This window comes from Kribbella sp. NPDC020701, assembly GCF_055562215.1.
The window spans coordinates 164795-219052 of sequence record NZ_JBVHFT010000017.1 but is presented as its reverse complement, the minus strand read 5'-3'; the positions used below and the strand labels follow the sequence as shown (position 1 = coordinate 219052).

General features: G+C 68.7%; 57 protein-coding genes, 3 tRNA genes and 1 riboswitch (2 of these 61 only partly in view). Of the genes, 29 read left to right on the top strand and 31 right to left on the bottom strand.

Going from position 1 to position 54258, the window contains the following annotated elements:
- Positions 1-112: the 3' portion of a hypothetical protein gene (locus ACZ3HV_RS34710; protein ID WP_465690675.1), read on the top strand. The gene continues 836 nt to the left of window position 1, outside the view; only the last 112 of its 948 coding nucleotides appear in the window; the start codon falls outside the window, past its left edge; the stop codon is at positions 110-112.
- Positions 113-133: 21 nt separating this feature from the next.
- On the top strand, positions 134-3181 hold the full coding sequence (locus tag ACZ3HV_RS34705) for a hypothetical protein (RefSeq protein ID WP_465690673.1): 3048 nt from the start codon (positions 134-136) through the stop codon (positions 3179-3181).
- Positions 3182-3239: 58 nt separating this feature from the next.
- On the opposite strand, the gene ypfJ is transcribed toward ACZ3HV_RS34705, so the two are convergent.
- Positions 3240-4142 carry a KPN_02809 family neutral zinc metallopeptidase gene (ypfJ, locus tag ACZ3HV_RS34700; RefSeq protein WP_465690671.1) on the bottom strand — a complete coding sequence of 301 codons (903 nt, stop codon included), beginning with the start codon at positions 4140-4142 and terminating at the stop codon, positions 3240-3242.
- A gap of 108 nt (positions 4143-4250) precedes the next feature.
- Between ypfJ and abc-f the strand changes: the two genes are divergently transcribed.
- Both abc-f and ACZ3HV_RS34690 read left to right on the top strand, forming a co-directional pair.
- Positions 4251-5849: a ribosomal protection-like ABC-F family protein gene (gene abc-f, locus ACZ3HV_RS34695; RefSeq protein WP_465690669.1), complete on the top strand. Its 1599-nt coding sequence runs from the start codon at positions 4251-4253 to the stop codon at positions 5847-5849.
- 25 nt (positions 5850-5874) lie between these two features.
- A complete protein-coding gene (locus tag ACZ3HV_RS34690) occupies positions 5875-6645 on the top strand; it encodes an enoyl-CoA hydratase/isomerase family protein (protein WP_465690667.1) in 771 nt (256 codons plus the stop codon).
- Here ACZ3HV_RS34690 and ACZ3HV_RS34685 read toward each other — a convergent pair.
- Genes ACZ3HV_RS34685 through ACZ3HV_RS34675 form a run of 3 tightly spaced genes read right to left on the bottom strand, consistent with a single transcriptional unit; the run spans position 6642 to position 7872 of the window.
- Positions 6642-7091: an SRPBCC family protein gene (locus ACZ3HV_RS34685; RefSeq protein ID WP_360372098.1), complete on the bottom strand. Its 450-nt coding sequence runs from the start codon at positions 7089-7091 to the stop codon at positions 6642-6644. The two genes, ACZ3HV_RS34690 and ACZ3HV_RS34685, sit on opposite strands and share 4 nt — an antisense overlap.
- A 14-nt stretch (positions 7092-7105) precedes the next feature.
- Entirely contained in the window at positions 7106-7435 is a 330-nt protein-coding gene (locus tag ACZ3HV_RS34680; protein WP_465690665.1) for an ArsR/SmtB family transcription factor, read from the bottom strand.
- The gene (locus tag ACZ3HV_RS34675; protein WP_465690663.1) at positions 7432-7872 is read right to left on the bottom strand and encodes an SRPBCC domain-containing protein; all 441 of its coding nucleotides are present in this window, start codon (positions 7870-7872) and stop codon (positions 7432-7434) included. The genes ACZ3HV_RS34680 and ACZ3HV_RS34675 overlap by 4 nt, the downstream gene beginning before the upstream one ends.
- A gap of 160 nt (positions 7873-8032) precedes the next feature.
- Here ACZ3HV_RS34675 and ACZ3HV_RS34670 point away from each other — a divergent pair, with 160 nt between their 5' ends.
- Together ACZ3HV_RS34670 and ACZ3HV_RS34665 are read left to right on the top strand one after the other, a co-directional pair.
- Positions 8033-9907, top strand: coding sequence for an ABC transporter ATP-binding protein (locus ACZ3HV_RS34670; RefSeq protein WP_465690708.1), 1875 nt, complete (start codon positions 8033-8035; stop codon positions 9905-9907).
- A 2-nt stretch (positions 9908-9909) separates the two neighbouring features.
- Complete coding sequence (locus ACZ3HV_RS34665) at positions 9910-10086, top strand: hypothetical protein (protein ID WP_465690661.1); 177 nt, start codon at positions 9910-9912, stop codon at positions 10084-10086.
- Here ACZ3HV_RS34665 and ACZ3HV_RS34660 read toward each other — a convergent pair.
- From ACZ3HV_RS34660 to ACZ3HV_RS34650, 3 genes are all read right to left on the bottom strand, one after another.
- Positions 10083-10586 carry a hypothetical protein gene (locus ACZ3HV_RS34660; RefSeq protein ID WP_465690659.1) on the bottom strand — a complete coding sequence of 168 codons (504 nt, stop codon included), beginning with the start codon at positions 10584-10586 and terminating at the stop codon, positions 10083-10085. The genes ACZ3HV_RS34665 and ACZ3HV_RS34660 overlap by 4 nt on opposite strands.
- Positions 10587-10651: 65 nt before the next feature.
- Positions 10652-11416: a polyprenyl diphosphate synthase gene (gene uppS, locus ACZ3HV_RS34655; RefSeq protein ID WP_465690657.1), complete on the bottom strand. Its 765-nt coding sequence runs from the start codon at positions 11414-11416 to the stop codon at positions 10652-10654.
- Positions 11416-12492, bottom strand: a complete 1077-nt coding sequence (locus tag ACZ3HV_RS34650) for an ATP-dependent DNA ligase (RefSeq protein WP_360372118.1) — start codon at positions 12490-12492, stop codon at positions 11416-11418. The genes uppS and ACZ3HV_RS34650 overlap by 1 nt, the downstream gene beginning before the upstream one ends.
- Before the next feature lie 218 nt (positions 12493-12710).
- Between ACZ3HV_RS34650 and ACZ3HV_RS34645 the strand changes: the two genes are divergently transcribed.
- Genes ACZ3HV_RS34645 through ACZ3HV_RS34630 form a run of 4 tightly spaced genes read left to right on the top strand, consistent with a single transcriptional unit; the run spans position 12711 to position 14459 of the window.
- Complete coding sequence (locus ACZ3HV_RS34645) at positions 12711-13334, top strand: FHA domain-containing protein (RefSeq protein ID WP_465690655.1); 624 nt, start codon at positions 12711-12713, stop codon at positions 13332-13334.
- A gap of 41 nt (positions 13335-13375) precedes the next feature.
- Positions 13376-13696 carry a hypothetical protein gene (locus tag ACZ3HV_RS34640; protein ID WP_465690653.1) on the top strand — a complete coding sequence of 107 codons (321 nt, stop codon included), beginning with the start codon at positions 13376-13378 and terminating at the stop codon, positions 13694-13696.
- Positions 13693-14127 (top strand): MerR family transcriptional regulator, encoded by a 435-nt coding sequence (locus ACZ3HV_RS34635; protein WP_465690651.1) that lies wholly within the window; start codon positions 13693-13695, stop codon positions 14125-14127. The genes ACZ3HV_RS34640 and ACZ3HV_RS34635 overlap by 4 nt, the downstream gene beginning before the upstream one ends.
- A complete protein-coding gene (locus ACZ3HV_RS34630) occupies positions 14124-14459 on the top strand; it encodes a YnfA family protein (protein ID WP_465690649.1) in 336 nt (111 codons plus the stop codon). Before ACZ3HV_RS34635 ends, ACZ3HV_RS34630 begins: the two co-directional genes overlap by 4 nt.
- 53 nt (positions 14460-14512) lie before the next feature.
- Here the strand turns inward: ACZ3HV_RS34630 and ACZ3HV_RS34625 are convergent, their stop codons facing one another.
- On the bottom strand, positions 14513-15271 hold the full coding sequence (locus tag ACZ3HV_RS34625; RefSeq protein ID WP_465690647.1) for a phytanoyl-CoA dioxygenase family protein: 759 nt from the start codon (positions 15269-15271) through the stop codon (positions 14513-14515).
- Positions 15272-15401: 130 nt separating this feature from the next.
- Between ACZ3HV_RS34625 and ACZ3HV_RS34620 the strand changes: the two genes are divergently transcribed.
- Positions 15402-16187: a helix-turn-helix transcriptional regulator gene (locus tag ACZ3HV_RS34620; protein WP_465690645.1), complete on the top strand. Its 786-nt coding sequence runs from the start codon at positions 15402-15404 to the stop codon at positions 16185-16187.
- On the opposite strand, the gene ACZ3HV_RS34615 is transcribed toward ACZ3HV_RS34620, so the two are convergent.
- Both ACZ3HV_RS34615 and ACZ3HV_RS34610 read right to left on the bottom strand, forming a co-directional pair.
- Positions 16172-16513 (bottom strand): ATP-binding cassette domain-containing protein, encoded by a 342-nt coding sequence (locus ACZ3HV_RS34615; RefSeq protein WP_465690706.1) that lies wholly within the window; start codon positions 16511-16513, stop codon positions 16172-16174. The two genes, ACZ3HV_RS34620 and ACZ3HV_RS34615, sit on opposite strands and share 16 nt — an antisense overlap.
- Positions 16514-16552: 39 nt before the next feature.
- Positions 16553-17527, bottom strand: a complete 975-nt coding sequence (locus ACZ3HV_RS34610; RefSeq protein WP_465690643.1) for a zinc-binding dehydrogenase — start codon at positions 17525-17527, stop codon at positions 16553-16555.
- A 91-nt stretch (positions 17528-17618) separates the two neighbouring features.
- Between ACZ3HV_RS34610 and ACZ3HV_RS34605 the strand changes: the two genes are divergently transcribed.
- Complete coding sequence (locus ACZ3HV_RS34605) at positions 17619-18839, top strand: ROK family transcriptional regulator (protein WP_465690641.1); 1221 nt, start codon at positions 17619-17621, stop codon at positions 18837-18839.
- Here the strand turns inward: ACZ3HV_RS34605 and ACZ3HV_RS34600 are convergent.
- From ACZ3HV_RS34600 to ACZ3HV_RS34575, 6 genes are all read right to left on the bottom strand, one after another.
- The gene (locus ACZ3HV_RS34600; protein WP_465690639.1) at positions 18811-20178 is read right to left on the bottom strand and encodes a GH1 family beta-glucosidase; all 1368 of its coding nucleotides are present in this window, start codon (positions 20176-20178) and stop codon (positions 18811-18813) included. The two genes, ACZ3HV_RS34605 and ACZ3HV_RS34600, sit on opposite strands and share 29 nt — an antisense overlap.
- A 176-nt stretch (positions 20179-20354) precedes the next feature.
- Positions 20355-21287, bottom strand: coding sequence for an aldo/keto reductase (locus ACZ3HV_RS34595; protein ID WP_465690637.1), 933 nt, complete (start codon positions 21285-21287; stop codon positions 20355-20357).
- Positions 21284-22060: a VOC family protein gene (locus ACZ3HV_RS34590; protein ID WP_465690635.1), complete on the bottom strand. Its 777-nt coding sequence runs from the start codon at positions 22058-22060 to the stop codon at positions 21284-21286. Before ACZ3HV_RS34590 ends, ACZ3HV_RS34595 begins: the two co-directional genes overlap by 4 nt.
- Before the next feature lie 18 nt (positions 22061-22078).
- The gene (locus ACZ3HV_RS34585; protein ID WP_465690633.1) at positions 22079-22918 is read right to left on the bottom strand and encodes a carbohydrate ABC transporter permease; all 840 of its coding nucleotides are present in this window, start codon (positions 22916-22918) and stop codon (positions 22079-22081) included.
- Positions 22915-23895, bottom strand: a complete 981-nt coding sequence (locus ACZ3HV_RS34580) for a carbohydrate ABC transporter permease (RefSeq protein WP_465690631.1) — start codon at positions 23893-23895, stop codon at positions 22915-22917. The genes ACZ3HV_RS34585 and ACZ3HV_RS34580 overlap by 4 nt, the downstream gene beginning before the upstream one ends.
- A gap of 4 nt (positions 23896-23899) precedes the next feature.
- Complete coding sequence (locus tag ACZ3HV_RS34575; RefSeq protein WP_465690629.1) at positions 23900-25201, bottom strand: ABC transporter substrate-binding protein; 1302 nt, start codon at positions 25199-25201, stop codon at positions 23900-23902.
- A gap of 142 nt (positions 25202-25343) precedes the next feature.
- On the opposite strand from ACZ3HV_RS34575, the gene zapE reads away from it, so the two are divergent.
- The 3 genes from zapE to ACZ3HV_RS34560 are packed head-to-tail and all read left to right on the top strand — an operon-like array spanning position 25344 to position 27764.
- Positions 25344-26375 (top strand): cell division protein ZapE, encoded by a 1032-nt coding sequence (gene zapE / locus ACZ3HV_RS34570; protein WP_465690627.1) that lies wholly within the window; start codon positions 25344-25346, stop codon positions 26373-26375.
- A 31-nt stretch (positions 26376-26406) separates the two neighbouring features.
- A complete protein-coding gene (locus tag ACZ3HV_RS34565) occupies positions 26407-26880 on the top strand; it encodes a hypothetical protein (RefSeq protein WP_465690625.1) in 474 nt (157 codons plus the stop codon).
- Between the two features lie 17 nt (positions 26881-26897).
- Positions 26898-27764: a polyphosphate kinase 2 family protein gene (locus tag ACZ3HV_RS34560; RefSeq protein WP_465690623.1), complete on the top strand. Its 867-nt coding sequence runs from the start codon at positions 26898-26900 to the stop codon at positions 27762-27764.
- 31 nt (positions 27765-27795) lie between these two features.
- Here the strand turns inward: ACZ3HV_RS34560 and ACZ3HV_RS34555 are convergent, their stop codons facing one another.
- Both ACZ3HV_RS34555 and ACZ3HV_RS34550 read right to left on the bottom strand, forming a co-directional pair.
- On the bottom strand, positions 27796-28917 hold the full coding sequence (locus tag ACZ3HV_RS34555) for a Clp protease N-terminal domain-containing protein (RefSeq protein WP_465690621.1): 1122 nt from the start codon (positions 28915-28917) through the stop codon (positions 27796-27798).
- Entirely contained in the window at positions 28917-29144 is a 228-nt protein-coding gene (locus ACZ3HV_RS34550) for a ribbon-helix-helix protein, CopG family (protein WP_360377706.1), read from the bottom strand. Before ACZ3HV_RS34550 ends, ACZ3HV_RS34555 begins: the two co-directional genes overlap by 1 nt.
- Positions 29145-29189: 45 nt before the next feature.
- Here ACZ3HV_RS34550 and solA point away from each other — a divergent pair, with 45 nt between their 5' ends.
- Positions 29190-30323, top strand: coding sequence for an N-methyl-L-tryptophan oxidase (solA, locus tag ACZ3HV_RS34545; RefSeq protein ID WP_465690619.1), 1134 nt, complete (start codon positions 29190-29192; stop codon positions 30321-30323).
- Here solA and ACZ3HV_RS34540 read toward each other — a convergent pair.
- The 6 genes from ACZ3HV_RS34540 to ACZ3HV_RS34515 form a co-directional block, all read right to left on the bottom strand.
- Positions 30320-31114, bottom strand: coding sequence for a sirohydrochlorin chelatase (locus ACZ3HV_RS34540; RefSeq protein ID WP_360377711.1), 795 nt, complete (start codon positions 31112-31114; stop codon positions 30320-30322). The two genes, solA and ACZ3HV_RS34540, sit on opposite strands and share 4 nt — an antisense overlap.
- Entirely contained in the window at positions 31111-32433 is a 1323-nt protein-coding gene (locus ACZ3HV_RS34535; protein WP_465690617.1) for a sulfate adenylyltransferase subunit 1, read from the bottom strand. Before ACZ3HV_RS34535 ends, ACZ3HV_RS34540 begins: the two co-directional genes overlap by 4 nt.
- Complete coding sequence (gene cysD, locus ACZ3HV_RS34530) at positions 32433-33347, bottom strand: sulfate adenylyltransferase subunit CysD (protein WP_465690616.1); 915 nt, start codon at positions 33345-33347, stop codon at positions 32433-32435. Before cysD ends, ACZ3HV_RS34535 begins: the two co-directional genes overlap by 1 nt.
- 118 nt (positions 33348-33465) lie before the next feature.
- A complete protein-coding gene (locus ACZ3HV_RS34525; protein WP_360377719.1) occupies positions 33466-34152 on the bottom strand; it encodes a phosphoadenylyl-sulfate reductase in 687 nt (228 codons plus the stop codon).
- Positions 34149-34298, bottom strand: a complete 150-nt coding sequence (locus ACZ3HV_RS34520) for a hypothetical protein (protein ID WP_166665480.1) — start codon at positions 34296-34298, stop codon at positions 34149-34151. The genes ACZ3HV_RS34525 and ACZ3HV_RS34520 overlap by 4 nt, the downstream gene beginning before the upstream one ends.
- A gap of 76 nt (positions 34299-34374) precedes the next feature.
- Positions 34375-36066, bottom strand: coding sequence for a nitrite/sulfite reductase (locus ACZ3HV_RS34515; protein WP_465690613.1), 1692 nt, complete (start codon positions 36064-36066; stop codon positions 34375-34377).
- Positions 36067-36475: 409 nt separating this feature from the next.
- On the opposite strand from ACZ3HV_RS34515, the gene ACZ3HV_RS34510 reads away from it, so the two are divergent.
- From ACZ3HV_RS34510 to ACZ3HV_RS34495, 4 genes are all read left to right on the top strand, one after another.
- Positions 36476-37042: an ArsR/SmtB family transcription factor gene (locus ACZ3HV_RS34510; protein WP_465690611.1), complete on the top strand. Its 567-nt coding sequence runs from the start codon at positions 36476-36478 to the stop codon at positions 37040-37042.
- The gene (locus ACZ3HV_RS34505; protein WP_465690609.1) at positions 37039-37224 is read left to right on the top strand and encodes a hypothetical protein; all 186 of its coding nucleotides are present in this window, start codon (positions 37039-37041) and stop codon (positions 37222-37224) included. Before ACZ3HV_RS34510 ends, ACZ3HV_RS34505 begins: the two co-directional genes overlap by 4 nt.
- Before the next feature lie 84 nt (positions 37225-37308).
- Complete coding sequence (locus ACZ3HV_RS34500) at positions 37309-39162, top strand: glycoside hydrolase family 9 protein (RefSeq protein WP_465690607.1); 1854 nt, start codon at positions 37309-37311, stop codon at positions 39160-39162.
- Positions 39163-39171: 9 nt separating this feature from the next.
- Complete coding sequence (locus ACZ3HV_RS34495) at positions 39172-40470, top strand: amidase family protein (RefSeq protein ID WP_465690605.1); 1299 nt, start codon at positions 39172-39174, stop codon at positions 40468-40470.
- Here the strand turns inward: ACZ3HV_RS34495 and ACZ3HV_RS34490 are convergent.
- From ACZ3HV_RS34490 to ACZ3HV_RS34480, 3 genes are all read right to left on the bottom strand, one after another.
- Complete coding sequence (locus tag ACZ3HV_RS34490) at positions 40430-40909, bottom strand: GbsR/MarR family transcriptional regulator (protein WP_465690603.1); 480 nt, start codon at positions 40907-40909, stop codon at positions 40430-40432. The two genes, ACZ3HV_RS34495 and ACZ3HV_RS34490, sit on opposite strands and share 41 nt — an antisense overlap.
- 184 nt (positions 40910-41093) lie before the next feature.
- Entirely contained in the window at positions 41094-42542 is a 1449-nt protein-coding gene (locus ACZ3HV_RS34485; RefSeq protein WP_465690600.1) for a glycine hydroxymethyltransferase, read from the bottom strand.
- 28 nt (positions 42543-42570) lie between these two features.
- Positions 42571-42652, bottom strand: a riboswitch (ZMP/ZTP riboswitch).
- Complete coding sequence (locus ACZ3HV_RS34480; RefSeq protein WP_465690598.1) at positions 42650-44278, bottom strand: acyl-CoA dehydrogenase family protein; 1629 nt, start codon at positions 44276-44278, stop codon at positions 42650-42652. Its footprint overlaps the riboswitch before it by 3 nt.
- A gap of 63 nt (positions 44279-44341) precedes the next feature.
- Here ACZ3HV_RS34480 and ACZ3HV_RS34475 point away from each other — a divergent pair, with 63 nt between their 5' ends.
- The 6 genes from ACZ3HV_RS34475 (at position 44342) to ACZ3HV_RS34450 (ending at position 50541) form a co-directional block, all read left to right on the top strand.
- Positions 44342-45529 (top strand): YihY/virulence factor BrkB family protein, encoded by a 1188-nt coding sequence (locus tag ACZ3HV_RS34475; RefSeq protein ID WP_465690596.1) that lies wholly within the window; start codon positions 44342-44344, stop codon positions 45527-45529.
- A gap of 152 nt (positions 45530-45681) precedes the next feature.
- Entirely contained in the window at positions 45682-46749 is a 1068-nt protein-coding gene (rsgA, locus tag ACZ3HV_RS34470) for a ribosome small subunit-dependent GTPase A (RefSeq protein ID WP_465690594.1), read from the top strand.
- A gap of 31 nt (positions 46750-46780) precedes the next feature.
- Positions 46781-47524: an SDR family NAD(P)-dependent oxidoreductase gene (locus ACZ3HV_RS34465; protein WP_465690592.1), complete on the top strand. Its 744-nt coding sequence runs from the start codon at positions 46781-46783 to the stop codon at positions 47522-47524.
- A gap of 49 nt (positions 47525-47573) precedes the next feature.
- Positions 47574-48671, top strand: a complete 1098-nt coding sequence (locus ACZ3HV_RS34460; protein WP_465690590.1) for an alpha/beta fold hydrolase — start codon at positions 47574-47576, stop codon at positions 48669-48671.
- Positions 48672-48768: 97 nt separating this feature from the next.
- Positions 48769-49332, top strand: coding sequence for an OsmC family protein (locus ACZ3HV_RS34455; RefSeq protein WP_465690588.1), 564 nt, complete (start codon positions 48769-48771; stop codon positions 49330-49332).
- Between the two features lie 33 nt (positions 49333-49365).
- Positions 49366-50541 carry an NAD(P)/FAD-dependent oxidoreductase gene (locus tag ACZ3HV_RS34450; protein ID WP_465690586.1) on the top strand — a complete coding sequence of 392 codons (1176 nt, stop codon included), beginning with the start codon at positions 49366-49368 and terminating at the stop codon, positions 50539-50541.
- A 421-nt stretch (positions 50542-50962) separates the two neighbouring features.
- On the opposite strand, the gene ACZ3HV_RS34445 is transcribed toward ACZ3HV_RS34450, so the two are convergent.
- From ACZ3HV_RS34445 to ACZ3HV_RS34430, 4 genes are all read right to left on the bottom strand, one after another.
- Positions 50963-51034 (bottom strand) — tRNA-Val (locus ACZ3HV_RS34445).
- Between the two features lie 20 nt (positions 51035-51054).
- Positions 51055-51125: transfer RNA gene (locus tag ACZ3HV_RS34440), tRNA-Cys, on the bottom strand.
- A gap of 32 nt (positions 51126-51157) precedes the next feature.
- Positions 51158-51230 (bottom strand) — tRNA-Gly (locus ACZ3HV_RS34435).
- A 160-nt stretch (positions 51231-51390) separates the two neighbouring features.
- Positions 51391-52260 carry a sigma-70 family RNA polymerase sigma factor gene (locus ACZ3HV_RS34430; protein ID WP_465690584.1) on the bottom strand — a complete coding sequence of 290 codons (870 nt, stop codon included), beginning with the start codon at positions 52258-52260 and terminating at the stop codon, positions 51391-51393.
- 104 nt (positions 52261-52364) lie between these two features.
- On the opposite strand from ACZ3HV_RS34430, the gene ACZ3HV_RS34425 reads away from it, so the two are divergent.
- The 3 genes from ACZ3HV_RS34425 to ACZ3HV_RS34415 form a co-directional block, all read left to right on the top strand.
- Positions 52365-52814, top strand: coding sequence for a pyridoxamine 5'-phosphate oxidase family protein (locus ACZ3HV_RS34425; RefSeq protein WP_465690582.1), 450 nt, complete (start codon positions 52365-52367; stop codon positions 52812-52814).
- 33 nt (positions 52815-52847) lie between these two features.
- Positions 52848-53819: an aldo/keto reductase gene (locus ACZ3HV_RS34420; RefSeq protein ID WP_465690580.1), complete on the top strand. Its 972-nt coding sequence runs from the start codon at positions 52848-52850 to the stop codon at positions 53817-53819.
- 281 nt (positions 53820-54100) lie between these two features.
- Positions 54101-54258, top strand: the 5' portion of a protein-coding gene (locus ACZ3HV_RS34415; RefSeq protein WP_465690578.1) for a cupin domain-containing protein. 274 nt of this gene lie beyond the right edge of the window; the window shows 158 of its 432 coding nt (coding positions 1-158); it begins with the start codon at positions 54101-54103; its stop codon lies beyond the right edge, outside the window.

Here is a 54258-nt window from a genome sequence, read left to right as displayed (position 1 = left end):
GGAGGTTTCGTACTGGGTCGGCCAAAGCACCGGCTGGACCTCGATCGGCACGGCTGACGTGCATGCGGTGCAGCGGTTGCCGGTGCAGGAAGTGCAGGCTATCGGTGGTTAACGGTGGGGGTGTGGAGGCGTGATGGTGAGGACGAATGAGCCGGTGCGGGCGGCGCGATTGCCGCAGCGGCGGTCGGGGAGTCCGGGCGCGGACCGGCTGAAGGGGTTCGTCGCGCTGCTCGCGATCCTGGCGATCGTCGGCGGGGTTCCGTACGTCCTGCTGCGGTTCTTCGGTACGCCGTGGCCGGACACGATGCCGAGCAGCAGCATGCTGTTCGACGAGCTGAGCATCGAGACCGTTCTCGGCATCATCGCGTTCTTCATCTGGATCGCCTGGCTGCACTTCGTCATCTGCCTGATCGCGGAGGCGGCGGCGGAGATCCGCGGCCACGGTCTCTCGCCTCGCATTCCGTTCGGCGGCGGCTCACAGACGCTCGCCCGCCGGCTGATCGGCACCGTCGTACTGATCGCGGCGGGAGCAGGCGTCAGCCTGCCGGTCGCCAGCGCGGTGACGACGTCCGCGACCGCGCCGACCTCGGTGAGCGTGACGCAGGGCGGTGACCAGAGCACGCGGGACCAGTTCCGCAAGACCGAGGCGCGCAGCAGTGTGCTCAGCGGCAACCAGGCCCAGACCACCACGCATACCGGCGTACGGACGAACACCGACGACAAGGGCACGGTGATCAAGTACACCGAGGTCAAGCCGCCGCAGGGCCGGAACTACGACTGCCTGTGGGACATCGCCGAGCGCTACCTGGGCGAGGGCCGCCGCTACAAGGAGATCTACGACCTCAACAAGAACAAGCTGCAGCCCGACGGCCGCCGGCTCAACAATCCGGACCTGATCCTGCCGGGCTGGCAGGTCCGCCTGCCCGCTGACGCCAAGGGGCCGGGTGTGCACACGGTCCGCGTCAACATCGACGACCACACCAACACGAAGCTGACGACCGGCGCCAAGGTCACCACCGGCACCAACGTCACGACCGAGACCAAGACGACCACCGGTTCGAAGGTCACCACCGGCAGCAAGGTGACGACCGGCTCGGGTACGACGATCGAGACCAAGACGACGCCCGGTCCGGGCAGCCGCTGGTCCGAGCAGGGTGAGGAGTCCGGTTCGAAGGTCACCATCGGCAGCGCGAAGAACGACCCGGGCGCGAAGAACGTCAAGCCGGGCGAACCGGGCATCACGGTCGGCCCGCACGGTCCCGGTACGGCGAACTCCGAGCCGGGCGACCCGGCTGCCGGTGGCACGCAGGTGCCCGTGGCCGTCCCGGTCGCGACCGGCGACGACGGCTTCAGCCTGCAGGACGCCGGGATCTACGGCTTCGGCGCGACGCTGCTCGCGGCCGGCCTGGCGCTGGCGCTGAAGCGGCGCCGCGGCTGGGCGCTGGGTCCGGGCCCGAAGGCGGCCGGTCACCGCACCACCGAGGTCGGTCTGCGGCTCGCGTCCGACATCCCGACCGCGCAGTTCGTCGACAACGCGCTGCGCAAGCTCGGCGCGGACATGACGCAGGCGCAGCGGCCGATGCCGAAGGTCGTCGCCGCGCTGGTGACGGACCGGGCGCTCACGCTCGTGCTCGACCCGTACGGCGCGCAGCCCGCTCCTCCTGGTCCCTGGCAGGCGATTGCCGAGGGCACCCGCTGGACGCTTCGGCGCGGCTACGCGCCGACCGGTGACGTCAACGCGCCGGCGCCGTACCCGACGCTGGTCACGATCGGCCAGAACGCCGACGGCGCGACCGTGCTCATCGACCTCGACACCGCGAACGGCATCGTCAGCTTCGGCGGGGTGAACAACCCGTCCCGCGACGTGGTCGGTTCGCTCGCGGTCGAGCTGGCGACGAACCTGTGGTCCGAGGGTGCGCACATCAGCATGGTCGGCTTCGGCGACGACCTGTCGTCGCTGGCGCCGAGCCGGCTCTCCTACTGGGTCCGGCTCGACGACGCGATCGCCGAGGTCACCCGGCGTACCGATGCCCAGGTGCAGGCCTGCGCGCGGCGCGAGCTGAGCTCGGTCGACGAGGCCCGGATGGCCTACCCCGATCCGGCGCTGTGGGGTGCGGAGATCATCTTCGTGTCCGCGCCGCCGTCGCCGGAGGAGCAGGACCAGCTGAACCGGCTCGCCGCGGACCAGCAGCGCAGCATCGCGGTGGTCGTGGTCGGCGACGTGATCAGCTCGCCGTGGCGGTTCGTCGTGGACGAGAAGAACCAGGCGGTCTGCCGGCTGCTCGGGCTCGAGGTCGATGCCCACAGCATCAACCCGGAGCAGTTCGCCGATCTGGTGGCGCTCTTCGACGCGGCCGAGTTCGACGCCCGGGACAAGCGGCGGGCCGAGCAGAACATGCCGGCGTACGAGTTCTCCGCCACCGACCTCAGCCAGCCCGCACCGGTCGAGGTCGACCTGCTCGGGCCGGTCGAGGTGGATGCCCGCGGCACCATCGACGACGGCCGGATTGCGTTGTCGACGGAGATCATCGCGTTCCTGTCCAGCCAGGACTACGGCGTGCACCCGAACGTGCTGGCCGGTGCGATCTGGCCGCGCGGCATCAGCGAGGAGCTGCGCGACGCGGCGCTGGAGCACACCCGCCGCTGGGTCGGGGTGGATGCGATGTACGCCGACGAGTCCGGTCGCTGGATGCTGAACCGCAGCATCGTCCGGGTCGACTGGGACGTGTTCCGCACGCTGGCCAAGCAGGCGACGATGATGGACGACCCGCGCGGGCCGCTGTCGACGGCGCTCAGCCTGGTCCACGGTGCGGCCTGGTCCAACGTGCCGGCCGGCCGCTACTCCTGGCTCGCCGCCTCGGGCATCGAGCGTCGCATGGTGGAGGCCGTCGTCGACGCCGCGCTGCGGCTCGCCGAGGCGTCCCTCAGCCACAGCGACGGCAACCTGGCCCGCACGGCCCTCCAGACCGGCCTCAGCTTCTCGCCGGCCTCAGAGGAACTCTGGCGAGCCACGCTCCGCCTGGCTGCCCACTTCGGCACCACCGCCGACGTCACGAACGTCGCCAGCCAGCTCTACGCCGCCCTCGCCAAGCACGGCGCCCCCCGCGGCCCCGAAGCCGAGACGGACGCCCTCGTCGACGAACTGCTGCCGGGCTACCACCGCCCAGCCGCGGTCGCCTGACACACAGCAAGAACCGCCCCCTGCACTTCGGTGCAGGGGGCGGTTCTTGCTGTGTGTATCAGAGCGTGGAGGCGGACCAGGTGTCGCAGTTGGTCATGTCGCCGGAGTCCATGCCTCTGGTGAACCAGCGCATGCGTTGCTCGGCGGTGCCGTGGCTGAAGCTCTCCGGCGTGACCTGGCCCTGTGTCTTCTCCTGGATGCGGTCGTCGCCGACGGCCGCGGCGGCGTCGAGGCCGCGGGCGATGTCGTCCTCGGAGAGCTCGGTGATGAGTGGCTGGCCGTTCCTGCCGGGGACGGTGGTGGCGTGGTTGGTCCAGATGCCGGCGAGGCAGTCGGCCTGGAGCTCGGAGCGGACCGAGTCGGAGGTCGGCCCGTTGCGGGTCTTGATCCGGCCGAGGATGCCGTACAGGTTCTGGATGTGGTGGCCGTACTCATGGGCTACGACGTACGCCTCGGCGAACTCGCCGCCGCGGGCGCCCAGATCCGTCTGCAGGGTCTTGAAGAACCCGATGTCCAGGTACACGCGCTTGTCGGGCGGGCAGTAGAACGGCCCGACCGCGCTGGTCGCCGGGCCGCAGCCGGTGCTGACCGAACCGTCGAACACTCGCATCGCCGCCGGTGTGTACTTCTTCCCGCGCCGGGGCAGTTCCGCGGCCCAGAAGCCCTGGATCGAGTTCTGGTAGAAGACGAACCGGCAGTCCGCGTTGCTCTGCAGGTCCGTGCCCTTCTTGCAGGAGTCCAGGTTGCCGGCGGCGGTGTTGCGGACCGCGGGCTCGTCGCTGCCGGTGCCGCCGGGGAGGCCGCCGTTCAGGAGCAGGATGACGACCAGCAGGATGATTCCGCCGATGCCGCCGCCGATCGGGATCGTGCCACCCGGCAGCCGTCCGCCGCCTCCGCCGCCGCTACCGCGGGTGTCCTCGACACCGCTGGTGTCGAGATCCGCATCCGGGTTGAATTTCACACCGCTTAGACTAGACCCCGAGGGCGGGGATCTTTGCCGTGTCGTGACGCTGCGCCGCCGACCCGCTACCTGACCGACCCCCAGACCCTGAGGACACCTGCCACCGCGATGATCACTGTCTCCAATCTCGAGGTTCGCGTCGGTGCCCGTCAGCTGCTCGCGCCGGCCTCGTTCCGGGTCGGCCCGGGCGACAAGGTGGGGCTGGTCGGCCGCAACGGCGCCGGCAAGACGACGCTGACGAAGATCCTGGCGGGAGAGGGCCTGCCCGCGAGTGGCTCGGCCACGTCGTCCGGTGAGATCGGCTACCTCCCGCAGGACCCACGCACCGGTGACCTGGAGATCCTCGCGCGCGACCGGATCCTGTCCGCGCGCGGCCTGGACGACGTCGTACGACGGCTGCGCAGTGCCGAGAAGTCGATGGCCAGCGCGGATGACAAGACCCGCGCGAAGGGCATGCGGCGGTACGAGCGCGCCGAGGCCGACCTGCACGCCGCCGGTGGGTACGCCGCCGAGGCCGAAGCGGCCCGGATCGCGGCGAACCTCGGCCTGCCCGACCGCGTCCTCGGCCAGCCGCTGGGCACGCTGTCGGGTGGTCAGCGCCGCCGGGTCGAGCTGGCCCGGATCCTGTTCGCGCAGGCCGAGACGCTGCTGCTGGACGAGCCGACCAACCACCTGGACGCCGACTCGATCATCTGGCTGCGGGACTTCCTGAAGACGTACCCCGGTGGCGTGATCATGATCAGCCACGACGTGAACCTGCTCGAGGAGACCGTCACCCGGGTCTTCCACCTGGACGCGAACCGGGCCGAGATCGACATCTACAACGTCGGCTGGAAGGCGTACCTGACCCAGCGGGAGACCGACGAGCGGCGCCGCAAGCGCGAGCGGGCGAACGCGGAGAAGAAGGCCACCCAGCTGGTCGACCAGGCGAACAAGATGCGGGCCAAGGCGACCAAGGCGGCCGCAGCCCAGCAGATGCTGCGCCGGGCCGAGCGGTTGATGTCGTCGCTCGAGGACGAGCGCAAGCAGGACCGCGTGGCGAAGATCGCGTTCCCGACGCCGGCGCCGTGCGGCAAGACGCCGTTGATGGCGCGCGAACTGTCGAAGTCGTACGGCTCGCTGGAGATCTTCACCGACGTCGACCTCGCCATCGACAAGGGCTCGCGGGTCGTCGTCCTCGGCCTCAACGGCGCCGGGAAGACCACGCTGCTGCGGGTGCTGTCCGGGATCGAGAAGTCCGACACCGGCGAGGTGATCGACGGGCACGGCCTCAAGCTCGGGTACTACGCGCAGGAGCACGAGACGCTCGACGTCAACCGGACCGTGCTCGAGAACATGAAGACCGCCGCCCCGGACCTGAACGAAACCCAGGCCCGCAGCGTGCTCGGTTCCTTCCTGTTCACCGGCGACGACTCGGACAAGCCGGCCCGGGTGCTGTCGGGTGGCGAGAAGACCCGGCTAGCCCTGGCCACACTGGTCGTCTCGGCGGCCAACGTGCTGCTGCTCGACGAGCCGACCAACAACCTGGACCCGGCGTCCCGGGCCGAGGTGCTGAACGCGATCCGCTCGTACACCGGTGCGATCGTGCTGGTCACCCACGACGAGGGCGCGGTCGAGGCACTCGAGCCGGAGCGCGTCCTGCTGCTGCCCGACGGCGTCGAGGACCTCTGGTCGCCCGACTACGCGGACCTGGTCTCGCTCGCCTGACCTACTCCGCAGTAATGTTCGTCTCATGACGGAGTTGGGACTGCGGTTGACGGTGGACGGACCGGTCGCGCGAGTGGTGCTCGACCGGCCGGAGGTGCGCAACGCGCAGACTCCGGGGATGTGGCGCGCGCTGGCCGAGTTCGGTACGGCGCTGCCGTCCGACGTCCGCGTGGTGGTCGTGTCCGGGGAGGGGCCGTCGTTCTCGGCCGGTCTCGACCGGCGTCTCATCATGGGCGAGAACGACCAGGGTGAGGAGCCACTGCTCTCGCTCGGGGCGAAGCCGACCGCCGAGGTGCACGAGCTGATCGCCACGTTCCAGGTCGGCTTCTCGTGGCTCAGGCGGCCGGAGATCATCAGCATCGCGGCGGTTCAGGGGCACGCGGTCGGAGCGGGCTTCCAGCTGGCGCTGGCCTGTGACCTCCGAGTGGTGACCCCGGACGCCCGCTTCAGCATGCGCGAGACGGCCCTCGGCCTGGTCCCGGACCTCGGTGGCACGCAGCCTCTCGTGCAACTGGTCGGGTACTCGCGGGCGCTCGAGATCTGTGCCACCACGCGGTGGGTGGAAGCGGCCGAGGCGAAGGAGCTCGGCCTGGCGAACATCGTCGTACCCGCTGAGGAATTGGCAGACACGGTCAAGGATCTGACCGAAGCGCTGCTGACCCCGCTCCCGGGCGCGATCCGCGAGACCAAGGCGTTGCTCCTCGGTGCCGCGGATCGCTCGTACGCCGACCAGCTCAAGGCTGAGCGGGAAGCCCAGGAGCGCCGGTTGAAGGAGCTCCTGGCCGCGTTCGGCTAGGGCCAGTTGCTGATCTGTACGTCGTTCGGCGAGGGGTCGCCCTTGCCGGTCTCGACGTACTTCTTGAGGCTCAGCAGGAAGCTCGCCCACTTGGTGCTGCAGTGGGACATGAACTCGACGGGCTCCTTCCAGCCCGCGTGCTTGAAGAGGACGATCGTGTAGTCGTCGACCTTCGAGAGCTTGAAGCCGACGTGAGTCCCGATCCACTCCTCGGGGCCGTCGACGACCTCCCAGCGGACGAATTCGCCGGGCTTCGTCTCCAGGACCTTCATGTCGAAGCCTTCACCGCCCGCGCCGGCGAAGCGGAATTGGATCACTCCGTCGACGTCGGTGTCGCCCTTGGTGTCCTCGGTCCACCAGCCGGCCAGGCCCTCGATCGTGGTGAGCGCCGCGGACGTGTCCTCGGGGGACGCGATGACGCCGACTCTGTGCAGGATGTCGTACATAGGAATAGCCCTTCTCAGTTGTCGCGGTTGCGCTGGATGGTTTCGGCGATCCGCTTGATGCGCTGCAGTCGCCGGTCCCAGCTCTCGCTGACGTTCGCCATCTGGGCGATCGCGCGCTCGAGCTGCGCCTCGTCCACGGTGTAGCGGCGTTCGCGTCCGGCCGGCGTGCCATGAACCAGCCCGGCCCGGTCGAGTACGGCGAGATGTTTGGCGACCGCCTGCCGGGTGACCGGCAGGCGATCGCTCAGGCTGGTCGCGGTCCCGCCGCCGTTCGCGAGCAGGAGATCGAGCATCCGCCGCCGGGTCGGATCTCCGACCGCCGACCAGAGCTCGTCGTCGATCACGGCGTGGACACCAGCCGGTCGACGTACGGCGCGAGCCGGGGAAGGAAGTAGCTCCAGCCGCTGGCGTGGTCGTGGTAGACCTCATCCGGCTTCGACGCCTCGTCGTACCCGGTCTCGGCGAACCGCAGCAGCGTGCCACCGTCCGACGGGATCAGGTCGAACGTCACGAGCAACGAGTTGGCCTCCGTAGCGACCTCACCGTCGTAGTCCCACCGGAACGAGAACCGCCGGGGCGGGTCGGCCTCGACGACGGTCAGGGCCACGACCTTCGTGTCCGGCTGCTGCCCGAAGGAGACGGTCCCGACCGCGCCCGGTACGGCGTCGAGCTCGGCGTCGTCCGGCCACCACTCGCGCAGGTGCTCCGGCGAGCTGACCACCTCGTAGACGACCTCTGGTGCGGCCTCCACCCGAATCTCCCGCTCGATACTCCGCGCCATCCCACTCACCGTTCCTTTCGCAACCTTTGGTTGCCTATGACTGTAGGGCACACTCACGTCATGCGCAACCATTGGTTGCATTAGACTCGAGGGGAAGTTTGCGGCGACCTCGAGTGTTGTCTAGGTCACCAGATCGGGAGGGGACCGGATGTCGGGCATGATGCGTCCTGGAATGAGCGCGTACGGCTGGCGACGCCAGGACACGTCGGTGGTCGGCCAGAAGCTGGCCAAGGGCACGCTGCCGCGGATCGCCAAGTTCGCCAAGCCCTATCGCTGGCACATCACGCTGTTCCTGCTGCTGGTGATCATCTCCGCGTTCCTGGTGATCGCTTCCCCGCTGCTGTTCAAGAAGATCGTCGACGACGGCATCAGCAAGGGGAACGCGCCGCTGGTGACGGCGCTCGCCCTGGTGGTCGCACTGCTCGCGGTGGTCGAGGCGGCGCTCGGGCTGATGCAGCGCTGGTTCTCGGCGCGGATCGGTGAAGGGCTGATCTACGACCTGCGCACCAAGGTCTTCTCGCACGTCCAGCGGATGCCGGTCGCGTTCTTCACCCGGACGCAGACGGGTGCGCTGGTGTCCCGGCTGAACAACGACGTGATCGGTGCCCAGCAGGCCTTCACCTCCACTCTGTCCGGCGTGGTCTCGAACATCATCAGCCTGATCCTCGTGGTCGGCGCCATGCTGGTGCTGAGCTGGCAGCTGACCGTGGTGGCGATCCTGATGCTGCCGATCTTCTTGATCCCGGCCCGCGTCCTGGGCCGCCGGCTGGCCACGATGACGCGGGAGCAGATGAATCTGAACGCGGAGATGTCGACCGCGATGACCGAGCGGTTCAGCGTCGGGGGAGCGCTGCTGGTCACGCTGTTCGGTCGCCCGGTGCTGGAGAACCGCGACTTCGGCGAGCGCGCCGGCCGGGTCCGCGACCTGGGCATCCGGATCGCGATGGTCGGCCGGGTCTTCTTCACCGCGCTGACGCTGGTCGCCGCACTGGCGACGGCGCTGGTGTACGGCGTCGGCGGCAACCTCGCCGTCCGCGAGACGTTGACGATCGGGACGCTGCTCGCGCTCGTCGCGCTGCTCGGCCGGCTCTACGGTCCGCTGACCGCACTGTCCAACGTGCGCGTCGACGTGATGACCGCACTGGTCTCGTTCGAGCGCGTCTTCGAGGTGCTCGACCTGGAGCCGATGATCAAGGACGCGCCGGGAGCGCAGGATTTGCCGGCTGACGCTGCCAGCGTGGAGTTCGAGCACGTCGCGTTCTCGTACCCGACGGCCGATCAGGTGTCATTGGCCAGCCTGGAGTCGGTCGCGGTCCTCGACAAGCGCGTGTCGGCGCAGGTGCTCGAGGATGTCAGCTTCGTCGTACGCCCCGGGCAGATGGTCGCGCTGGTCGGCCCGTCCGGTGCAGGCAAGACCACGATCACCAACCTGGTGGCCCGCCTGTACGACGTGTCCGGCGGTGCGGTCCGGATCGGCGGCCGCGACGTACGGGACGCGACGCTGCACTCGTTGCACGACGCGATCGGGTACGTGACGCAGGACGCGCACATGTTCCACGACACGATCCGGGCGAACCTGGCGTACGCGAAGCCCGAGGCCTCCGACGAGGAGATGATCGAGGCGCTCCGGTCGGCCCAGATCTGGGAGCTCGTCTCGTCGTTGCCCGACGGACTCGACACCGTGGTCGGGGACCGCGGTCACCGGTTGTCCGGTGGTGAACGGCAGCGGCTCGCGATCGCGCGGTTGTTGCTCAAGGCACCGCGGATCGTCGTCCTCGACGAGGCCACCGCGCACCTGGACTCCGAGTCCGAGGTCGCCGTCCAGCGGGCGCTCGACACCGCGCTGGAAGGACGGACGTCGCTGGTGATCGCGCACCGGCTGTCGACCGTACGGAACGCGGACCTGATCCTGGTCGTTGACCGCGGCAACATCGTCGAGCGCGGTACGCACGAGCAGCTGCTCGCGGCCGGCGGCGAGTACGCTGACCTCTATCGCACCCAGTTCACCGAATCCGGCACAGCGGCAGGTGTCTGATCATGATCAAGCTGGCTCTGGTCCTCGCCGTCGGCTACGCGGGCTTCAAGCTCGCCTACCACTCCGAGGACGGCCGCCACTACGGCCAGACCGGCGAACGCGCGATCAGGACGACCCTTTCACTCCTGATCGCCGCCCTCGCGGGCGGCGTCACGTACGTGGCACTCCTTCGGCACTAGGGCGCCGGCGTCTTCTCCGGGTCGTGTTCCAGCAGGTGCAGCACCGGTACGCCGAGGTGGCGCCGGGCCGAGTTGGTCCAGTCGAGGTGGAAGAACTCCGCGACCACGTGCGAGCGGGTCAGGATGATGACCTCCTGGCCATGCACATGCTTCACCGTGGCGACCAGGGCGTCGATCGGACGATCGTGGGAGATGCCGCCCTCGGCGGTCTGGCCGAGGTCGCGCAGCCGCTCCACGCTCCGCCCGCTGCAGCCCTTCGCCTCGGTGTCGATCGCCTTCTGCGCCTCGGCGAGGTCGTTGCGCTGGGTGGCGAGCCCCGGCCCGTAGAGATCCGCGGTGCCGAGCGCGCTGATCGAGGCCTCCACGCCGGCCTCCGCGTTGTGACACGGCACGAGCACGTGGTATTTGACCGGCTCGGGCATGTCCTGGTGCAGGTCGACGACGCGTTTCGCGTCTGTCCCGGACAGTTCCTGTTCGACGAGCAGTACGACGTCGTACATCTCGTAGCCTCCAGTTCCTACCAGTCGGTACGCCTACATTGTGCCCCCGGCAGACCCGAAAGTATTCAACTGAATCGTTCCAGCCGCCGCCTTCCGTACGTCCGCAACGCCCGCAACAAATCCACCTCCCGAAACGCGGGCCAGTACAGGTCACAGAACTCGATCTCCGACCGCGTCGCCTGCCACAGCAGGAAGTCCGACATCCGCAGCTCACCGCTGGTCCGGATCACCAGATCCGGATCCGGCAACCCCGGAACGTACAGATGCCGGCTGATCTCGTCCTCACTCAGCGACTCCGCGACCTCCGCCACCGATCGCCCGCTCGCCGCCGCCTCGTCCAGCACCGCCCGTACGGCGTCCAGCACCTCGAGCCGCCCGCTGTACCCGATCGCGATGGTCAGATCACCCGCGCCCGGCCGGTCCCGAGTCTCCTCAACCGCTTCCTTCAGCGCCCGAGCCGTTGAATCAGGCAACAAATCCAACTGCCCCGCGACATGCAGCCGCCACCGGTGATCCCGCCGCACGTGATCGGCCACGACCGTCTCGGTGAGCTCCATCAGGTAGTCCACCTCGGCCGAGTCCCGCCGCCGGATGTTGTCCGCGGACGCGACCCACGCGGTGACGCAGCGGATCCCGGCGTCCGAGCACCATTGCAGGAACAGTTCCAGGTGCTCCGCGCCGAACCGGTGTCCGATGCGTACGTCGTCGTATCCCGCGCCACGCGCCCACCGGCGATTGCCGTCCATGGCGATCGCGACGTGCTGCGGCATCGGCAGCCCGGCCAGCTGCCGCCGCAGGATGCGCGCGTACAGGCGATACAGCGGCCTCATTAGCGTTGGGCGCTGGAGAGGACGTCGGAGAGGTCGAACTTGAGGGGTTCCTCTAGTTGTTCGTAGGTGCAGGACTCCGGGGTGCGGTCGGGGCGCCAGCGGACGAACTGGGCGGTGTGGCGGAAGCGGATTCCTTCCATGTGGTCGTAGCGGACCTCGACCACGAGTTCCGGCCGCAGCGGGGTGAACGAGAGGTCCTTGCCGGCCTGCCAGCGGCTGCCTTCGGCGTTGCGCGGCGTACGAACGCCTTCCTCCTGCTTGGCCCACGCCCACGGGTGCTCGTCGAACGTGGTGACGAGCGGCTGCATCTCCGCGAACAGCTCCTTGCGCCGCTCGAGCGGGAACGCGCCGATCACCCCGACGCTCGCCAGCGTGCCGTCATCGTTGTACAGCCCGAGCAGCAGCGAGCCGATCCGGTCCGGCCCGCTCTTGTGCACGCGGTACCCGGCGACCACACAGTCCGCGGTGCGCTCCGGCTTGATCTTGAACATGACCCGCTTGTCCGGCTGGTACGTGCCGTCCAGCGGCTTCGCGATCAGCCCGTCGAGCCCGGCGCCCTCGAACTGCTCGAACCACTGCCCGGCCGTCTCGTGATCGGTCGTCGCCGGCGTCACGTGGATCGGCGCCTTCACGTCGGCGAGCGCGTCCAGCAGCGCCGTACGGCGTTCCGCGAACGGCCGCTCGGTGTAGTCGTCGTCCCCGAGCGCCAGCAGGTCGAACGCGACGAACCGGGCCGGGGTCTTCTCGGACAGCATGTTCACGCGGCTCGCGGCGGGGTGGATCCGCTGCTGCAGCACCTCGAAGTCGAGCCGGTCGCCGGATTCGCCGATCACGATGATCTCGCCGTCGATCGCGCACCGCTCCGGCAGGTTCGCCTTCACCGCCTCGACCAGCTCCGGGAAGTACCGCGTCATCGGCTTCTCGTTCCGGCTGCCGATCTCGATCTCGTCGCCGTCGCGGAAGATGATCGACCGGAACCCGTCCCACTTGGGCTCGTAGCTCATCTCCCCGCGCGGGATCTCCTTGACCGGCTTGGCGAGCATCGGTTTGACCGGCGGCATGACAGGCAGTCGCATTTCGCCATTCTGGCCCACCCACCAACTCCTGGGCGACGGGGCGCGTCGCATTGGTGAGGACCAAATGACCAAACTCGGGAGGTTGATCATGATGATCAAAGGTCTAGTGATGACGGCCGCACTGCCGGTGACCGCCCCGATCGCCCACGCCGCCTACCGGCTCCGGTACCGCTGACCCCTGGTGGACAGTGAACCGGCCTGGACCGACAATTCAAAGCATGACCTCGGCGCCGCTGGAACGGACTCGTCCGTCGGACGCTGAGCGGGATCGTGCCCTGGCCGTTCTCAGAGACGGCGCCGGTTCGGGCCGGTTGTCCCACGACACGTTCATCCGCCGGATGAACTTCGTGCTCCGCGCCCAGAGCCGCGCCGAGCTCTCGGATGCGATCCGCGACCTGCCGCGGGCCGAACCACGGGTCGTCACCTGGACCAGAGAACTGCGCGGCAGACTCCCACGCCTCGGGTTCGCCCGGACCGCGGGGCAGCCGCAGGTGGTGACGACTACTCTTGGTCAGTGGCTCGGGAGCCTGCCGCGAGTCTCCGTCGTACGACGTCCAGCCGCGCCGCCGCTACCCGGCCTCGCACTTCCGGCCCCCGGCTCACCGACCGTCCGCATCGGTCGCGGTCCCGGCGCCACCCTCCGCCTGCCCGACGTCTCGGTCTCCCGCTGCCACGCCGAACTCCGGTACGTCGACGACGGCTGGATGATCCGCGACCTCGGATCCATGAACGGCACGCAGGTCAACGGCCTCCGCATCACCACCCCGTCCCGAGTCCGCCCCGGCGACCACATCCAGTTCGGCGCCGTCGCCTACATCCTCACCTGGACAGACCAGCCGTAGGACTTGCATCCGGTACCCAGGTACAGGTTTACCGTCGATCCATGAACGAGCACACCATTTGGGCACCCGCCGCGTGCACGCTACCCACCGCGGAGCAGCCACTCCGGGTCGCCGAGTTCGACCAACTGTTCGCCGACCACCTCCGCAGCGCCACCCGCGTCGACCCGCACACCCTCGACCTCGTCCTCACCCCTGAGTCCCGCCCAACAGCCGAAGCACTCACCAAGAAGGAGACCGAGTGCTGCTCCTTCTTCACCTTCGACTTCACCAGCACACCCACCGGCAACCTAGGCCTGCGCATCACCGTCCCACCCACCCAAACCGCCGTACTCGACGCCCTGACCAACAGACTCCCCACATGAGACCGAGCCAAGTCGCGGCCGCGGCGGGGGTGAACCTGCAGACGCTCAGGTACTACGAACGCCGCGGACTGCTCGACGAGCCGGTCCGCAGCCTCGGCGGTCACCGGGTCTACCCGGAGGAGGCCGTCACCACGCTGCGGGTGATCAAGGCGGCCCAGCGGCTCGGGTTCACGCTGACCGAGGTGGCGGCGTTGCTCGACACCGCGAGGCACCGGCATGCGATCGGCGAGGGAGCCGGATTGCAGGCCCAGGCACGCGAGAAGCTTGCCGACGTGGAAGCGAAGATCGCCGACCTGACCGTCATCGCCGAGACCCTCCGCGCCGGGATCGCCGCCGGGTGCGACGACCTGGCAACCTGCGCCGGCGACCCGAACTGCCCACTCCCGTTCACCGAGCTCGGCCACGCGGTCGGTCCGGGTGGTCGCGCGTGACGGTTCTGCGGTCGATGGTGCTGTTTGTGTTGGCGGCGGTGGCGGAGATTGGTGGGGCCTGGCTGGTGTGGCAGGGGTGGCGGGAGCATCGCGGGTTGTGGTGGATCGCCGGGGGAGTGATTGCCCTCGGCGCCTATGGGTTCGTCGCGACCTTCCAGCCGGATCCGCATTTCGGCCGGATCCTCGCGGCGTACGGCGGCGTGTTCGTGGCCGGATCGCTCGTGTGGGGGATGGTTGTGGACAAGTTCCGCCCCGACCGGTGGGACCTGCTCGGCGCTGTCATCTGTCTGGTCGGCGTCGTGATCATCATGTACGCGCCGCGCGGCGCGTGAGTCCTCAATCCGGCATGAGGACTGTCGGGTGGGCGGCCGGGTGGCCGGGCCGTTCAGCGCTCGGCGATGATCCGGCCGCCGTCGAGGAAGGGATCGAACGACCCGTGGGCGCCCGTACCGTCCTTGGACGGGATGACCTCCTTGGAGTACTGCGCGAGGTACACCCGCCGGTTCCGGTCGGTGCGGTTGGGGCCGCTGCGGTGGATGACGACGCTCGAGAAGACCACGATCGAGCCGGCCTGCGCGGTCATCGGGATGCCCTGATCCGGGCCGAAGTAGCAGACCAGGTCGTTGAGCTCGGGGACCTGGATGTGCTTGATGTACGACTTGATGCCGGACCGCGAGTACGGCAGCAGGTAGACCGAGCCGTTCTCCTCGGTGACGTCGTCGAGGGCGATCCAGCAGGTCAGGTACGGCGCGTGGTCCTCGTGGACGTAGCCGGAGTCCTGGTGCCAGGCGAACGCCGTGTCCGGGTCGCCGGCCTTGATCACGTACTGCTCCCAGAACAGGTACGCGTCGTCGCCGAGGGTCTTGCGGCAGATCTCGGCCATGGTGTCGCTGAACAGGAACTGCCGTAGCTCGGGCCGGTCCTGGTAGATCATGCTGCTGAAATACCGCTTGCCCCGGTGGTTGATGCCGAGCGAGTCGGTGCCGGCCGCGTCCATCGCGGCGTCGAGCTTGTCGATCGAGTACTGCGCTCCGCCGCGCAGCAGCTCGAGCTGCTCGTCGGTGAGCACGCGGTCCAGCACGAAGTAGCCCTCGTCGCGGAACTGTGCCAGGTGCTCGGGCGTGACCAGGTCGGTCGATGTCATCGGGCGGTCCTCCGGTCGGTCGGATACTTCCTCCTCCCTTGACGTTAGGGGGGCGGCGACGTCCGGAGAATGGCTCCGCGCGATCCGGACATGAACGTTTTGGCGCTTCGTAGTCAGTACTGTTGCCCGCATGGGTGTGCGCACGCTGATCGCCGACGGGCCGGTGACCAGGCTCGGTCAGCTGGTGCTCGCGGGCGAGGTGGATGACGCCGAGCCGATCATGTCGTCGACACTGCGGGTGATGGACGCGTACGTGCTGTCGGTGCTGATCGATGGCGAGGGCAACTATCGCGACGCCGACGGGCGGGATGAGCGGATCAGGCCGGGCGCGCACACGATCGTGCCGCCCGGGTTCCCGCACACGTACCGGACCGATCCGGGGGAGCGGTGGACCGAGATGTTCGTGGTCTTCTCGGGACCACTGTTCGACGCGCTCCACCTGACCGGCGCCGGCCCGCGGTACCCGGTGCCGCCGCCGTCGGTCGAGGCGCTGCGTACCGTACTGCGCTCGCCGCCGCGGACCCGGCGGGTCGCGGAGCATCAGTTGCTGGCGCTGGCCGATTGGCTGATCGACGCCGACGACACCGCGGACAATCCCGACGTGAGCATGGAGATCGTGGCGGCGATGGGCCGGCTGGCCGACGACCTCACCGGGAGTACGGACCTGGCCGCCGTGGCGGCCGAGTCGGGCCTGAGCTACGACACGTTCCGGCGCCGGTTCGCCGAACAGGTCGGCCAGACGCCGGCCGCGTTCCGGACCGTGCACCGGCTGCAGGCCGCCGCCACGCTGCTGCGGCTGACCGACCTCACGCACCGGGAGATCGCGCGGACCCTCGGTTTCGCCGACGAGTTCCATCTGTCACGCCGATTCCGCGCCCACTTCGGCGTCTCCCCGCGCGACTACCGCCGTTCGTGAGCTACCGGGGCGGGGATGGCGGCCAGCAACTTGTGGGTGTACGGGTCCGTCGCCTCACCGATGACGTCGAGGGTCGGGCCGCGCTCCACCATCACGCCCTGGTTGAGCACCATCACCTCGTCGGCGAGCAGCCGGGCGCTGAGCAGGTCGTGGGTGATGTACAGCATGGCGATGCCGCGGTCGCGGACCAGCTGGTCGAGCAGCGCGACGATCTCGGCGCGGATGGACACGTCGAGCATCGAGATCGGCTCGTCGGCGACGAGCACCTCGGGCTCGGGCGCCAGCGCCCGCGCGATGACCACGCGCTGACGCTGCCCGCCGGACAGCTGGTGCCCGCCCGCCCACCGCTACGGGAAGCTTTCTTGTTAGGGGACCAGGACGACCTTGCCGGTGGTGGCTCGGTTCTCCAGGGCCAGGTGGGCGGTGGCGGCTTCTGAGAGGGGGAAGGTTGTTATGAGGGCTTCCCAGCGGCCGGTGAATGTCTCCTCGAGGGCGGCCTTCTCGAACTCGCGTAGTCGGGGCATCATCTTCGGCCCGATCGACCAATCGGCGGTCAGGCCGCGGGACATCAGATCCGCGGTGGTGAGTTGGATCGGCCCACCTCCGGACCAGCCGAACATCAGCACCCGGCCGCCGACCCCGAGCAGCTCGAACGCCCGCTGACCGCTCTCACCGCCGACCCCGTCCAGCAGTACGGTCACGGCGCGATCGCCGAGATCGTTCCGGAGAGCGCTCACCCAGCCGGGATCGCGGTAGTCGGCGGCAAACTGCGCCCCGAGATCGCGGACCAGCCGGACCTTGGCCGGTCCGCCGGCCAGACCGATCACGGTCGCGCCGACGTTGCGGGCAGCCTGGACCAGATAGCTCCCGATGCCACCCGCGGCGGCCGTCACCAGGACGACGTCGTCCGCGGTCAGTCTCGCCTGGGCGAGGATTCCGGCCGTCGTCCGGCCGGTCCCGATCGCCGCGACCGCCTGGGCCGCGTCGACATGGTCGGGGAGCTCGTACAGCGATTCCACCTTGGCCACCGCGCGTTCGGCGTACCCGCCGGGGACCATGCCGAGGTGCACCACGACGCGCTTGCCTGTCCAGGACGGGTCGACCTCCGGCCCGACCGCCGTGACTCGTCCGGCGACCTCGCGGCCGGGGATCGTCGGTAGCTCGGGGACCGGGATCGGTCCGCCACCCGTCGTGCCGGCGCGGATCATCGTGTCGACCAGATGGACGCCGGCGGCCTCCACCTGGATGAGCACCATCCCGGGACCCGGCACGGGATCCGGGACCTCCTCGAAGCGCAGGTTCTCGGCCGGTCCGAACGCGTGCAGTCTGATCGCCTTCATGCCTGGCAACGCTAGGACCTCAACGCTGCTTGAGGTCAAGCTATCCCACTTTCTTACGTTGTGTATTAAAGTGCGAGCCAGGGAGGGTGTCGTGGCGAAGATTCTGAAGGGTGCGACCGCACAGGAGACGCACAGCGCGATCCTGGATCTGATCCGCTCGAGCGGCACGGTGACGCGGATCGATCTGGCTGACCGCTCCGGTCTGACCGGCGCGTCGATCTCCCGGGTGGTCAAGCAGTTGCTCGCTGATGGCCTGATCATCGAGACCGGTCTGGGCGACCCGACCGGTGGCAAGCGGGCGACGCTCCTGCAGTTCAATCCCCGCGCCCGGCACGCCGTCGGCATCTCGATCGACACGCCGAGTACGACGTACGTCGTCACCGACATGAGCGGTCGCGTGATCGAGCAGGTGTCGTCGCGGGGCATCGGCAAGGACGCGCCGACCACGGCCGTCAAGCGGATCACCGCCGAGCTCGAGGACCTGATCGTCAAGGCGGAGATCGAGCCGTCCACGCTGGTCGGGGTCGGCGTCGCGCTGGCCGGCCGCCAGGGCGGGGGAGGGCAGCGGCTGCTGCGGACGAACGCCTCGAAGTACGCCTGGGAGCCGTTCGCCGTCCGGGACACGCTGATGGCCGCGATCGACCACCCGATCGTGGTGGAGAACGACTCGACCTGCGCCGCGATCGGCGAGTTCTGGGCCGGCCGGATCCCGTCCGCGAACGACTTCGCCACCGTCTACATGGCGGCCGGCTTCGGTCTTGGCCTGGTCACCAATGGCGATGTCTACCGCGGCTCGTCGTCGAACGTCGGCGAGATCGGCCACATGGTCCTGGACGTGAACGGACCACAGTGCTGGTGCGGCGGCCGCGGCTGCCTGGAGAGTCTGGCCGCGCCGCGCGCCGTGGTGAAACGCGCCGAGCAGGACGAGTCCCTGGTGAACGAGCTCGCCCTGCGCGGCCGGGAGATGGCCATCCGGTCCGACTTCGCGAAGATCGCCCGGCTCGCAGCCGCCGGTGATCCGCGCTGTGTGGAGTTGGTCGAGGAGTCCGCGACGTACCTGGCCAAGGCGCTGCTGTCGATCACGAACCTGCTCGACCTCAACCAGATCATCCTGGCCGGCCCGGGCTTCAGCGAGGCGGGTGACATCTACGTCCGGATCGCGATGACCGAGATCAACCGGCTGTCCTTCGTCCGTGCGATGCACCCGACCCGCGTTGAGCTGTCCAAACTAGGACCCAGGGCCGCTGCCCTCGGCGCTGCGTCCCTCGTCCTCCACAGTCAGCTCACTCCGCACCAGAAGTCGAGCCGCTGAGGAAGTCCTTCAGCCAGAGCCCGCTCTTCTTCACGACGCGCTGCTGCGTGGTGTAGTCGACGTATACGATTCCGAACCGGCGGCTGTAGCCCCAGGCCCACTCGAAGTTGTCCATCAGGGACCAGGCGAAGTACCCCTTGAGTGGGAAGCCTTCGGTCACGAGGTCCTGGCAGACGGCGACGTGCTGCCGCAGGTAGTCGAGCCGCTCGTCGTCGTCGACGGTCCCGTCGGCCGTCAGGACGTCCGGGTACGCCGATCCGTTCTCCGTCACGTACAACGGCAACTCCGGCGCCAGCTTGTTGATCGTCACCAGGATGTCGCGCAAACCGGTGGCCTGGATCGGCCAGCCCATCTGGGTCCGCGGCAGACCGGTGTCGACGGCAACGACATTCTCGCTGCCCGGTTGGGTCGACGGACCGGGCGTGGAGATCGGCCCGTCCGGCGCGGCGACCGTGGTCGGGCAGTAGTAGTTCACGCCGATGAAGTCGAGCGGCGCCGAGATCAGCGCGAGATCATCCGCCTGCGCGGCGAACCACTCGGTCGTCCCGGTGTCCTCGAGGACGTCCGCCGGGTACGTGCCGGCGAGCAACGGGTCGAGGAACATCCGGTTCCGCAGACCGTCCACCCGTCGCGCGGCGTCCCGGTCCGCGGCCGACTCCGAGGCGGCGTGGATCGGCGCCGGGTTCAAGGCGATGCCGTACGTACCCTCCGACGAGCGCAGTGCCTCGAGCGCCAACCCGTGGCCGAGCAGCAGGTGGTGAACCGCCTTGAGCGCGTCGGCGCCCTCAGTCCGCCCCGGCGCGTGCTCGCCGTTGCCGTAGCCGAGGAACGCCGAGCACCACGGCTCGTTCAGCGTCATCCAGTGCTTGATCACGTCCGACAGCGCGTCGTGCGTGACTGCGGCGTAGTCGCGGAACCGCTCGGCCGTGTCGCGCACGAGCCAGCCGCCCGCGTCCTCGAGCGGCTGCGGCAGGTCCCAGTGATACAGGGTCGCGTACGGCGTCACGCCGTACTCCAGGCAGGTCTCGGCGAGTCGTCGGTAGAACGCGAGGCCGTCCGGGTTGGTCGCACCGGACCCGGCCGGGACGATCCGCGGCCAGGCGATCGAGAACCGGTAGGCCTTCAGGCCGAGGTCGGCCAGCAGGCGGACGTCATCGGCGAACCGGTGGTAGTGATCGACCGCGACGTCTCCGTTGCTGCCGTCGGAGATCTTGCCGGGCGTGTGCGCGAAGGTGTCCCAGATGCTCGGGCCGCGCCCGTCGTTCGAGACCGCGCCCTCCACTTGGTACGACGCGGTCGCCGCGCCCCAGGTGAATCCAGGTGGGAAGCCGTTCGTCACGTCGTCTCCTTTTGGTCGTGTTCGATGGTCTCGTGCCGTAGCGAGCAGGTGCTCGGTGCGGTAGCTCGGCGCGCTGGAGTGAAGGTCTCGATGCGGATCCATCGTGGCCTTTGCTCCAGTGCGGCGAGGTGCCGTGCCGAGGGCCGCGCAGTAGGCGCGAGACCATCGGACACGACCTAACCTTCTACCCAGTATTGCTCTTGGGGGAGGAGGCTACCTAACCGGTTAAGCAGCTCGTCCGGGAGGTCGGTCGCCATCGCCTCCAGCAAGGCGTCGACGCGGGCCGGCTTGCTGATTCCGACGACCGTCCCGGCGATGCCCGGGGTGTCGACCGAGTGCCGGAGGGCGGCGGTGGCGAGGTCGGTCCCGAACTCGCGGCAGGCCTTGTCCATCGCCGCGACGGCCTCGAGTACGGCGGCCGGCGCCTCGCGGTAGGCGTACTTCGTGGCGCCCTGCGGATTGGCAAGGATCCCGCCGCCGTAGATCGCCGCGTTGATCACCGCGATGCCGTCGTCGGCCGCACGCCGGAACAGCGGGCCGGCCGAGTGGTCGACCAGGCTCCACCGGTTGTGCACGAGCAGCACCTCGAATCCGCCGAGATCGAGATAGCGGGCGAGCTCGGCCGTGTTGCCGCCGGCCAGCCCGACATGCCCGATCTCGCCGTCGGCGCGTAGCTGCATCAGCGTGTCGACGGCGTCCCGCATCGAGTCGAAGTCGTGCCACTCCGGGTCGTGCAGGTGGACCAGCGGCAGGTCGTCGAGGCCGAGCCGTTCCTTGCTCTCGGCGATGCTCGCGCGGACCCGGGCACCGGAGTAGTCACCGTCCTTGGCGTCGACCTTGGTCGCCACCAGGAAGCCGTCCGGGAGACCGCCGTACTCCTTGATGGCCTGGCCGATGCGGAGCTCGCTCTCGCCGTCGCCGTACCCGTTGGAGGTGTCGATCCAGGTGAGCGGGCTGTCGAACACGCGCAGGATGAGGTCGACCGCCTCCTGCCGGGTGACGTCGTACCCGAAGACCGCGGGCATGCCGGCGATCCCGCTGCCGCCGGCGCAGACGGCGGACACGGTCAGACCGGTGGAACCAAGGGGCCGCAGCCAGTTGTCTGTCATGCCTCGGAGCCTACGGCGAAGGCGAATCCGTCGGGATCGACGTAGACCTTCGTGCCGGCGGTTGAGACGAGCTCGGGGAGGTCCGGCGGGTTGCCCTCGAGCTCTGCGTGCGAGAAGCCGGCCACGTCGAGCTGTGGCTCGCGGGAGGTCTTGTCCACCTCGTATGTGAACACCTCGAGGACCGTGTCACCGCCCTTGAGGTAGCCGATGCTGAAGCCGCGCTTGTCGTGCGGCTGCTCGATCGTGCCGATGAACGAGAAACCGTAGTGCTCGGCGTAGTACTCGCTCGTCGCGGCCCGGTCCTCGATCGTCACCGCGACGTGGTCGAACCGCGGGCGCTGCGGAACGCCCAGGGCGCGCTCTCTCGCGACCCCGTCGGCGTCCAGCACAGCGGCGTACTGGAGATCGCCCTGGATCATCTCGAGCAGTGTGCCGTCCGGGTCGTAGAAGAAGCAGATCCGGACCTCGCCCTCGGCGTCGAGCGGGTCCAGCTTGAACTCCACCCCGGCGGCCTTGAGTACGTCGGCCCGCTCGTCGAGCCGGTCCACCTTGAAGCCGACGTGGCGGAACCCCTTCTGCAGGTCGTCCGGGCTCCAGGTGCTCCGGTCCCGGCCGTTGCCCACGGCCCGTAACTCGATCGTTGCGGTCACCGCGTCGAGTACGGCGCGCTCCGGCGTCGGCTCGCCGATCACCCGGAGCTCCAGGAACTTGGTGTAGTACTCGACCGAGCGCTGCACGTCCGTGCAGTTGACCACGACGTTCTTGATCGGCATGGAACCTCTCTCTGCTGACTAGTTCTTGACCGCGCCGAGCATCATCCCGGCGACGAACTGCCGCTGCATCCGGACGTAGACGACGATGACCGGGACGACGGACAGCGTGAGGCCGGCGGTGAGTGCCGGCCAGTTGGTGGAGTACTGGCCCATCAGGGTGAACAGCACGGGTTGCAGGGGGAGCGAATCGGTGTTGCGCAGGACCGTGTTGGCGATCAGGAACTCGTTCCAGGTGGACAGGAACTGGAAGATCACCACGGTCGCGATGCCGGGCCGGGTCAGCGGCAGGATCACCCGCCGGAAGATGGTCAGTTCGCTGCCGCCGTCCACCCGGGCCGCCTCGATCAGCTCGTCCGGCAGCGTCTGGAAGAACGCGCGCATCAGGAACATCGCGAACGGCGCGGAGCCGGAGATGCAGAGCACCAGCAGACCGGTCTGCGTGTCGAGCAGGCCGAGCGACTTGAGCTCGAGATAGAGCGGGATGATCAGCGCCGTCGACGGCATCATCAACGTGGTCAGCAGCAGCACGAACAGCGTGTTGCGGAACGGGAAGTCGAGCTTGGCGAACGCGTACCCGCTGAGCGTCGCGAACACCAGGACGCCGATCACGGTGACCGACGTGATCCAGACGCTGTTCCAGAAGTGCAGCGGGAACTCGATGGACGTCCAGGCATCCTTGTACGCCGTACCCGTGAGCTTCCGAGGGATGATCGGCCCGTTGAAGATCGTGTTCTGCTCGCGCAACGAGGTGAACAGCATCCAGACGAACGGGAACGCCATCACCACGCAGAACGGCAGCAGTACGAACGTCGCGAACGACTTCCCGACCCATGGCTTCTGTGCATTCGTCACGCTCATCGGTCCGCCCTCCTGGTCAGCCAGAGCTGGGCGATCACGGCCAGCGTGCACAAGACCATCGTGACGACGCTGAACGCGCTCGCGTACCCGAGTTGCGGGATCGAGCCCGATGTCGAGCCGAACGCCAGCGAGTACAGATAGGTGCCGAGCACCTCACTCGCGTGGTTCGGGCCGCCGCCGGTCATCACGAAGATCACGTCGAACGCCTTGAATCCGTTGAGCAAGCCGAGGCTGACGATCAGGCCGGTGACGACGCGCAGGCTCGGGACCGTGATGTGGCGGAACTGCTGGACGGTGTTGGCGCCGTCCATGGCTGCCGCCTCGTACAGGTTCGGATCGATGCTCTGCAGACCGGCGAAGTAGATCAGCATGGTGAAGCCGAGGCCACCCCAGACCGTCACCAGCACGATGGCGGGCAGGACCGTCTTCTGGTCCGCCAGCCACGGATGCTGCAGGCTGTCCAGACCGATGGCCCCGAGCAACCGGTTGAGCGTGCCGATGTTCGGGTCGTAGATCAGCTTCCACAACACTGCCGACACCACGAACGAGACGATGCCCGGGATGAACAGGATGGTCCGCACCAGGACGCCGACCTTCGACCAGACCACGTTGACCAGGACGGCCGTGACGAGCCCGAGGAAGGTGAGCACCGCCGTGGTCACCCCGGTCAGCACCAGCGTGATGATCATCGCCCGGCGCGCGACCGGATCGTTCAGCATCCGGCTGTAGTTGTCGAAGTTGACGAACCGCGGCGCACCGAATCCGCCCCAGGAGGTGAGACTCAGGTACGCCGTGTAAAGGATCGGCCAGAGCACGAAGCCCAGGAACAGCACGAACGTCGGCGCCACGAACAGGTAACCCGCGAGCCGCTGCGACTTCCGCAGCGGTGAACCGAACCGGTACGACGGCCGCCGGGGGAGCGGCCGTCGATCCGGTGGTGCCACGTTCTTGCGCGGCCGGGAGAGCGCTGTCGCCATCCGATCAGCCGCCCTTGGCGTTTTGCACGGCCTGCTGCATCTCCTTGGCGACGGCGGCCGGGTCCCCCTTGCCGTCGAAGATCTTGGCCAGCGGATCCCCGGCCGCGACCGACCCGGGGCCGAACGGGATGTGCGGGCACCCGTCGCCGTCGAGCAGCCAGGACGTCATCTGCTTCATGATCGGCAGCTCGATCCGGCTCGCCGCGCTCTTGGTGGCCGGCATCGAGTTGGACTCGTTCATCGTGGGGGAGTACTCGTCCGCGGAGTACATGAACTTCAGGAACTCCAGCGCGGCGTCCTTGTTCTTGCTGTTCGCCGACACCGCCCAGCCGGCGCCGGCCTGGTTCGCGGTCCAGTGCCGCTTGCCGGCCGCGATCGCCGGGGTCTTCATCACCTTGTACTTCTTGTTGAAGGCCGGGGTCGCGTCCTTGGTCAGCCCCTGCGGCGTCCAGCTGCCGTTGAACAGCATCGCAGCCTTCTCGGTGTAGAAGATCTGCGGCGCCTGGTCGCCGCTGGTCCCGGTCGTGCCGGGCTGGAAGACACCGCCGTTGACGATCTTCTGCTGGAGCTCGATCGCCTGGACGACCTTCGGGTCCTCGTACGTCAGCCCGTCCTTCAACTGGTCGAGGTTGAGGTAGAAGGTCGGATCGTCGGCAACTTGCGTGATGAGTGGAAGGAAGAAGTCCAGGGAGCTCGTCGTCGGGTTGCAGCTCAGCGCCACCGGGAACTTGCCGGTCGCCTTGATCTTCGCCGCCGCCGCGATCAGCTCGTCCCACGTCTCGATCTCGTCCTCGCCGACCCCGGCCTTCTTCAGCAGGTCCGGGTTGTAGAACAGGCCGAAGGTCTGCGCCATCCAGCCGACCGCGTACTGCTTGCCGTCCAGGGTGTACTCCTGGTTGGCGGAGTCGAAGAAGTCCTTCAGGAAGTCGTCGCCGAGCTCCTGCTTCAGGTCCGCCGAGATCCCGCCGGTGCCGTAGGTCAGCGCCCGCGTGTGCGGTGCGAAGATCTCCGGTACGTCGCCGCCGGCCACCGCGGCCTGCAGCGCCGGCAGGTACTGGTCCGGGGTGCCGAAGATCCGGTTCTCGACCGTGATGTTGCTGTGCGCCGCCTGGAACTTCTCGATCAGCTTCGGGAACTGGTCCTCCTGGTCGTTGTACCAGGACCACATCCGGACCACGGCCTTCCCGCCGCTCGTGGTGCCGCCCCCGCTGTCACTGCCACCGCAGGCGGCGAGCGCGGACCCCAGTCCGAGTGCGCCCACTGCCCCCTTGAGTACCGTCCGCCGCCGTACGTGCCGTTCGCCCATCGCCGACTCCTAGTCGCTCACCTCACGAACCCTCACACCAACTTCCTAACTGAAAGTAAGAAAGGGGTCAAGGTCGGGAAACGGATTTCCAGATTTTCCGGGACCGGCAGGTCGGCTCATAGGGTGTGGGCATGGTGATGACGTGGTGATCCGGCTGAGTCAGCGGTGGCCGGAGGTGAGCTCCGATCGGCTGCTGTCCGAGTGCGTGCCGCCGCCGCGCTTCGCCGAGGTCCGGTTCGCCACGTACCGGCCGGATCCGGACGAGCCCTCCCAGGCCGAAGCGCTGAGTGTGCTCACCGAGCGGGCGGTCCAGTTGGCGCAACCGCGCCGGACACCAAGCTTGTGGTCACGTCTCCGCGGCCGTGGAACCAAGCCTGCGGGCAAACCGGGCATCTACCTGGATGGTGGGTTCGGAGTCGGTAAGACGCACCTGCTCGCATCGCTGTGGCACGAAGCCGCCGGACCGAAGATGTACTGCACCTTCGTCGAGCTCACCAACCTGGTGGGCGCCCTCGGTCTCCGCGCCGCCGTCGAGGCGCTGTCGTCGTACCGGCTGATCTGCATCGACGAGTTCGAGCTCGACGATCCCGGTGACACGATGCTGCTCTCCCGGCTGCTCGGCCAGTTGGTCGCCGCCGGGGTCGAGTTGGCGGCGACCTCGAACACGCTGCCGGACAAGCTCGGTGAAGGCCGGTTCCAGGCGATCGACTTCCTCCGCGAGATCCAGGCGCTCGCCGCGAACTTCGACGTACGCCGGATCGACGGACCGGACTACCGGCACCGCGGCCTTCCGGTGGCTCCCGAGCCGTGGCCGGACGAGCGCGTCGAGGAGACCGCCGCCGAACGACCGGGCGCGTCCTGCGACCACTTCGTCGACCTGCACCGCCACCTGGCCGAGCTGCACCCGAGCAAGTACGGCGCCCTCCTCGATGGCGTCGAGGCCGTCGCGATCACCGACATCCGCCCGCTCATCGACGAGAACGTCGCGCTCCGGATGGTGGTCCTGGCGGACCGGATGTACGACCGGAACCTCCCGCTGCTGGCCGGCGGCGTACCGCTGGACCAGATGTTCTCCGCCGAGATGCTGAAGGGCGGCTACCGGAAGAAGTACCTCCGGGCCTTGTCGCGGTTGATTGCCCTGACACGCGAGTCGGCAGACCAAGCAGCGTCCTGAAACTGCACCGGGTGTGTGGTTCATTGGGACCATGGTGATGCCGGCGGGGTGGCGTGCGGTCAGGCTGTGGCTCGGGGTCGCACTCGCGGTCCTGTGCGGATGGCTGGCCTGGCATGTCGGCAATGAGGTGTTCCGGTTCATCTGGATGGGCGACGAGGGTGAGTTCCTCCTGTTCGTGGTCGTCCTCGGGCTGTTGGCGGCCGTCCTGATCGCCACCGCGATGCAGCCGTCGCCGCCCGGCGAGGGCTCGGGCCGGTGGTTGGTGCGGGCCGCCGTCTACCTGTGCGGCTGCGCAGCGCTCATGCTCGTCGCACTCTGGGCCGGTACGGCGTACTACGACGCGACCGACTGCCCGACCGGGGACGCAGACTGCCTGTCGCTCCTCGGGGGCATGGTGTGGGCGGTGATCTCCGTAGCGGTCAGTGTCGTCGTCATCGTGGTGATCGAGCTCGTCCTGCGGCGCCGGCGCAAGGTTGCGCAGACTTCCGCAGATCTCGGCGGTTGATGAGGCAGGATGGGCGAATGGCGAAGCAGAAGAAGGGGAAGGCCGACGACGGCGGACTGCGCGAGCAGTTGCGGGTGCCGTCCGGGCCGGTCGACCTGACGACGTACGACACGCGCGCCACGCCTGGCTTCAGCGGGAGCAAGGACGAGGGCAAGGTCGCGCTGGAGGGCCTCGGAGCCGAGGTCTCCGACTGGCAGGAGCGGCTGTTCGCCGAAGGGCGCAAGGACGGCGAGCGCAGCGTGCTGCTCGTCCTGCAGGGGATGGACACGTCCGGCAAGGGCGGGGTGATCCGGCACGGCGCGGGGCTGATGGATCCGCAGGGGCTGAAGATCACGTCGTTCAAGGCGCCGACAGCGGCCGAGAAGCGGCGCGGGTTCCTGTGGCGGATCAAGCAGGCGCTGCCGTCGGAGGGGATGATCGGGATCTTCGACCGGTCGCACTACGAGGACGTGCTGATCGCGCGGGTGCGCAACCTGGTGACGCCGAACGTGTGGAACCGGCGCTACGACCAGATCAACGACTTCGAGGCCGAGTTGGCCGCGCACGGCGTGACGATCGTGAAGTGCTACCTGCACATCTCGCAAGAGGAGCAGAAGGTCCGCCTGCAGGCGCGGCTGGACGATCCGACCAAGCACTGGAAGTACAACCCCGGCGACGTCGACGAGCGAGAGTTCTGGCCGGACTACATGGATGCCTACCATGCGGCGATCGAGCGGTGTAACACGCCCGAGGCACCCTGGTACGTGATCCCCAGCGACCGCAAGTGGTACCGCAACTGGGCCGTCACCACGATCCTCCTGGAGACCCTCAGGTCCCTCGACCCGCAGTGGCCGCAGGCCGACTACGACATCGACACCGAGAAGAAGCGCCTGGCCGCCACCTGAGCCGCGCCCCCGCGGTGTCAGCCGCGGGGGATCAGCTGTCCGGGTCGATGTCGTGTTTGCGGAGGAGATCGCGGAGGTGGGCGACTTGTTCGTGGAGGCGCTCGTTCTCGTCCAGGACGGCATTGAGCTCGCCGAGTAGGGGGTGCCGGCGGCCGTACGTGGTCCAGGTCGCGGAGTCGTCGGCGAGCATGCCGGTGACAGCGGTCTCGACGCGCTCGCGGCGGTCGATCCAGTCCTGCACCTTGCGGCGGACCTGGTCGGGATCGGACGTGAGCTTGGTCAGGATCTGGGCGGCGACACCCTCGCCGTCGCGCAGCAGACCGAGCAGCAGGTGCTCGGTGTCGAGCTGGTCGGCACCTCGGCGCCGGGCCTCGTCCCACGCGGACTCGAAGGTGCTCTTGGCCCGCGGCGTGAACGGGATCGACCCGGCAGTGCCACCGGCGTTCCCACGCCCGACGATCTCCACGATCAGGTTGCGGACCGCCGCGGCCGAGATCCCGCAGCCACCTGGGAAGGAGCGGTTGGGCTTCGAACCGGACAGTGCCTTCGCGGCGATGCCGTGCTCCTCCTCGATCAACGCGACCAGCAGGTGTTCGGTCCCGATGTAGGCGTGGTCGAGCTTGCGCGCTTCCTCCTGGGCCAGGACGACGACCCGCCTGGCCGGATCACTGAATCTCTCGAACATCCGGATTCCTCTCCCCACCAGCTCGTCGCCCCAGTCGGCGACCTCCTCGTCCAGGAGCAACTCGATCCTGAGCTGCTCCTGCAGGTCCTCGGCCATCACCGGCTCCGGCTCGAGCCGGATGCGGATGAACGTGGCGACCTCGTCCGGCGTCGCCTGACCGGTGGCGATCCGGTCCAGCAGGTCGTCCACTTCTTCTACCGGCTCCAGCCGCAACTCGGCCCGGTTGAGCGAGGTGAACTGCAGCACCACCGCAACCGCTATGACCCGGTTCGCGCCGTTGAACGGTCGCTCCCGGACCAACCCCGCGAGCAACACCCCCGTCGCCTCGACCAGCCCGCTGGTACGCCGTACGTCGCTCAGCACCCGATCGACCGCGTCCAGGTCCGTCCGGCGTACGGCGTCCTCCGACTCGCACTGCAGCACACGAGCCGCCACCGCGAGGACGTCGTACCGGCCGAGGTAGCGCATCAGTCGTCTCCGCGAAGCCGGCGCAGCGACTCCTCGTGCCGCGCCAGATTCTCCTCCAGCAGCCGGCTGAACCGCGTGTCCTGCCGCCGCTGATCGACCAGCGCGGTGATCGCCTCCCGCGCGACGTCCGAGACCGACCGGCCCTCCACCGAGGCCACCGTCTGCAGTCGCTCGGCCAAGTCCGGATCGAGCCGCAACAGGATGTTCTTCGTCCCGTCCTTCACCATGGCTATCAAGATATCACGCTATCTAGGGCCGGATAGGGTGACAGCGTGGAGAACCTGCGGACGGATGTCGTGGTGGTGGGGCTGGGCGCGTTCGGGTCGGCCGCGTTGTGGCGGTTGGCGGCGCGCGGGATCAACGTGATCGGGATCGAGCGGCAGGCGATCGGGCATCCGTTCGGGTCGTCGCACGGGAGTACACGGTTGTTCCGGGTCGCGTGCATGGAACATCCGGGGCTGACGCCGATCGCGCGGAAGTCGCTGGCGTTGTGGACCGAGCTGGGCGAGCGGACCGGCGAGACGTACGTCCGCCAGACCGGATCGCTCAACGTCGGCGGACCGAACAGTCGCCCGGTCAAGGGCGCGCGTCAGGCAGCCGCCGAGGCGGGTGCGCCGACGACGGATCTCACGCATGACGAGTTGCACGAGCGATTCCCGCAGTACGAGCTGGCCCCCGGAGACGTGGCTGTCTGGGATCCCGGTGCCGGCATCTGCTACGCCGAGCCGACTGTGCGCGCCCACGTCGCGGAGGCGGAGCGCTTGGGCGCCACGGTCTACCCGAACACGATGGTGACCGCGATCGACCTCGGCCCGACCGAGGTGACCGTGCGGACGCCGACTGTCGACATCACCGCGGACCAGGTCGTCGTCGCCACCGGCGCCTGGCTGAGCAAGCTGGTCCCCGGGGTGCCGCTGTCGCCACGGCGTACGCCGCTGTTCTGGTTCCAGCCGAAGGATCCGGCGTCGGACGCGTTCCGGCTCGGCAACTTCCCGTCGTTCATCTGGGAGTTCGGGGACGGGCGCGGCCTGTGGGGACACGGCTCCGACGAGGACTTCCTGGTGAAGGTCGGGCTGGACGGTGCCGAGCGGGACCGCGGCGTCGATCCCGACGAGCTCGATCGCTACATCCACCCACGCAAGGACATCACCGAGCTGTCGCACGCGATCAGCCGTGCGTTCCCGGACCTCGATCCCGAGCCGGTGAAGCTGATGCCTTGCATGGTGACGGACTCACCGGACGGCCAGTTCCTCGTCGGCCGGTACGACGAACGCCTGGTGATCGCCGGCGGCGACAGCGGCCACGGCTTCAAGCACTGCGCCGGAATCGGCGAACTCCTGGCCCAACTCACCACAAAGGAGACGCCGTACACCGACGTCTCCTTTGTGGACCCGCTGAGGTTCTAAGCCGTGCGCACCAGCTCGGGGCGGGCGATGACTGGGCGGGGGGCCGGGGCCAGGGTGAGGAGGTCCAGGCCGGCTACGCCGTAGCGGAGGAGGACCAGGCGGGCTACCTCGGCGCTGACGCCCAGGGGGCGCGAGACGGCCACGGCGCCGGCGCGGCGGGCGGTCGACTCGGCACGGTCGGGCAGGACGCCGGGGGCCAGGAACAGCGAGCCGACGGCGACGTGCCGGCGGCCCTCCAGCCGCCACTGCAGGACAGCCTCGGCCGGCGACGGGGTCGCCGCGCAGGTGAAGGCCGCGGTCACCGGCAGCTTGTGCCGCTGACCCCACAGCCGCGCCAGCCGGGTCACGCTCGCGTTCGCCTGCGAGTCGCTCGAACCGGCGCAGGCCAGCACCAGCGCGTCCAGCTCCCGCACCCGGCCGCCCTTCAGCTCCGCCCGCATCCGGCGATCGAGGACGTCGAGCAGCGACTCGTCGTACCCGAGGACGTCGGAGGCGATGATCCGCAGCGCAGGGAACCGGGTCCGCGCCTCGTCGAGGACGGCCGGGATGTCGACCCGGGCGTGGAACGCCGACGAGAGCAGCAACGGCAGGATGACGACCTCCTCCACGCCCTCGGCGGCGAGCTTGCCGAGCTTCTGGTACGGCGTGGGCGGGCAGTGGTCGAGGAAGGAGGCTTCGATCCGCAGGTCGCTCCGCAGCTCGCGCAGGCACTTCACCAGCGAGTGGACGGTGGCGGCCGAACGCGGATCGCGGCTGCCGTGGGCGAGGACTACGAGAGCTGGAGCAGTCATAGCAGTTCCCCTTCTTCGTCGTCGATCATGCCGGCCGCGAGTGTCCACCCGTCGTGGGCGTCGATCAGCAGGAACGATCCAGTGATGGCGTTGCTGGAGTACGGATCGGCGGCCAGCGGTGCGGCGACCTTGAGCTGCACCTTGCCGATGTCGTTGAGGTCGAGCCCGGTGGCGTCGATGACTCCGAGCGTGTCGAGGTCCAGCGCCCCGGTGATCTTGGTGACGATCGCCTGGGCGGTGGTCGTGGTGTGCTTGATCAGCAGCCGGGCGCCCACGGTCAGCGGACGGTCCGACAGCCAGCACACGGTGGCGGCGAGTTCCCGGCGGGTGCCGGGCGAGTCGTCGGCCGCGACGATCACCGAGCCGCGGGCGACGTCGATGTCGTCGGCGAGCCGGACGGTGACGGCCTCGCCGGCGACCGCGGACGGCCGTTCGGCGACCGCGGTCGACGTGGCGGTGACGACCGGCCGGTCGATGCCGGCGATCGACGTACGGCGGCCGGCCGGCAGCACGATCACCGGGTCACCGACGGATACGGTGCCGGAGGCAACGGTCCCGGAGTAGCCGCGGTAGTCGCGGTACTCCTCGGTCTGCGGCCGGAGCACGTACTGGACCGGGAACCGTAGCGGCTCGCGGGAGGTGTCGGTCCGCCCGTTGGCGTTCTCGAGCACCTCGAGCAGCGTCGGTCCGTCGTACCAGTCCGTCTGGTCCGACCGCTCGACCACGTTGTCCCCGACCAGGGCGGAGACCGGGATGGCCTGGAGGTCGGTGATCTCGAGCTGGTCGGCGAGCTCCGCGACGTCCTTTACGATCCCCTTGAAGACGGCCTCGTCGTAGCCGACCAGGTCGATCTTGTTGACCGCGAGTACGACGTGTGGCACCCGGAGCAGACCGGCCACGGCCAGGTGCCGCCGGGTCTGCTCGAGGACGCCGTGCCGCGCGTCGACCAGGATGATCACCACGTCCGCGGTGGACGCGCCGGTCACGGTGTTACGCGTGTACTGCACGTGCCCGGGGCAGTCGGCCAGGATGAACGAGCGCTTGTCGGTGGCGAAGTACCGGTAGGCGACGTCGATCGTGATGCCCTGCTCGCGTTCGGCGCGCAGGCCGTCGGTGAGGAGGGCGAAGTCGAAGTCACCACCACGGGCTTCGGACACCGTCTTCACGTGCGCGATCTGGTCGGCCAGGATCGCCTTGCAGTCGTGCAGCAGCCGCCCGACCAGGGTGGACTTGCCGTCGTCGACCGATCCGGCGGTGGCCAGCCGCAGCAGTTGCCGCTGGGCGAGCTGCTCTACAGCTGTGCTCGATCCTCGGCTCATCAGAAGTAGCCTTCCCGCTTGCGGTCTTCCATCGCGGCTTCGCTGACCCGGTCGTCGGCCCGGGTGGCGCCGCGCTCGGTCAGTTCGCTGGCCGCGACCTCGACGACCACCTCGGCCGCGGACGAGGCGGTCGAGGCGACCGCGCCGGTGCAGGACATGTCGCCGACGGTCCGGTAGCGGACCACCCGGCGTTCCACGACCTCACCGTCACGGGGCTGCGAGTAGGGGCCGACGGCAAGCAACATGCCGTCGCGCTCGAACACATCCCGCTCGTGGGCGTAGTAGATGCTCGGCAGGTCGATGCCCTCGCGCTCGATGTAGTTCCACACGTCGAGCTCGGTCCAGTTGGACAGCGGGAACACCCGCACGTGCTCACCGGGCCGGTGCTTGCCGTTGTACAGCGACCACAGCTCCGGCCGCTGGTTGCGCGGGTCCCACTGACCGAACTCGTCGCGCAGGCTGAAGATCCGCTCCTTCGCCCGGGCCCGCTCCTCGTCCCGGCGCCCGCCGCCGAACACCGCGTCGAACCGGTGCCCGTTGATGGCGTCGAGCAACGGAACCGTCTGCAGCGGGTTCCGGGTGCCGTCGGAGCGCTCGCGGAGCCGGCCGTCGGCGATGTAGTCCTCGACACTGGCCACCTCGAGCCGCAGACCCAATGCGCCTACGGTCGCGTCGCGGTAGTCCAGCACCTCCTGGAAGTTGTGCCCGGTGTCTACGTGCAGCAGGGCGAACGGAACCCCGGCCGGCGCGAACGCCTTCCGCGCCAGGTGCAGCATCACGATCGAGTCTTTACCGCCGGAGAACAGGATCACCGGACGCTCGAACTCCGCCGCCACCTCACGGAACACGAAGATGGATTCGCTCTCGAGGGCATCCAGCTCTGTGACGACTGGTGTTTCCACGATGGCGGTCATGGGGCCTCCCGGCCTGGACTGAGGAGTGGAGGGAGCGAAGCGACTGGAGCGACGAGGGAAGGCCGGGAGTCAAGGCCCCATGACCACGCCGGCGCCGAAGGCCCGGCCAAAAGTGCGGTCATGTGTGGAGCCCGCATTCGACCTTGCCCTGGCCGGCCCAGCGGCCGCTGCGCGGGTCTTCACCGGGGGCGACGCGCTGGGTGCACGGTTCGCAGCCGATGGACGGGTAGCCGTCGTACTGGAGCAGGTTGACCAGTACGCCGTTGTCCGCGATGTAGGTGTCCAGGTCCTCCTGGGTCCACGGCGCGATCGGGTTCAGCTTCACCATGTCGCGCTTGGCGTCGTACTCGATGACCGGGGTGTTGGCCCGGGTCGGCGCCTCCTCGCGGCGGATGCCGGTGACCCAGGCCTTGTAGCCGGACAGGTACCGGTTGAGTGGCTCGACCTTGCGGAGCGCGCAGCACTTGTCGGGCTCACGCTCGTACAGCTTCTCGCCGTACTCCGCGTTCTGCTCTTCGACCGTCTGCTTCGGGAGGGCGTTGACCAGGTTGATCGGCAGCGTCGCAGCCACCGCGTCCCGGGTGCCGATCGTCTCGGCGAAGTGGTAACCCGTGTCGAGGAACAGGACGTCGACACCGGGGGCCGCCTCGGCCGCGAGGTGGGGGAGTGCCCCGTCTGCCATCGAGGCGGTCACCACCAGTTCGTCACCGAAGGTCTCCCGCGCCCACGCCAGCAGTTCCTGCGCCGAGGCGTCGGCTAGTCGTTCGTTGGCCTCCTCGGCCAGCGTCTTCAGATCCGTACTCATTCCACCGTCACCCGCAACCCGATCATCTTCAGCTGGAACACCCGTGCACACGGCCGGCACTCCCACGCGCCATGGCCTTCCTCAGACGGACGAAGGTCCTCGTCCCCGCAGTACGGGCAGTAGAGAGGTGCCGCACGCTCACTCATCGACGTCCTCGCTTCGTTCCGGGCGCCGACGAGGCACAAGTCACGCTCCACTTGTTGGTGAACTCACTTCGTTCGTTCACTGCAAAGCCTCCTCGTCAGCTCGGGTGACCCACTGGGCGAAGCGCTCGCCCTCGTTGCGCTCCTTCAGGTAGTTCTGGGTGACGCGCTCCACGTAGTCGGTGAGCCCGTCGGCGGTGACCTTGTGGCCGCGCAGCTTCCGGCCGAAGCCGGCGTCCAGCCCGAGGCCGCCGCCCAGGTGGACCTGGTAGCCCGGCACCTGCTTGCCCTCGGCATCCATCACCAGCTGGCCCTTGAGGCCGATGTCGGCGGTCTGGATCCGGGCGCAGGAGTTCGGGCAGCCGTTCACGTTCACGGTGATCGGTACGTCGAGCTCCGGGATCCGCATCTCCAGCTCGTCGATCAGCTGGGCCGCCTTCGCCTTGGTCTCGACGATCGCCAGCTTGCAGAACTCGATCCCGGTGCAGGCCATCGTGTTCCGCCGCCAGGCTGACGGCCGGGCCTGGAACCCGAGCGCGTCGAGGCCGGCGATCAGCGATTCGACCTGCGCCTCCTCGACATCGAGCACGAGCAGCTTCTGCTGCGCGGTGGTCCGGATCCGGTTCGACCCGTGCGCCGCGACCACGTCCGCGACCTCGGCGAGCTTCGTCCCCGACACCCGTCCGACCACCGGCGCGACGCCGACGAAGTACTTGCCGTCCTTCTGCTTGTGCACGCCGACGTGATCGCCCTGGACGGCGGGGATCTCGGGCGCCGGGCCGTCGATCAGCTTCCGCTTGAGGTACTTCTCCTCCAGCACCTCACGGAACGTCTCGACACCCCAGTCCGCGACGAGGAACTTCAGCCGGGCCCGGGTCCGCAGCCGCCGGTAGCCGTAGTCACGGAAGATGCTGGTGACACCCCACCAGGCCTCGTGCACTTCCTCCAACGGGATCCAGGTGCCGAGCCGCTGCGCGAGCATCGGGTTCGTCGACAGGCCGCCGCCGACCCACAGGTCGAAGCCGGGCCCGTGCACGGGGTGCACGACCCCGACGAACGCGATGTCGTTGACCTCGGGTACGACGTCGTGCGACGGGTGCCCGGTAAGCGCGGTCTTGAACTTCCGCGGCAGGTTGGAGAACTCGTTCGAGCCGATGTACTTCTCGACGATGTCGTCGATGGCCGGCGTCGGGTCGATGATCTCGTCCGCGGCGATCCCGGCGACCGGGCTGGCGATCACGACGCGCGGCACGTCACCGCAGGCCTCGGTGGTGTAGAGCCCGACGGCCTCCAGCTTCTGCCAGATCGCCGGGACGTCCTCGATCCGGATCCAGTGCAACTGGATGTTCTGCCGGTCGGTGATGTCGGCGGTGTCGCGTGCGTACGCGGTGGAGACCTCCGCGATCACCCGCAGCTGCTCGGTGCTGAGCTGGCCGCCCTCGACCCGGACCCGCAGCATGAAGTAGCGGTCGTCCAGCTCCTCCGGCTCCAGCGTCGCGGTCTTGCCACCGTCGATCCCGGGCTTGCGCTGGGTGTACAGACCCCACCAGCGGAACCGGCCGCGCAGGTCGGCCGGGTCGATCGAGTCGAAGCCGCGGTGCGCGTAGATGTTCTCGATCCGGGCCCGGACGTTCAGGCCGTCGTCGTTCTTCTTGTTCTCCTCGTTCTTGTTCAGCGGCTCGCGGTAGCCGAGCGCCCACTGGCCTTCGCCCTTGCCCTTGCGTGGCCGGGCAGGCTTGCGGGTGGCAGGAGCAGACGTGACGCCAGTCATCCGGAGGGTGTCCTTGTCCTCGTGACAGGTGCTCACCGAGGGCGGTGGGATCGAAGCGTCGTCGATTCGATGCGTTCCGCGCGGTGCGCACCCAGCGGTGATCGGGGGTGATCAGGGGCCTCGTCGGGCCCGGCGGGGTGGCTGTCAGAACATCGAAGGACAACAGATGGCGCTGCGCATCCGCCCGAGGTCGACATGAATGCGACCTACGAGGTGAGTGGAGCGGGCAGCGAGCATGCTCATAAGCGTCAGGTCCAACGCCTGACAAATCAACTCCCAATCTCACATCATGAGCGCCAGTCTCACGATGCGGCTATGTCTAGCAGTCTGGTGGTGATTGTTTCGCGCTCCGCGGGTGTTCCACAAGATCTCTTGCACAAGAGCTCTTGTGGAATCTACGGTGCCTCCCATGAGCCCCGCGAACCGGCGCCCGGCCGACCCCTCGGTGATCGCCGCAATCCACCATCCGCTGCGCCGCCGGCTGATCGACCTGCTCGGGGTCGACGGTCCCGCCACCGCCTCGCAGCTGGCTGAACGCACCGGTGAACTGGTCGGCAACATCAGCCATCACCTGAAGGTCCTGGCTTCGGCCGGAGTCATCGAGGAGGCGCCCGAGCTGGCCAAGAACCGCCGGGAGCGCTGGTGGCGCAGCGCCCGTGCGTCGTGGACGTGGTCGGTCGCCGACGCAGCGGGTGAGCCCGCCGGCGAGCTGGTCGCAACGGTCGCCGAGGAGGGGAATATCACGTACCACGCGGACAAGGTCAGGCACTGGCTGGACATGCGCCACGAGTACGGCGAGGACTGGTTGCGGGCCGCGTTCGCGACGGAGAGCTGGCTGACCCTGACTCCGGAGCGCCTGACCGAGTTGTCCGAGCGGATCGGGGAGCTGATCCAGGAGTACTACGAGGACCCGTCGACCGAGGAGTCCGCGGTGCCGGTCTACGTGTTTGCCCACGGTGTCCCAGCTCGGCCATGAGCGGTGTCGCGGCGTCTGAGGCGACCGACATCCCGCCGCTGCGCCGGGATCGACGGGTGCACGCCTGGATCCTGTCGGGAGCGATCTCGGAGGCCGGAGATGTGGCCTGGGTCGCGTGTGCGCTGCTGGGGACGACGTTCGCCGCGCTGATGGTGTGGTCCGCCTCCCGCCTCCGCGGCTGAGCTCTGTACTCCGGTGGTGGCGTGCGCTACCTTGCGTCCAAACAATAGGAAACTTTCCTAACGATTGGCGAGAGGGAGACAATCGTGAGGTCCTTGCGTCGGGTCGGATCGATGGTCGTGGCCGCGGGTCTGGTGGTGGGTCCGGTGAGTGGTGTGGGTGCGGTGAGCACTGCCGCAGCTGGGTCCGGCGGTGTGGTGCGGGTGAACCAGCTCGGGTACGGCGCCTTCGACGGTAAGGCGGCGTACGTGATGACGCGGGACGCCGCGACGGGTGCTCGGTATCAGGTGGTCGACCGGTACGGGCATCGCGTGCTGAGCGGGCGGGTCGGCGGTGACGTGGGGGAGTGGAACGCGACGTACCAGCACGTCTATCAGCTCGATCTGTCGGCGCTGAAGGTGCCGGGGGAGTATCGGATCGAGGTGCCCGGCGTTGCGTCGTCGGCGTTCGAGATCCTGGCCGATGCGAATCGGCTGCTGACCGGAGCCAAGGACAAGGCCGTCACGTTCTTCACGGAGCAGCGGGACGGGGCGAACGTCGTCCCCGGGGCGCTCGGGCGGCAGCCGGCGCACCTCAACGACCGGGCCGCGCAGGTGTACGACACGCCGGTGTTCGTCGACCCGGACAGTGATCAGACCGTCGGTGAGCTACGCCGGATCGGTGGTCCGGTGGATGTCGAGGGTGGCTGGTACGACGCGGGGGATTACCTGAAGTTCACCCACATCGCGGCGTACTCGGAGTCGTTGCTGTGGGCATCGGCCCGGGACGCGCGCCGGCCGGATCAGCAGGTGCTGGCGGAGGCTCGGCACGGGCTGGACTGGCTGGACAAGATGTGGAACTCACGGACGAAGACGCTCTACATCCAGGTGGGTGTCGGCACCGGCAACGTCGAGGAGACGTTCGTCGGCGACCACGACGTGTGGCGGTTGCCCGAGGTCGACGATCACCTGACCGACCCGTCCGAACGCTTCCTGCGGAACCGGCCGGTCTTCCGGGCGGCCGCGCCCGGCAAGCCGATCAGCCCCAACCTGGCCGGTCGGACGGCGGCGGCCTTCGCGCTCGCCGCCCAGGTCGAGAAGGATCCGGCGACCGCCCGGCGGCACCTCGACACGGCCGCGCAGATCTACGCGCAGGCGCAGACCAAGAACGTCGGGCAGCTGGTCACGTCGTTGCCGTTCGCCTTCTATCCGGAGACGGCCTGGCGTGACGATCTCGAGCTCGGCGCGACCGAACTCGCCCTCGCCGCGCGCCGGCTGGGCGATCCGCGGGCCGGAGCCTGGCTGAAGCAGGCCGGCTACTGGGCCACGCAGTACATCGAGCACGAGGCGGGCGGCGACACGCTCAATCTGTACGACGTGAGCGCACTGGCGCATGCGGATCTGATCAAGGCTGCTCGGTCGGACCGGCCGTTGGTTCGCCGGCTGGTCGGGGATCTTCAGGCACAGTTGCAGATCGGCGTGGACCGGGCGTCGGCGGATCCGTTCCGGGCGGGGGCGCAGTACGACAACTTCGACGCCGTACCGCATGCGTTCGGCCTGGCCGCGACCGCGCAGCTGTACCGGAAGGTGACCGGTGACCGGCGGTACGACGACTTCGGCAACCAGCAACTCGCCTGGAACTTCGGCGCGAACGCATGGGGTGTGTCGTTCATGGTCGGCGTCGGGCAGAACGCCGAGCGCTGTCCGCATCACCAGATCGCGAACATCCTCGGCCGCGAGCTCACCGGCGCGGTCGTCAACGGGCCGAACTCCGAGGAGCTCTTCGAAGAGGGCCTCGGCGACCACCTCGACGGCATGAACCCCTGTCCCGCCGACGGTGTCGACCGGTACGCCGAGTTCACCGGCCACGGATCCCGGTACGTCGACGACGTCCGCTCCTGGCAAGCCTCCGAACCCGCCGACGACTTCGCCGCGATCGCCGTGTACGCCCTCACTCGCTAAACTCACCCGGTGCTTCAGCCCGACCGGGAGAACGTCCGCGCTGGTCGCCGAGCGACTGCGGTTTCGATCGCGGCGGAGGTGCGGTCGGGGGTCCGGACTGCTCTCGAGGTCGTCGAAGAGGCGCTCGATACCGCCGAGCGCCTCGACCCGGTCTTGCATTTCCTCGAGGAGTTGGATGGTGCCGGTGCACGGGCCGCCGCCGAGCGGTTGGAGCCGGCTGGTCTGCTTGCCGGGGTGCCGTTCCTGATCAAGGGGCGGACGCCGCCGGGCTCGCCGATCGTCGAGCGGCTGCTCGCGGCCGGTGCGATCGCGATCGGTCGGTCGACTCGGGCTCGACCGGGGGCGATCTCGCAGACCTTCGGGTGGAACGGGCGGGATTACACCCGCAATCCTTGGGATTTGTCGCGGTCGCCCGGTGGATCGACGGCTGGTGGAGCCGCGGCTGTTGCGGCAGGCGTCGTGCCGCTGGCGAGTGGTGGAGACAGTGGAGGGTCGTTGCGGATCCCGGCCGCGTTCTGTGGGGTGGTCGGGTTCAAGGGCACGTACGGGCGCATCCCGCGGCCGGGTGGTCGGCCTCTTGGCGGACTCACCACGGCGGGCTTCATCGGGGCCGACCTCGATGACGTGATCCTGGCGACGAGCATCGCCAGCGGTCCCCACCGGCTGGATCCGACGGCGCTCCCGCATTGGCCCGTCCCGTCCGTCGCGAGCTGGCCCGGTGGAGCCGGCGGGGCCGGAGAGTGCGGCGAGGCCGGTGGAGGCGGCGGCGGGGTGCGGGTTGCTTATCGGTCCACCCTTGGCATTGAGCCGGCTGACCCGGCGGTTGACCGGGTGATCCGGGAGCGACTGGCTCGGGCTGACGTCGTGGTGGTCGACGTACCGCTCGAGTTGCTGCCTACCGAGGATGCGTGGTCGGTGCTGTCGGGGCTGGATGCCGGACGGGGCGCTGAGGCGGCCGCGGCGAATCGGGCGCGGGAGGTGCGGGATCACAACAACACCGCGCTCGCGGACCTGTTCGCGGCGGTGGACGCGCTCGTCACCCCGACCACGCTGACTGTTGCCCATGGCTACGATCAGCACGAGGAGAGCATCGTCACCGGCGATCCGTGCTGGGCCTTCAATGTGACTGGGCATCCCGCGGTGAGCGTGCCGGCGGGTCTGGCGGACGGACTGCCGGTGGGTGTTCAGGTTGTCGCGCCGCACGGTGCGGACGACGTTGCCTTGGCGGTGGCACGGCGGATCCAGGTTGCCCTGCCGCGGCCAGAGCTCATCCGTCAGTCCGTGGGCGCTCCGCGCGCCAGTTCTTGATCATCTGGTCGAGGTCGGTCTTGATGAAGGCGAAGAAGTCGGCGGCATCGGTGAGCCGCCGGCCGACGGGGGAGTCGGCGCCGAAGAGGGCGACGCCGGCCCGGCTGCTGGACTCCCACTCGCCGAGGGCGTCATTGCGGCGTTCCAGGATCGCGGCGAAGACATCGTCGCGGATCCGGTAGTGATCCTTGCGTGAACCGGGCAACCGCTCGCGCGAGATGAACGACACCTGGAGCAGCTGACGGACCGCGCCGGAGACGGCAGGCTGGCTGATCTTGAGCGACTCGGCCAGCTCGGCCGCGGTCATCGTGCCGGTCGGGCTGACCAGCATCCGGCCCATCACCCGGGCGGACATCGTCGGGACGCCGCTGTTCGCCAGCACTCCGGCGAAGCGCTCGACGAACTGGCTGATCTCTTCCGGACTGGGCTCCCGACTCATGGTTGAAGAGTACAGTAATCTGATGTATCGCAACTATCACAAACTCCTGATAATTCGACGTTCATGACTCCGACCATGTGGGTCTCGGCAGCAATCGCGGTCGCCGGCGCGGTGCCGGCCGCCGTACTGATGCCGCAACGGAAAACGCCCGCTCCCACAAGCGTGGGAGCGGGCGCGGTGGAACTCAGCTGAGCTCGAGGCCCGGGTACAGCGGGTGCTTGTCGAGCATCTCGGCCGAGGCCGCCCTGGTCTTGTCCGCGACGCCGTCGGCGAGCACGTACTTCGCCTTGGAGGGCGCACCGGCGGACGTCGTCGTCGGCGTGGTCGAGGAGAGGACGTCGACGATGAGCTCGGCGACCCGGTCGAACTCGTCGGCACCGAAGCCGCGGGTGGTCAGCGCCGGCGTGCCGATCCGGACGCCCGAGGTGTACCAGGCGCCGTTCGGGTCACGCGGTACCGCGTTCCGGTTGGTCACGATGCCGGCGTCGAGCAGCGCCGACTCGGCCTGCCGGCCGGTGATGCCGTACGACGAGACGTCGAGCAGGACCAGGTGGTTCTCCGTACCGTCCGTCACGAGCTTCACGCCGCGCTTCATCAGGCCCTCGGCCAGCGTGACCGCGTTGTCCGCGATCGCCTGCGCGTACTCACGGAACGACGGCTGCCGGGCTTCTGCGAGCGCGACCGCCTTGGCGGCCATCGTCTGGCTGAGCGGACCGCCCAGCACCATGGGGCAACCACGGTCGACGGAGTCGGCGTACTCGGGCTGGCAGAGCACCATGCCACCGCGCGGGCCGCGGAGCGACTTGTGCGTGGTGGTCGTGGTGACGTGCGCGTGCGGGATCGGGTCGAAGTCGCCGGTGAACACCTTGCCCGCGACCAGGCCGGCGAAGTGGGCCATGTCGACCATCAGCGTCGCACCGACCTCGTCGGCGATCTCGCGCATCTTCGCGAAGTCCACCTTGCGCGGGTACGCCGAGTAGCCGGCGATCAGGATCAGCGGCTTGAACTCCCGCGCCTTGCGCGCGACCTCGTCGTAGTCGAGCAGCCCGGTCTCCGGGTCGGTGCCGTAGGAGTGCTGGTTGAACATCTTGCCGGAGATGTTCGGCCGGAAGCCGTGGGTCAGGTGACCGCCGGCGTCCAGCGACATGCCGAGCATCTTCTGGTCGCCGAGCGCCTTGCGGAGCTTGGTCCAGTCCTCGTCGGACAGGTCGTTGACGTGCTTCGCTCCCGCCTCGGCCAGCGCCGGGGACTCGATCCGCTGGGCCAGGATCGCCCAGAAGGCGACCAGGTTCGCGTCGATGCCGGAATGCGGCTGGACGTAGGCGTGCGGCGCGCCGAACAGAGCCGTCGCGTGGTCGGCCGCGGTCTGCTCGACGGTGTCGACGTTCTGGCAGCCGGCGTAGAAACGGTGCCCGATGGTGCCCTCGGCGTACTTGTCCGAGAGCCAGTTGCCCATCGTCAGCAAGGTGGCGGGGGAGGCGTAGTTCTCGCTCGCGATCAGCTTCAGCGAGGACCGCTGGTCGGCCAGTTCGGCCTTGATCGCGCCGGCGATGGTCGGTTCCACCGCGCCGATCACCTCGAGCGCGTTGCGATACGCGGCCGATGCGGCGGCGGCATCGAAGGGTTGAGTCATCGTTGTCTCTCCTGCGGTTGCAGTGGGTCGAAGGCACCCAGGCGCACGGTGCCGACGGTTTTCGCTCCCCGGTGGTTCTCCACCTCAGCGCGCCAGTCGCGACGCGGTCACCCTATCGCGCGCTCGATGATCAGCGGGAACTGTGTCGTCCGCGGGAGCGTCCCGAACACACCGCCCCATTCGTTGGCCAGCCGCGACGCGACGAACGCGTCCGCGACCTCGGGCGTCGAGTGCCGGACCAGCAGTGACGCCTGCAGGCACAGGGCCATCCGCGCAGCCAGCCGCCGGGCTCCGGCTTCGGCGTCCGCGGCGTCAGCAAGCGCTTGCAGTACGTCGTTCACCGCGGCGTCCAACCGCTCGTCCGCACCCCGCGCTGCGCCAACCTCCAGCAGCCACGCCTCCAGCGACTCCGGCTTCCGCAGCGCCCGCAGCACATCCAGCGCGTTCACGTTGCCGGAGCCCTCCCAGATCGAGTTCAACGGCGACTCCCGGAACAGCAAAGGCAGCCCGGACTCCTCCACGAACCCGTTCCCACCCAGACACTCCAACGCCTCAGCCACCATGAACGGAGTCCGCTTACAAACCCAGAACTTCGCGAGCGGCAGCGCAATCCGCCGGAATGCTGCAGCTTGTTCATCACCGTTCAGGGAGGCGTCGACAGCAGCAGCAAGACGCATCCCCAGCGCGGTCGCCGCCTCACTCTCGAGCGCCAGGTCCGCGAGGACGTTCTGCATCACCGGCTTGTCGGCGAGCAACCCACCGAACGCCGAGCGGTGGCGGGTGTGCCAGAGGGCTTCGACCAGGGCGCGTCTTTGGAGAGCCGCAGAGCCCAGGACGCAGTCGAGTCTGGTTGCGGCGACCATCTCGATGATGGTTCGGACGCCGGCGCCCTCGTCGCCCAGGCGGTAGCCGATGGTGTTGTGGAACTCGACCTCGCTGGACGCGTTCGAGCGGTTCCCGAGCTTGTCCTTCAGTCGCTGCAGCGCGAACGTGTTCCGGTTGCCATCGGCAAGCACCCGCGGCACGACGAAGCAACTCAGCCCGTCCGGCGCCTGCGCGAGTACCAGGAAGACGTCGACCTGCGGCGCCGAGCAGAACCACTTGTGCCCGTTCAGCTGGTACTCACCGTCGTCCCCGGCCGGCGTCGCGGTGGTCAGGTTCGCCCGGACGTCCGAGCCACCCTGCTTCTCGGTCATCCCCATCCCCGCGAGGACCCCGGATTTCTCCGCGGCCGGCAACCGGCGTACGTCGTACGACGTCGAGGCGAGCTGCGGGATCCACGCCTTCGCCAGCCGCTCGTCCGCCCTGAGCGCGGGGACCGCGGCGTACGTCATCGAGATCGGGCAAACATGCCCCGGCTCGACCTGGGACCAGACGTAGAACCCGGCGGCCCGGGTCAGGTGCGGCGACGGCGATTCGCTCGTCCACGGCGCGGCCTGCAGCCCGAACCCAACCGCGCGCTCCATCAGCCAGTGCCAGGACGGGTGGAACTCGACCTCGTCGATCCGGTTCCCGTAGCGATCGTGGGTGCGCAGGACCGGTGGGTGCTGGTTGGCCGGGAGAGCCTGCGCGAGGGCCTCTTCGGAGCCCGCGACCGCGCCGATCCGGGCCAGACCGGCATCGTCGGCGAGAGCGGCGTACGGGCGCAGAGCGTCACCGAGCGCCGTGTCGCGCGTGAAGAAGTTCACCCCTTGCAGTGGGGGAGCCTGGTTCGTTACCGCGAATGGGTCCGCCATGTCAGTACGGTAAGCGGTATGGCACGTTCAGGGGCAGGACCCAGGGGTGGGAGCTCCCTCTCATTGGCATGGGTCCGCAAGATCCCCGCGACGATCTGGAAGCTGCTCACCCAGACCGTCGGTGTCTGCCTGCGCTACCGGGTCACCGGACTCGCGGCCGAGGGGGCGTTCTTCGCGATCCTCTCGCTGCCGCCACTGATCTTCGGGCTGGCCGGAAGTCTCGGTTACATCGCCAGCCGGTACTTCGAGGTCGAGACGATCGACGACATCAAGCAGCAGATCGCCCAGCTGGCGGCCCGGGCGCTGACGGACGACTCGGTCCAGAGCGTGATCGTGCCGACCCTGAACCAGGTCCTGAACGGCGGCCGGCCGGACGTCATCTCGATCGGTTTCGTGCTCGCGCTGTGGTCCGGCAGCCGCGCGCTGAACGTGTTCGTCGACACCATCACGATCATGTACGGGATGGGCGGCAAGCGCGGCATCGTCCGGACCCGGGCGCTGTCCTTCAGCCTGTACTGCGCGGCCCTCGTCATCGGTGTGATCGTGCTGCCGCTGGTGCTGGCCGGCCCGGACGCGGTCGACGCACTGCTCCCGCACCGGCTCGACTTCCTGAACCAGCTGTACTGGCCCGTCGTGACGATCCTGTCCGCGGGCTTCTTGAACACCCTGTACCACCTGTCGGTGCCGGTGCGGACTCCGTGGGTGTCAGATCTGCCGGGGTCGTTCCTGGCGCTGTCGATCTGGATCCTCGGCAGCTTCGTGCTCCGCTGGATCCTGCAGAGCACAGTCGGCGGTACGTCGATCTACGGTCCGCTGGCCGCGCCCATCGCCGTACTGATGTGGTTGTACATGACGGCGATCGCCGTACTGATCGGTGCGGCGCTGAACGCGGTGGTCGACCGGCTGTGGCCGCACAAGGTGCGCGTGGCGGAGGTCAAGGCGGCGGCCGAGGACGAGGTCGAGCCGGTCATGAAGGCCGAGCCGGAGCGGCACCACGAGCACACACTGACCCCGGTGGAGCAGGACGAGCGGCCGGAGGCCGAGGCGGCCCGCAAGATCGAGGCGCTCGGGCCCGACCCCGCGAAGATCATCGGCGCTTCGCCGGACCGCAAGGCCGAACCCGGCACGGAGCGGAAGCCCACCCCGGAATCCCGCCCCGAGCGGAAGCCTGCCTCGGGCTCCGGCCCGGAGCGGAAGCCCGCCTCGGTCGGAAAATCCGGTGCGCAGAGCGACGGCGACGACCTACGCTGACGGCATCGCGACAAGCGGTCCTCGATCAGGACCGCCGGACTGGAAGGGAGGCACCCGCCGTGAGCTACCAACGGGCCTACCGGGCCGCTGTCTCCCACACCGTCCGTCCGCTGAGCTGATCTCGCGGCCGGACCCTCTGAAAGGTTCGCCGCATGTCAGCAACACTCCAGGCACTCGGGCTCGACGGCTCCACGGCTGAGTACCTGCAGTCCGTTCCGGATGACCTCGTCCCGGGACGCGTCGCCCGGGTCGACAAGGGCCTGGCGACGGTACTCACCGAGGACGGACCGGTCCGCACGTCCTGGTCCGGTGCGCTGCTCGCCGCGATGGCGAGTGACCCGCAGGCCGGCCCGTGTACCGGGGATTGGGTCGTACTGCGGTTCTGGCCGGACGACCGGATCACACTGGAATCCGTCGCACCACGCCGTACGGCGATCGTCCGCGCGGAGGTCGGCGGGTCGTCACGAGGCCAGGTACTCGCGGCCAACGTCGACGTGATCGCGATCGTCGTGGGTCTGGTGCCCGAGCCGAACATCGGCCGGATCGAACGCTTCCTCGCGCTGGCGTGGGAGAGCGGTGCGCGTCCTGTCGTCGTACTGACCAAGTCCGACCTCGTCGGGGACGCCGAGGCCATTGCCGAGGATGTGGCGGTCGCTGCGCCGGGTGCCGACGTACTGGTGTGCAGTGCGACGACCGGCTTCGGGATGGACTCTGTGCGGTCACTGCTGGATGACAACGCGACTATGGCTCTGCTGGGGTCGAGTGGCGCCGGTAAGTCGTCGCTGGTGAACGCCCTGGCCGGTGTGGAGCTGCTGGACGTGCAGGACATCCGTGAGGACGGCAAGGGCCGCCATACGTCGGTGCGCCGCGAGCTGATCGCCCTCCCGCAGGGTGGGGTCGTCATCGACACGCCTGGGCTGCGGGGGGTCGGTCTACAGGAGTCAGGGGAGGGCCTGGCGGCCGCGTTCCCGGACGTCACGGCACTGGCCGAGCAGTGCAAGTTCAAGGACTGCGTGCACGTCACCGAGCCCGGGTGCGCGGTCCAGGCTGCGCTGGAGGACGGCTCGCTGCCGTACCGGCGGTATGAGAGCTGGGTGAAGCTGCAGCGCGAGGCGGCGTACATGGCTCGGCGTACTGACGCGCGGCTCCGGTCCGAGATGAAGAAGGAGTGGGTGCGCGCGAGCAAGTCCTACCGCCGCGACTTCAAGCCTCGCCAGTGATCGACTCGGCGGTGATGAAAGGATCGGGGCCATGGATCGCGCAGTGTTGGTCACGGGAGCTTCCAGGGGAATCGGTGCGGCTACCGCTCGGGCGTTCGCCGCAGCCGGTGACCGGGTAGCCGTCCACTACAGCTCCTCGCCTGATGCTGCGACCTTGGTGTTGAAGGACCTGCCTGGTTCGGGGCACGTCATGGTGCAGGCTGACCTGGCTGATCCCGCAGCCATCCAGACGATGGTCGATGACGCGGCGAGCGCTCTCGGCGGGATCGACGTACTGGTGAACAACGCCGGCGTCTACCACCCACACCGCATCCGCGAGACGACGTACGCCGAATGGCAGCAGGCCTGGACGGACACGCTGGCCGTGAACCTGGTCGGCCCGTCGAACGTCACGTGGTGCGCCGTGCGGCACATGGGACGCGGCGGCCGCATCGTCAACGTCTCCTCCCGTGGCGCGTTCCGCGGTGAGCCCAACCAGCCGGCGTACGGCGCCTCCAAGGCCGCGATCGTCTCCTTCACCCAGTCCCTGGCACGTGCGCTGGGGCCAGAGGGAATCGCCGTCACCGCGATCGCTCCCGGATGGACCGTCACCGACATGGCGGCCATGCATCTCAATGGCGCCGGCTACGACCGCCGCCGCATGGAAAGCCCGCTCGAACGCGTCGCCGACCCCTCCGAGGTCGCGGCCGCGATCCTTTACCTGTCCTCCCCGGAGGCCGAGTTCGCCACCGGCACTGTCCTCGACTTCAACGGCGGCTCCCAGCTCCGGATGTAAGTCAGTCGGCAGACCGGACGGACTCCTCGGCGCTGGGTACGATCGAAACGTGACAGCCTCCGGTCGTGGGACGGCGGCGCCACCGCAGGTGCTGCAGCTCTGCACGTCGGCCGACGGTGTGCGGATCGCTTATGCGCGGCACGGTTCGGGTCCGCCGCTGGTGATCGCGACCTGCTGGCTGAGCCACCTGCAGCACGACTGGCACAGCCCCGTCTGGCGGCACTTCTTGGACGATCTCGGCCAGATCGCGACCGTGGTCCGGTATGACGAGCGCGGGTACGGGCTGTCCGACCGGGACGTCGATGATTTCCGGCTGGAGACGCGGGTCGCCGATCTCGAGGCGGTCGTCGACCATGCCGGACTCGACAGGTTCGCCCTGATGGCCATGGCACAGGGCGGTCCGCCCTCGATCGTTTACGCGGTGCGCCACCCCGAGCGGGTATCCCGGTTGCTGTTCTACGGCAGCTACGCGGCGGCGTTCCGCGATCCGACACCTGAGGACCTCGAGCTCAACGAGACGTTCGAACGGCTGATCAAGGTCGGTTGGGCCCGGCCCGAGTCGGAGTTCCGGCGGGTGTTCACGTCGCTGATGATCCCCGGCGCCACCGAGGAGCAGATGCGCTGGCTGGATGAGCTGCAGCGCGTGTCGGTCTCGGCGCAGACCGCCTACGCGGCCCGCCGGGAACGCCATCGCGACGACGCGATCGAACTGCTGCCGCAACTCGACGTCCCGACTCTGGTGCTGCATTCGCGGGGGGACCGGATGAACGGCTTCGAGGAGGGCCGGCACCTCGCCTCGACGATCGCGGGTGCGAGGCTGGTGGTGCTGGAGAGTTCGAATCACATTGTGCTCGGCGACGAGCCGGCCTGGCAGGTCTTCGTCGACGAGGTAGCGGCATTCCTGGCGCCGGACCGCCGGCCGAGGCCACGGGCAGTCGGTCCCGCTGCGACGTCGCTCCTGTCGCCGCGAGAGTGCGACGTACTCCGCCTCGCCGCAGAAGGACAGGACAACGAGGAGATCGCCCGATCCCTCAGCCTGAGCATCCGCACGGTCGAGCGGCACCTGCACAACACGTACGCGAAGCTCGGTGTCCAGGGAAAGTCGGCCCGCGCCGCGGCGGTCGCCAGGCTGATGACGCCCACCTGACGAGTACGCGTAGACCGCCACCATCTGGTGGATGAGCACCTGAAGTTGCGCGCACGCACCGATGCGGGCGACGACGCCGCTTCCCTACGGTCGGCTCATGACCATCACCGAGAGACCCATCCGCAACGGCGTCGACACCGCGGCCCTGTTCGGCACGCTCGACGCCGTGAAGGGCGACACCGAGATCGCGAAGTTCCGCTTCCAGGCCACCAACACCTGGCTGAGCGGTACTCACAACCGATCGGTGATCCACGGATTCCACGGCGCCAAGCAGGAGCTGATGCACCGGGAGCCGTTTACGTTCGACGCGGACCACCCGCCCGTTCTGGTCGGATCCGACAACGGCCCGACGCCGGTCGAGTACCTCCTGCACGCGCTGGCCGCCTGCCTCACCGCGGGCATCGCCAACATCGCGGCAGCCCGCGGGGTGAACCTGACCGAGGTGTCCTCGACTGTCGTGGGCGACATCGACCTGCTCGGCATCCTCGGGTTGTCCGATGAGGTCCGCAACGGCTACCAGCAAGTCCGGGTGAGCTTCACGCTGCGGGGCGACGACCCGGACAAACTGCGCTCCGTCGTCGAGCAGTCCCGCCTGCGGTCAGCCGTGTTCGACGTCGTCACCAACGGCGTGCCGGTGTCCATCGACGTCGACGTCGGCTGACGTCACGTCATGTCCACTCCACCTGGAGACGACGTGAGCATCGAACTCGAGTACGACGTCGTGGTCGTCGGCGCCCGCGCGGCGGGTGCCGCCACGGCCTTCCTGCTGGCCCGGCACGGCTTACGGGTCCTGCTGGTCGATCGCAGCCGGTACGGCGCCGACACCCTGTCGACCCACGCCCTGATGCGCGGAGCCGTGCTGCAGTTGACCCGGTGGGGATTGCTCGACGAGATCATCGCCGCGGGCACACCGGCGGTGCGGCGTACGACTTTCCGGTATGCGGACGACCTGGTGCCGCTCATCCTCAAGGAGTCGTACGGCGTGGAGGCGCTGTACGCGCCGAGGCGCACGGTTCTGGACCCGCTCCTGGTCGACGCAGCCGCGGCGGCCGGCGCCGAGGTGCGGTTCGGCATCGCCGTGACCGGCGTCGAGCGGGACCGTCACGGCACCGTCACCGGCATCACCGGCCGGGCCCGTGACGGTGCGACGCTGCGGGCGGCAGCACGCATCGTCGTGGGAGCCGACGGCATCAGGTCGACGGTCGCCGACGCCGTCGACGCGCCGTACGAGCGCGTCGGGAAGTCGGTCGCCGCCCTCACGTACGGCTACTGGACCGCGCTCGAGACCGACGGCTACGAGTGGAACTTCAGGCCGGACGCGGCCTCTGGCGTCGTCCCGACCAACGACGGCCAGGCGTGTGTGTTCGCCAGCGCGTCACCCGGCCGGATCGGCCGGGGTGGACTGGAACCGCTCACCAGCATCGTCGCCGAGTCGTCGGGCGACCTCACAGCCCGGCTCGCCGCCTCCGCACCTCCGCTCGCACTGCGGACCTTCACCGGCAGGCCCGGTTACCTGCGCCGGGCATGGGGCAACGGCTGGGCCCTGGTCGGCGATGCCGGCTACTTCAAGGACCCGCTGGGCGCGCACGGCCTGACGGACGCGCTACGGGACGCCGAGCTCCTGGCCCGCGCGATTGTGGCCGTCGTCCGTGACGGTGCGCCCGAACGCGACGCGTTGTCCGCCTACCAGGCGACCCGCGACACACTCTCGACGGCCCTCTTCGACGTGACGGACGTGATCGCCGGCCACCGCTGGACCGACGCCGAGATCCCCAACCTGCTCCTCCAGCTCAACGCGGCAATGGCAGACGAACTAGAAGCCCTGGCCGCACTCCCGCCCCTCCCGACCCCCGCCCACACCCCCTGCTAAAACCACAACCAAGCCCGCGCCGCGGCGAGCAACCCCAGCCGGGAGCTGTGCAGACACGGCAACCCCAGCCGGAACCGTTGACGCGGCGAGCAACCCCAGCCGGGAGCTGTGCAGCCACAGGCAACCCCAGCCGGAACCGTTGACGCGGCGGGCAACCCTGGCCAGGAGCTGTGCAGACACGGGCAACCCCAGCCGGAACCGTTGACGCGGCGAGCAACCCCAGTCCGAACCGTCGACGCGGCGCCCAGCCCCAGCCGGAACCGTGTCAGCGGCGAGCAACCCCAACAGCCGAGCGAAGCGAAGGCGCAAAGGGGGTGCGGGTGGCGGAGCCCCCGCTCGCGGCAAGCGAAGCGCAGCCGCACAAACGACGAAGGCGAGATGGTCCGCGCGTTCCGCGGACACACCTCGCCCCTCGCCTTCGTGGACGATACTGGGATCGAACCAGTGACCTCTTCCGTGTCAGGGAAGCGCGCTACCGCTGCGCCAATCGTCCAAACTCTTCAAGGGTTCTCGAGGTGGAGACGGGATTCGAACCCGTGTACACGGCTTTGCAGGCCGTTGCCTCGCCTCTCGGCCACTCCACCAGTGAGAAAGCTGGCCTGCCGAACCCTCTCCGAGCGGACGACCGGGTTCGAACCGGCGACCTCAACCTTGGCAAGGTTGCGCTCTACCAACTGAGCTACGTCCGCATCGCTCCGGCGTTTCCGCTCGGTGCGAGAGCAGAACAGTAGCGCACTTTTCGCCCATCCAAAAACCGGATTCCAGGGTGTCGCGATGCGGACGCTCCGAGCGTGAATCTCACCTCATCCGTCCCAACAGCCTCACTTGTCTGTCTACTCGCCACGCCGTTCAGGCCTTCAACGATGCGACGTCGACGTCGCGGAGATAGTCGGGGTCGCCGCGGAGTTCGATCGCGGTGATGCGGCCGTCGGCGACGGTGAAGGAGAAGACGACCTGCGGCTCGCCGCGATACGACCACACCAGCCCGGCGAGCCCGTCCACCAACGCCAGCCTGGCTGCCTGCGCGCGTCCGGAGAAGGTCTCCGCGACCGCCGCCGCGCCCGACACCATCGCCGAATTGCCCAGTGCCACGACGGCCGCGTCGGCACGCAGTACGACGTCTGGGTCGAGCACCTCGAGCAGCGCCGCGAAGTCCCCACCGCGAGACGCTGCGAGGAACGCGCTGACGATCTCCTTCTGCCGGATCGCGTCGGGTCCGGCCGGTTCCGGCGTACCTTGCACTCTCCGTCGCGCCCGGCTTGCGAGCTGCCGCGCGGCGGCCGGTGACTTGCCCAGGATCGGCGCGATGTCGTCGTACGGCACCGCGAACATGTCATGCAGCACGAACGCGAGTCGCTCGGCCGGCGTCAGCGTCTGCAGTACCACGAGCAGCGCGAGACCGACCGAATCCGCCTGTACTGCTTCGAGTTCGGGATCGGGTACGGCGTCGTCCGCGAGCGCGGGGGAGTGATCGCCGACCGGGCGCTCGGGCCGCCCGCGGCGCGTCCGCAGCATGTCGAGGCAGATCCGGCCGACCACCGTGGTCAACCACCCACCGAGGTTGTCGATCGAGCCGGCTTCGGACCGGCTGAGCCGGATCCACGTCTCCTGCACCGCGTCCTCGGCCTCGGGCGCGGAGCCTAGGATCCGGTAGGCGACGCCGTGCAGGCGTTCCCGGTTCTCCTCGAACCGGGCCACCAGCCAGTCGTCCTGACCCATCCCGACCACATCCTTCGTACTGTCACACTTCCCGGCCCGGCGCCGTCATCCGATTGACGGACCACCCGCACCACATGTGACACGAGATCCCGAGGAGCGCCACCATGACGGACCCGGCCCGCCCATTGTCGGTACGCAAGCAGGACACTCTCCGCCTGCTGGAGAACGACGTCGACGCCTGGGTCGCCACGGCTTCCCCGGACGGTACGCCGTACCTGATGCCGTTGTCCTTCCTCTGGAACGGCGAGTCTCTCCTCCTCTCGACCGCGGCCGGCAACCCCACTGCCCGCAACCTCCAGAAGAACCCCACGCTCCTCCTGACTCTCGGCCACACCCGAGACGTCGTCCACATCACCGCCACCACCGAAACGCTGCGTTCCGGCGACCTCACCGACCTTGAGGGCGACGCCTTCGCCGAGAAGGCCGGTTTCGATCCGCGTCCGCTCGCGAACTACCTGTACTTCCGCGCCACCCCCGCCAAGATCCAGGCCTGGCGCGAAGTCAACGAACTCAAGGACCGCGTCCTGATGGAATCCGGCGCCTGGCTCATTTGACCTTGAGTGCGCTCTAGGAGGCAGCCTGGCTCCATGCGATACAGGACTCTTGGCAACGGCCGGACTGTCAGCGCACTGTGCCTGGGGGCGATGAACTTCGGCAGTTCGACGCCTCCTGAGACCGCGAGCTCGATCCTCGACCGCTTCGTCGCGGCCGGCGGGACCTTCATTGACACCTCGAACAACTACAACCAGTGGACCGGGCACGGCGGCGAGAGTGAAGAGTTCCTCGGCCGTTGGATGAAGTCCCGGGGCAATCGGGATCAGTTGACGATCGCAACCAAGTGCGGCGCCCGGACGACCAAGCCCGGCGACCCCGGCGACGCGCACTGGGAAGGCCTCAGTTCGACAGTCGTCGAGTCCGCGGCGAAGGGGAGCCTGGATCGGCTTGGCACCGACCGCATCGACCTCTACTACGCTCACATCGACGACCGCACCACCCCGCTGGACGAGACCGTGGCTGTCTTCGGCGGTTTGGTAGCCGACGGCACCGTAGGTCAGGTCGGTTGCAGCAACCACGCCGCCTGGCGCCTGGATCGAGCCCGCGGGCTGGCCGCCGCTCAAGGGGTAGCGCCGTACTCCGTCATCCAGCAGCACTACACCTATCTCTGGCCCAATCCGCCTTCCCTGCAAGGCGTAAGCCGCCACGGCACCCCGCACTTCCAGCACGCCGGCATCGAACACTTCGACTACCTGGCCGAGCACCCGGACGTCACCCTGGTCGCCTACCAATCCCTCCTGACCGGCTCCTACACCAACCCCACCCGGCCCTTCTCAGCGCAGCGCGGCTACGCCCATCCCACGGCCTACACCCGCAACGAAGCCCTACGCCAGGTAGCTCAAGACCTCAACGCCACCCCGAACCAAGTCATCCTCGCCTGGCTCCTCCACAAGAACGTCGTCCCGCTGTTCGGCCCTTCCTCCGTCGCTCAACTGGACGAGGCACTGGAGGCCCTCGACCTCCAGCTCGACGCCGACGTCATGGACCGCCTCGACAACGCCTAAACAGGTCGACGGTTCGCGGAGCCCTGACACAGCGCGCACCATGGATGACCTCGGTCGCGTGAGCCTCCGCGGACCTGCAGCTCATGCAGGACCTGGAGCAGCGGGTTACGGCCGTCCGTCCCGACCTGGTGAACATCGGCTCGTCGTACGGAGAGCTGGCCTGGACCTGGGGCAAGGGGTGCCGTTGCTCAGGCTGCGGACGATCGGCATGGTGGATCCGTTGTGTCCGATCGAAGGAGTCACTACGGAAGCCATCGGTACCCCGCTGGTCGTGCAACCCGGTGCGGCGGCCGGGACGTCGCTCGCGGGCGGCGCGTTCGAACTACTCGCCGACGGCGGCGCGGTCAGCGCCAGCCGGCTCACGCTGGCAACCGGCGCCGACGGGGCACCCCCCACACCACCACAAGCTCTCCCACGAGGTCTTCTACATCCTCGACGG

Coding starts and splice junctions, on each gene's coding strand:
- ACZ3HV_RS34705 (WP_465690673.1), top strand. CDS start 134: ATGGTGAGGACGAATGAGCCGGTGCGGGCGGCGCGATTGCCGCAGCGG.
- abc-f (WP_465690669.1), top strand. CDS start 4,251: ATGATCACTGTCTCCAATCTCGAGGTTCGCGTCGGTGCCCGTCAGCTG.
- ACZ3HV_RS34690 (WP_465690667.1), top strand. CDS start 5,875: ATGACGGAGTTGGGACTGCGGTTGACGGTGGACGGACCGGTCGCGCGA.
- ACZ3HV_RS34685 (WP_360372098.1), bottom strand. CDS start 7,091: ATGTACGACATCCTGCACAGAGTCGGCGTCATCGCGTCCCCCGAGGAC.
- ACZ3HV_RS34675 (WP_465690663.1), bottom strand. CDS start 7,872: ATGGCGCGGAGTATCGAGCGGGAGATTCGGGTGGAGGCCGCACCAGAG.
- ACZ3HV_RS34670 (WP_465690708.1), top strand. CDS start 8,033: ATGCGTCCTGGAATGAGCGCGTACGGCTGGCGACGCCAGGACACGTCG.
- ACZ3HV_RS34665 (WP_465690661.1), top strand. CDS start 9,910: ATGATCAAGCTGGCTCTGGTCCTCGCCGTCGGCTACGCGGGCTTCAAG.
- ACZ3HV_RS34660 (WP_465690659.1), bottom strand. CDS start 10,586: ATGTACGACGTCGTACTGCTCGTCGAACAGGAACTGTCCGGGACAGAC.
- uppS (WP_465690657.1), bottom strand. CDS start 11,416: ATGAGGCCGCTGTATCGCCTGTACGCGCGCATCCTGCGGCGGCAGCTG.
- ACZ3HV_RS34650 (WP_360372118.1), bottom strand. CDS start 12,492: ATGCGACTGCCTGTCATGCCGCCGGTCAAACCGATGCTCGCCAAGCCG.
- ACZ3HV_RS34645 (WP_465690655.1), top strand. CDS start 12,711: ATGACCTCGGCGCCGCTGGAACGGACTCGTCCGTCGGACGCTGAGCGG.
- ACZ3HV_RS34640 (WP_465690653.1), top strand. CDS start 13,376: ATGAACGAGCACACCATTTGGGCACCCGCCGCGTGCACGCTACCCACC.
- ACZ3HV_RS34635 (WP_465690651.1), top strand. CDS start 13,693: ATGAGACCGAGCCAAGTCGCGGCCGCGGCGGGGGTGAACCTGCAGACG.
- ACZ3HV_RS34625 (WP_465690647.1), bottom strand. CDS start 15,271: ATGACATCGACCGACCTGGTCACGCCCGAGCACCTGGCACAGTTCCGC.
- ACZ3HV_RS34620 (WP_465690645.1), top strand. CDS start 15,402: ATGGGTGTGCGCACGCTGATCGCCGACGGGCCGGTGACCAGGCTCGGT.
- ACZ3HV_RS34610 (WP_465690643.1), bottom strand. CDS start 17,527: ATGAAGGCGATCAGACTGCACGCGTTCGGACCGGCCGAGAACCTGCGC.
- ACZ3HV_RS34595 (WP_465690637.1), bottom strand. CDS start 21,287: ATGACAGACAACTGGCTGCGGCCCCTTGGTTCCACCGGTCTGACCGTG.
- ACZ3HV_RS34590 (WP_465690635.1), bottom strand. CDS start 22,060: ATGCCGATCAAGAACGTCGTGGTCAACTGCACGGACGTGCAGCGCTCG.
- ACZ3HV_RS34585 (WP_465690633.1), bottom strand. CDS start 22,918: ATGAGCGTGACGAATGCACAGAAGCCATGGGTCGGGAAGTCGTTCGCG.
- ACZ3HV_RS34580 (WP_465690631.1), bottom strand. CDS start 23,895: ATGGCGACAGCGCTCTCCCGGCCGCGCAAGAACGTGGCACCACCGGAT.
- ACZ3HV_RS34575 (WP_465690629.1), bottom strand. CDS start 25,201: ATGGGCGAACGGCACGTACGGCGGCGGACGGTACTCAAGGGGGCAGTG.
- ACZ3HV_RS34565 (WP_465690625.1), top strand. CDS start 26,407: ATGGTGATGCCGGCGGGGTGGCGTGCGGTCAGGCTGTGGCTCGGGGTC.
- ACZ3HV_RS34560 (WP_465690623.1), top strand. CDS start 26,898: ATGGCGAAGCAGAAGAAGGGGAAGGCCGACGACGGCGGACTGCGCGAG.
- ACZ3HV_RS34555 (WP_465690621.1), bottom strand. CDS start 28,917: ATGCGCTACCTCGGCCGGTACGACGTCCTCGCGGTGGCGGCTCGTGTG.
- ACZ3HV_RS34550 (WP_360377706.1), bottom strand. CDS start 29,144: ATGGTGAAGGACGGGACGAAGAACATCCTGTTGCGGCTCGATCCGGAC.
- ACZ3HV_RS34540 (WP_360377711.1), bottom strand. CDS start 31,114: ATGACTGCTCCAGCTCTCGTAGTCCTCGCCCACGGCAGCCGCGATCCG.
- ACZ3HV_RS34535 (WP_465690617.1), bottom strand. CDS start 32,433: ATGAGCCGAGGATCGAGCACAGCTGTAGAGCAGCTCGCCCAGCGGCAA.
- cysD (WP_465690616.1), bottom strand. CDS start 33,347: ATGACCGCCATCGTGGAAACACCAGTCGTCACAGAGCTGGATGCCCTC.
- ACZ3HV_RS34525 (WP_360377719.1), bottom strand. CDS start 34,152: ATGAGTACGGATCTGAAGACGCTGGCCGAGGAGGCCAACGAACGACTA.
- ACZ3HV_RS34520 (WP_166665480.1), bottom strand. CDS start 34,298: ATGAGTGAGCGTGCGGCACCTCTCTACTGCCCGTACTGCGGGGACGAG.
- ACZ3HV_RS34515 (WP_465690613.1), bottom strand. CDS start 36,066: ATGACTGGCGTCACGTCTGCTCCTGCCACCCGCAAGCCTGCCCGGCCA.
- ACZ3HV_RS34510 (WP_465690611.1), top strand. CDS start 36,476: ATGAGCCCCGCGAACCGGCGCCCGGCCGACCCCTCGGTGATCGCCGCA.
- ACZ3HV_RS34505 (WP_465690609.1), top strand. CDS start 37,039: ATGAGCGGTGTCGCGGCGTCTGAGGCGACCGACATCCCGCCGCTGCGC.
- ACZ3HV_RS34490 (WP_465690603.1), bottom strand. CDS start 40,909: ATGAGTCGGGAGCCCAGTCCGGAAGAGATCAGCCAGTTCGTCGAGCGC.
- ACZ3HV_RS34485 (WP_465690600.1), bottom strand. CDS start 42,542: ATGACTCAACCCTTCGATGCCGCCGCCGCATCGGCCGCGTATCGCAAC.
- ACZ3HV_RS34480 (WP_465690598.1), bottom strand. CDS start 44,278: ATGGCGGACCCATTCGCGGTAACGAACCAGGCTCCCCCACTGCAAGGG.
- rsgA (WP_465690594.1), top strand. CDS start 45,682: ATGTCAGCAACACTCCAGGCACTCGGGCTCGACGGCTCCACGGCTGAG.
- ACZ3HV_RS34465 (WP_465690592.1), top strand. CDS start 46,781: ATGGATCGCGCAGTGTTGGTCACGGGAGCTTCCAGGGGAATCGGTGCG.
- ACZ3HV_RS34455 (WP_465690588.1), top strand. CDS start 48,769: ATGACCATCACCGAGAGACCCATCCGCAACGGCGTCGACACCGCGGCC.
- ACZ3HV_RS34430 (WP_465690584.1), bottom strand. CDS start 52,260: ATGGGTCAGGACGACTGGCTGGTGGCCCGGTTCGAGGAGAACCGGGAA.
- ACZ3HV_RS34425 (WP_465690582.1), top strand. CDS start 52,365: ATGACGGACCCGGCCCGCCCATTGTCGGTACGCAAGCAGGACACTCTC.
- ACZ3HV_RS34420 (WP_465690580.1), top strand. CDS start 52,848: ATGCGATACAGGACTCTTGGCAACGGCCGGACTGTCAGCGCACTGTGC.